Here is a 47,631-nt window from a genome sequence, read left to right as displayed (position 1 = left end):
AAACCCTAACAAGTAACTTTGGTCAGGGTCGTTGTTCATACAACCGATGAGCACATTACTGTCTGGCAGCAGTGGAAAGTGTAACCCTGTCGGTTGCTTTTGACCACGACAGGCATATTGTGTGAGGCGCTTTACCGATTCAGTCACCTGACTATCAAAATGTACTTGCGTGGCATATTGCCCTTGGGTATCTAGATGAGGATTGGCCTTTGACCCCGACAGCGAGCGCACTGTGGCGGTAAACACCATCGGCTTGGGACTATGCTCTGGGGGCGCGATACGTATTGGCTCACCTCGTGGTACACACACCGACTCGCTATGATATGCAACTTGCTTAGGGTCATTGGCACTGCCTTGCTTATACACCTGTTTACTGCGAATACAGGTATAATCGCCACCTTTCGCTGTGCCCAATTTACCATTTAACGAAAACGAATAACCGGCATTGGCTTCAGCTACGTTTCCTACCAGCGTGACTTCATTTTTACCTTGTTGATAGGCAAGCTCGAGATTGCCAGTGCGCTCAAATTGCTCAGCAGGGTTTTGTGCAGCAGGCTCAAAATAACTGCGCTGGGCCGAGCTGACCGAAGTTGGCGGATGGGCATTCATATGCACTTGTGAGCCACCCATTCTAAAACGATGGCGGCTTTGGCACTGCGTAAACCCAACAAAGCCGGTTTCATGTTCGTGCACCAGACCATCTTTATCCGTTACCGACAGCAAGCCTCGCTCAATATAGGGGCTTGCAAGATTCCCCTCGGCAATCACTATCGACTCAATAAAATCATGGCATTCAAACCAATAAATTAAGCCGTACTTTGCTAAGAGTCGGGTGAAAAAGGTGTAGTCGTTTTCTAGCGCTTGTACGCACTGCGGTAGCGTGGGTAAATCTTTAGTGACTCGCCATTTTATCCGGTCTTGTGAATAGCCGGCTTTTTGTATCAACTTATTGAGGACAGACTGAACATTGGCTTGTACAAAGATTTGGCTTTTTTCTGTTTGCTTAAGTAACTCAAGGCGAGGCTTTAAGACCACCTCTGCACTACAGGTGTGCTCAGACACAAAACCAGATTGGATATCAAACAAAGTACCAGTGAAATACGTTGATATTGCATCTGGTGACTCAATTTCAAACGTGAGCATATTGCCGACGAGTAACTCATCAGCCAGGTCAAATTGGGATTCTAGGTTCGCTTTGAGTAAAAAGCCGCTATTGATACAGGTCGTGAGTTCAAAATCGACGACATGTACAGGATGGTTAGTACCATACACCACAATCCTTGTTTGCATTTTTTATGTCCACTGTTGTTGGTTAAAGCCGTTCCACCAATACACAGTACTACTTCCTAGTGTGCTGCGATTGGTTTTTATTTGCGCGCTATTGTTACATAAAAGGCAAGCATTTTTAACTCATTTTTTTATTCAGCATTCGGATGCTTATTGGGTGTGCTGGAGAGAGGAAAGTAGCGCTGATTGTTAATTCTGATTTTATCTCCTGAAGCAGCTAAGTCGCTTACAAGCACCAAAAGAACTTATCAGCGCCTTGTGTCTCCCTCATCACACCCGAAAGTAAATTGCCAATGAGTCATTTCAACGCATGGATGCGTGAAAAGCGGTGACAGGGCCAAGGATGGCCCTTACACCGCGGTGACGTTCATATTGGTAATTTACTTGAGGAGTCAGTGTGATGTTGGGAGTGCCTTTTCTTTTGCGCAACGATTCTTTGGGCAAAAGAAAAGGTCGTCGTAGTCTATGGATGGACGTCGAAATCCGTCAGGAGGACATATTAACCTCACCCTCCATGGCTCGTATCAAAGCGCATCCATGCGCTCCTCGTTCATTCTTTTTAAACGACGAAAAAGAACGAACCAAGAAAACGTCGCCCCAGCATCACACTTAATCCTCAAATCCTAAGCCGACATAGTGCAACCGCCTTGTAAGGCACGTCCCTGTGCCAGACAAGACTTGGCCGACATCCTGTCGGCACATTGCATATCGACTTATGCTTTTCGGGTGTGATGGAGGGGGGAATAAGTTGTCTGTTAGCTGTCCACAAAGCCATCAGAAACATAGTTGTTTGCAAGCACCACAAGAATTTATCAGCGCCTTGTGTCTCCCTCATCACACCCGAAAGTAAATTGCCAATGAGTCATTTCAACGCATGGATGCGTGAAAAGCGGTGACAGGGCCAAGGATGGCCCTTACACCGAGGTGACGTTCATATTGGCAATTTACTTGAGGAGTCAGTGTGATGTTGGGAGTGCCTTTTCTTTTGCTACCTTTTCTTTGGGCAAGCAAAGAAAAGATAGTCGTAGCCCATGGATGGGCGTCGAAATCCGTCAGGAGGACATATTAGCCTTGCCCTTCCATGGCTCGTACCAAAGCGCATCCATGCGCTCCTCGTTCATTCTTTTTAAACGACGAAAAAGAACGAACCAAGAAAACGTCGCCCCAGCATCACACTCAATCCTCAAACCCTAAGCCGATATAGTGCAACCGTCTTGTAAGGCACGTCCCTATGCCAGACAAGGCTTGGCCGACACCCTGTCGGCACATTGCATATCGACTTATGCTTTTCGGGTGTGATGGAGGGGGGAATCGCGCTGTCTGTTAGTTCTGGTTTTATCCAGTAAAGTAGCTAGTTAGCTTACAAGCACCACAAAAACGATCGGTGTGAACTCCTAATTAACAGTCTAAATAGTTTTGTGGGAGGTGATTCACTCGCCGAACAGTTATATTTTCTGGTGTGGTATTGGCCGTGTGCACTAGTTTTTCTCTCAAAAGCAGCTAATTTTCCTGCAAGCACCAAACAAAACTATCAGCGCCTTGTATCTCCCTCATCACACCTGAAAGTAAATTGCCAATGAGTCATTTCAACGCATGGATGCGTGAAAAGCGGTGACGTTCATATTGGTAATTTACTTGAGGAGTCAGTGTGATGTTGGGAGTGCCTTTTCTTTTGCTACCTTCTCTTTGGGCAAGCAAAGAAAAGATAGTCGTAGCCCATGGATGGGCGTCGAAATCCGTCAGGAGGACATATTAGCCTTACCCTCCATGGCTCGTATCAAAGCGCATCCATGCGCTCCTCGTTCATTCTTTTTAAACGACGAAAAAGAACGAACCAAGAAAACGTCGCCCCAGCATCACACTTAATCCTCAAACCCTAAGCCGATATAGTGCAACCGCCTTGTAAGGCACGTCCATGATGCCAGAAAAGACTTGGCCGACATCCTGTCGGCACATTGCATATCGACTTATGCTTTTCGGTTGTGATGGAGGGAGAATACGTTGCTTGTGAGATCGTCTACGATTTTAGCGATTAAGCTGCTTTAAAGCATTGCAAAAGCTATCATCGCAGAATGCTTCCTAATTCACAGTGCAAATAGTGTTGTAGGAGACGGTTTACCCGCCGAGAAGTTAAGTTTGTTGGGGGATGAGAGAGTGCCTTGTCATTAGGCATCAAAGAAGCCCATGGATGGGCGTAGAAACCTGTCAAGAGGACGATCTGACTTTACACATAGTCTCGAGTTAATGTTGAACTTTAGTGTGGAACAATCGTATATTGCTCCACACTAAAGTGATTCAGCTAGTCATCTAGTTTTACGGCTCCAGCTATCCTATCTATTTTCACCGAGCCTGAGCCTGATTCGGTAATGGTCAAGGAGCCGGCATTTACCACACGAATATTTCCAGCGCCGTCTTCTATTTGAACGTGGCCCTTCACTGCTTCGATATCCGTATTGCCCGAACCATCAACGATAGTGACATCGCCTTGGGCGTGACGAACTCGAATATTACCGGATTCATCATCGATTTTAATATTGCGTCCGCCTTCAACAACCAGTGCGCCAGAGCCATCAATGATATCTGCGTTGCCGCTAAAACCGCGAAGGGTTAGATCGCCAGACTCATCTTCTATTTTGATATCTGTGCCGCCAGTCACATCAATATTACCCGAGCCATCCTCCAACTCTAGTGTATCGACTAATCCCTTTATAGTTATGTCGCCAGAACCATCGTCGATAACAAGTTGCTGGACGTTAGTGATATGGATATTGCCACTGCCGTCATCAATTTCAGCACCTTGAATACCTTCCAACGTTATATTGCCAGAGCCATCATCTAGTTTGATAAAACCTTTGATATTTTTGATGGCTATATCCCCCGAACTGTCATCAAGTGTTAGCGCAAGTTGGCTTGGCATGGTGATGGTTAAGTCAATTCTAGGGCTATTATTGCGATACCATTGTACACCAGAACTTGTATCTGAGTCGGCTACCAATATGGCGGTATCACCTGATTTTTCCAATGTAAGTTGGTAGTTCTCTGCTTCTGTGGTTAACACGGAGGCTTCCACTTGGATCTCTTGTTGATTGTCGTATCCAATGATCTGGATATTACCCGAGGTGGTATTTGCATCAAGTTTGCTGATGTCTGCAGCGTTGAGTTGCAAAGATTTATGGAGTGTTTTGGTTGCTGCTGCGCTTGGAGAGATATGCACAACACAGCCAGATAAAAGGCTAAGTACAGCTAAACTGGTGAAGAGCTTTTTCATTGTTGTTATTTTCCATAGTGGTGATGACATGATGTTATCATCCAGCAATAGTTATACCAGAATGAAGATATAAAAAAATCAATAGATTAAGAAGGTAGCGAACTTTTGAGTGGTCAAAATAGCGAAATCAAATAGTGAGCTGAACCAAAAGTTTGCAGATATGACTGTCATGTGGTTGTAAATTCGACAATGTAGTCTGACACTATTGTTTGTTTATTTTCCTAACAGTGCAATGAAAGACACGACCAAGCTACACGCTGTCAATCCGAAATCATTCGTTGATAGTCACTGTAAACCAGACGCAGCAGTCTTTTTAGGAGTTGGAAGTGCCGCCAGCGCTGCAACTCTTGGGTGCTCTACCTGTGTATTGACCCACAGAGGCCTACCTTGGTTATTGATAGATTGTGGCTTTGATACGGTGTCGCGTTATAAAAAGCATTTTTCGTCATTACCCGATGCTGTGTTTATCACCCACCTTCATTATGACCATGTTAGTGGATTGGAGCAGCTTTACTTTCAGGCAGCATTGAGTCAGCACCAAATCACGTTATATGCCCCAGCAGAGTTAATCGTTGGGTTGTGTAATATGCTCGCCTACACTGGGCTAAGCGAAGGTAACTGTGGTGTTTGGCAGGTCTTTCGTTTATTTCCAATTTCAGAAAGCTTTCTTCATCGTGGGCAACGTATACATAGTTATGCCGTTCGTCATCATGAGCCCAATAGCGCTTTTTCGTTACATCTCCCTGGTAGCTTGTTTTACAGTGGTGATACTAAGGCGATTCCTGAGCTGCTCCATCATCACGTCAGTAACGGCGAAGTTATTTTTCATGACTGTGGTCTTGCAACTAATCCCAGCCATTGCTCCCTTGATGAGTTGTTGATGAGCTATCGTGAAGACATCATTAAAAATATTTGGGTCTATCACTACCAGCATCAAGAAGATGTTGTGAAGTTCGAGCGCGCAGGGCTCAAAGCGGCTATCGCTGAGCAGCCGATTGCGCTTTAATTTTGCGACTGAGAGGTTAAATAGGCTTTTAATTCTCGAACAAACTCGCTGCCGATCTCATGGTGTATCGCTTTTATTTTTTCGGCGCACTCAGTGGTGTTGTTATCAAGTGCTGAATATTCTAACGCCTGTAGATGTTCAGCTAGTACCTCTGCACCCACTGCTTTTGCGGAGGTTTTGAGGTAATGGGCTTCGTCTTTTAACGCTTGAAAGGCACGAGTTTGGTAAGCAGTTTTAATTTTTGCGCAACTAGATTTCGATTGTACTAGAAAGTCGGTGTAAAACTTTTTTGCCGTAGCAAAATCATCACCTATTAAATCGATAAGCACCTGAGGGTTGAGGGTTTTGCTCATTGTGTAAAGTCCATATCTAACCATTTACCTAAGGTGTTTTTAAGCTCTTGTAATCGCACCGGTTTGCTAACATAGTCATTCATGCCACTATCTAAACAAAGCTCTTTATCCCCTTTCATAGCAGCGCCTGTGACGGCAACAATAGGAATGGCGCTGCGCTCTTCTTTGGACTCAAATGCGCGAATTAACTTAGTTAATTCATAGCCATCGATCTCCGGCATATGGCAATCCGTCAACAAAAGCTGATATTGCTGGCTTTTATACATCGCCAAGGCCTCTTTGCCGTTATTGGCGATATCACAGGAAACTCCAAGTCTAGAAAGCTGTTTGACGATGAGTTTTTGGTTAAAGGGATTGTCCTCGGCAAGGAGTATATGCTGCTTACCACTAGTATCCGATTCATCATCGGTAGGGCTAGATACTTTATCGTCTAGTGAAAGTAGCGCATCTAGTTCACTGAGATCGTTTAATTCACCTAAATCAGTCTCGTCACTTTGCTGACTTACTTTCAGCTTGCTCAATAATTGGCCGATAGCGTATTGAGTCTGCGGTGCAATTGGTTTTGGTGTGGTTAACGCTGTACTGTTCAAGTTAGCAAACGCCTTTTCATCAACAAATACTAACTCTGGAATAGGTGAGCGTATTTGCTCTGCAGAGGGGGCGACTTGCGTTGTGACAGCACGAACAAGTGCAGTATCGTCAGTCTCTTTGATTTCACTGGGTGACTCGATGACTTTGATCTCATCGCAAAAATGCGTGCAGGCATTGTACAACTGAGTCAGCGCCAACGAACTCTGCCAAGGCGCATCACTTAACCAATAAAGCGTAGTAAATATAATATTGGGTTGCTGCTGTGTTCTTGGACGCCAAATAGGAATGGTAATGGTGAAAGTTGAGCCTTCAGCGGATTTGCTTTTTAAGGCGACCTTGCCGCCCATTAAGTCAATAAGCTTGCCACATATTGCAAGCCCTAATCCGGTGCCGCCGTACTTTCTCGTGATAGAGCGTTCGGCTTGTGTAAAGGGGGTAAACAGTTTCTTTTGGACTTCCGGTGCAATGCCAATACCATTGTCTTCTATCTTAAATATCAAGTGAGATAAGGCTACGCCCTCGCACGCCCAGTGCACATTGATGGTGACTTTCGCGCCGCCTTCTCTATCTGCAACGCTAAATTTGATGGCATTGCTGACAACGTTAAAGATAATTTGCCGCACTCTATTTTCATCGCCAATCACTTCTAGCGGTAGCTTTATGTCCTCATGCACCGTTAATTTTACTGATTTGTCTCGCGCGTGGGCTTCGAAGGTTTTGATAATGTTATTGAGCATTTTGGAAGGGGAGAATGGGTAGCTTTCAAGCTCCATTTTCCCTTGTTCAACTTTGGCTAAGTCTAAAATGTCGTTCAATATTGAGACTAAATTATTGGCTGAAATAGACGCAGTTTCTAAGAGTTCTTGGTTATCTTCATCTAGATCTGAGAGCGCCATGAGATCTAAGGAGCCAATAATACCATTCATTGGGGTTCTGAGTTCATGGCTCATCATGGACAAAAAGTCTGATTTAGTGCGATTGGCCTGCTCGGCTTTAATAATCGCGGCTTCAAGATCGGCGGTGCGCTCTGCGACGCGTTGTTCTAACTCTTGATTAATGTGTTGGAGCTTTTTCTGGGCAATATATACATCGGTTTGATCGATAACAACACCATCAATACGTGCTGGCTGACCCTGTTCATCAAGTCCTACAACACCTTTGGCATACACTACAACAATGTCCTGGTCGTTAAGCAGGCCGCGATAGCGCTGTTCAAAGATTTTGCCTGAATTCAATGAGGCTTCTAGCGCTTGCGTAACACGTACTTTATCGTCGGGGTGAAGGCTTGCTTCCCAGAGGTGTAAATTGCCAATATCGTCTTCCGAAAGTTTAAAAATATCATTGGCCTGATGATCCCAATTCCAGATCCATTGATTCGCTACTCGTATTGCTCGCCAAGTACCTATTTTCCCCGCTTGCATCGCAAGTTCTTTACTTTCTTCTGCATCATGTAATGCGACTAACATATCTTTTTCGTGAGTACAGTCAGCTAAAATCCCATAAACACTGTGTGTGCGAATACAATACTTAACTTGCTCTCCCTTAAATTCAAACCAATGAATTGTTCCTCTAACCTCAAGTCGGAACTCAAAATGCAGCATAAGTCCTTGCTCAATATGGTGAGCGAGTAGCTCGGCAAATAGCGGCTGATCTTCTTGGTAAATCATGCTTTTTAAGGTGTCCCAGTCAAGCTCTGCTGAGGCCGGGAGACCTATCAGTGATTTGAACTTAGGAGAAAAATACGCAGTCTTGTTTAGGAGGTCGTAGCACCAAACACCTAGGTTTGCGCTGTTAACGGCGTGGCGCAAAATTCGAGTTTGTTCGTCTTCTAATGGATTTTGACAATAATAAGTAGAGAGCTCGGCAATATGTACAAATATTTCGTTACTGCGAACATCATAAAACGACAGCAAAAATTGTACGTTTGGTGATGTGCGCAACGACACTTGTATCAAAGAACCATCAGCAATCGTCTTTTGCTGTTCTTCTACGCATAAAGGAAAGATGAATAAGTCTTCAAGGTGTTTATTGATGACGTGATCGACGGGAGCGAACAGTTTTTCCGCAACGGCGGTTGTGTGACTGACATACCACTCAGATGTAACAATCAAAATTGGCATACTGTCTTTTAGTGCTGTTAGCATCGTATCCCCCCATAATATCCTCATAAAACAATATAGCAGTTCATGATTAACTTGCTGGATTTGTGGTCAATCTAGAGAGGTTTAGGAGAATGTGTAAAGCTTGTAGATCGTAGAAGTTTGAGTCTAAGTACCGTATTCATGAGACCCACAGGCATACCGATGCGCACGGTAATACTGAACTGAGCGAATGGCTTAGAAAGAATCGGCTATAAACGATGACGGATTTCACGTTGAGACTAAGCGATTTGCTATATCAAGTCTATAAACTGTAATATGTCTTTGTACCCCAAAAAGGGTGATATGGTTAAAAATAATAAAAGGATTCCAAATTGAAACGTTATTTATCAGTGGTCATCGCAGGCTCACTCAACGCACTTACGTATAGTGGCCAAGCTTATGCACAGCAAGACCTGACTAATGAGGAGAATATCACCGCGATTGTTGAGCAACAGGTAGCGGCCTATAACAAGCGAGATATAGATGCATTCGTCGCAACGTATCACGATGATGTAGAAATTCACTACTTTCCTGGTGGAATAGCGTATTCCGGGAAAGAAAAACTGAAGAAAACCTATACACAGCTTTTTAATAGGGTCACTTGCCTGAGCGCCAAAATAAGTAACAGAGAGATCCAAGGGCGCTTTGTTGTAGATACTGAGGTTATAGAGTTTTGTCTAATGCGTGATGGTGAGGAATATAAATCAAATTATAAAGCCATCGCGACCTATGAAGTCGTCGATGGATTGATTAAGAGAGTCTTATTCTTAAAAGAAAAATAGTCAGCAGTGTAAAGCAAGATTTTGCTTTCCTCTAACCGTACGAGTACCACATTACTCAGTGGATTACACCGCCTCTACATTGAGTCTTTCTGCGAGTAGCTGGCGCTGAGTATTTAACCCCCTGTAGTCTCTAAGTCCTGCGATAAGTGCCCTGATTAATACGGTATCGGGGTTTTTACTTTGTAGTTGAGCTTCCAATAGAGCGATTGTGTGGTCTACGATCTCACGCTTTTGTGGTGTGAGTTTTAGCTTCTGAGACTTTTCTTGGAGCTGTATAAAAGCTTGTTGGATTTTTTGTTCGTGGAGTTGTCGTTTTTTGGCTTCGATCTCTTTTTGGGACGGGAAGTCCTGCTCGGTTAATACCGGCAACAGTGCTTGATTTGGTAGCGCTGTACAAATTGAGTCCATACATGAGACTACCCAATTAACCAGCTTTTCAGTGTCGAAATCAATACCTTCAATCACAGGAAGCGAAAGATAATTAGCAATAATGCCATCAAGGGTCATCGCAAGATCGGTTTTCCATGGACGAACTTGCTCGCCATAGTTTTCAAGTAAAAAACCTTCTTGTAGCGTAAGCCACGTTAAGCGAAACTCTTGATAGAACATGATCAAGTTATTTGAAAAGCTCAGTGACTCCTCCTGCAATAAGAGCTGAAACATCGCTTGGTACTGCTGTAAATCTTCGTGCTGGAAGCGGATTTGTTGTTTTAACTTGGCTATTGGAGTCAATTTATCACTTTCTAATATCGCTCTTATTTTATCCAGCAAATCCGCTGTTTGACTCTCAAAAACGGCTAATAGTAGTTCGTCTTTTGACTTAAAGTGTAAGTAGATAGCACCTTTCGAAATGCCCACCTTATTGGCGATAGTTTGCATGCTAAAGGCACTATCGCCCTCAGCTAAAAGTAACTGCTCCGCGCATGCTAGTATTAATTTCCGCTTATCAGACATAGCTCCTCCTGTTCACATTGCAGTATACAGTCAAATCAAAAATGACCAATAGGTCAGTTTTTATTTGACTAAATTTAAAGTTTGGTCAATTATTATGTTGTCTATTCAACGGGGGACATAATAATTATGAACAATACATCATCTTTAATTCAACTAGTCAGGCGTACGCGGCCAAGTCACCTATTACTATCAACTCTGGTTTTGTTTACACTGATCTCTAGTATTTTAGGTTTGTTGGTGCCTTTGCAAACGAAAAATCTGCTGGAAGAACTTGGAGAAAATGGTCATTTTTCAAATGAACAGGTAGTCATATTAATTATGGTATTAGTATTTTCCGCTGTGCTAACAGGGTTGATGACTTATATCATGGGTAAAATTGGCAATGAGCAAAAGCTTAAATTACGCGGAGACCTTTTTCAGCACCTCATTCGTTTGCCTGTTTCTTTCTTTGATAACACAAGGGCTGGGGAGCCGGCGAATCGCATCGTAAAAGACACTGAAATTATTGAAAACCTAGTGAGTGAGCAGTCTGTATCTTTTATATCTGGTGTAGTTTCATTATTTGGTTCTTTTATTATTCTATGGTTTTTAGACTGGCAAATGACACTCGTGATGCTCAGTGCAGTTACGGTTAGTTTTCTGATTATCTTACCATTTTCCGTGAGGCTAACGGATCTGTCTAAGTCATTACAAGATACTGAAGCCTCTATGCTTGGAAGGTTAACCGAACTGTTTGCCAATATCCGCTTACTAAGAGCACAAGGTGCAGAGAAAACAGAAGCTAAAAAGAATAACAATGAATTGAAGTCACTCTATAAAACCGCAATGTCAGAACATACGCTTTTAGCTACCATGGGCGCATTGGTGAATTTAGTGATCATGGCTTCGATAGTGTTAGTTCTAGGGTTTGGCGCATCAAGGGCTGCCAACGGTGCGATGACGCTAGGCGCTTTTGTTGCGTTTATTATGTTTTTACTGAACATCGTGTTGCCGATGGGGCAGTTAAGCATGGTGGTAGCCGCGTTTAATAAAGCAAAAGGAGCGGCTGTTCGTATTAACGAGATCTTAGCTACGACTCCACCAAATGAAAGTGGTCATACGATTAACCTGACTGATAAGTCAATTTATGTTCGCAATTTATCTTTTAGTTATACTGATGATAAACCAGTATTTAAAAGCTTGAGCTGTGAATTCTTAAGTGGAAAAACGACCGCTATAGTTGGGCCATCAGGAGTTGGTAAGTCTACACTCTTTGCTTTGTTGCAGGGCTTTTATCAGGCGCAACGTGGTTACATTGAAATTGCTGGGCTTAATGTTGAAGAGTTAGACCGAGCCAATTTAAGAGCGCAAATTGGCTACGTTGCGCAAGAGAGCCCGCTGTTGTGCGGCACCTTATATGAAAACTTGGTCTACGGTGCTTATGAGGCAATAGATGATGAACAATTACAGCATGCCATTGCCACGGCCGATTTAGCAGAGTTTATAGCGACACTACCTGATGGGTTGAATACTCAAATTGGTGAGCGTGGCATTACTTTGTCTGGCGGACAAAGGCAACGAGTTGCATTAGCGCGAGCACTATTAAAAGACCCTGCATTGCTGCTGTTGGATGAAGCAACGGCAAGCCTTGATTCACAAAGTGAAGCAGCTATTCAAATTGCCCTGAAAAATGCAAAAAAAGGTCGTACTACAATTATCGCCGCGCATCGACTCAGTACGGTTATGGATGCTGATAATATTATCGTCATTAACAAAGGTGAGATTGAGTCACAGGGAGATCATCAGTATTTGATGCAACACTCTTCGCTTTACCAAAGCTTAGTGAATAAACAGTTCAACCTTCAAGCTGCAAGCTAATAACTTTGGTTGAGGCCCGTTAGTTGGATAGGTGGAAAGTGAATGAACAGCAACGTCATTAGTAAACGATTAAATTAATACTTTTTGATGTTTTTTTTAAGAGATATAGCACTAAAAGTTTAGGTGTGATAAAAAGTAATCATATTTAACTAAGTGCTATTTTTGTTTTTGGTTAAAAAGGATTGGTTTTTAGGGAAGACAAATTAATTTTCGTAGGTTTGTTTATGCCCCATAGAGCATCACACACAAGTTCGCATACCTCTATTCCGCTGATTGTAGCGCTAACAAGCGTGTTGTTATTACTGACTTTACTGAGCTTTCCAAGCAAGAGCAAACAGTCTGTAGAAACCAAAGTAACAATACTTAAGAGCGGCGCGATAAAGCATGATGCTCGCCAGACAGAATAAGAATGAAAAATTCTTATTTACCTAAAAGTATTTAATTCATACCATCACCTTACACTTTGTAACAGTTCAGAGTTCTTATATTTTATTTATTTAAAACAGATTGTTACTTTATTTTTATAGCGATATTATCAAATTTCCGCAGGCATTCAGCCCATCATCTCACCTCGATAATTTGCTTATTATTTCTAACTCGGTATAGTTTGACGTCGGTCAGAATAGTAATAATATTGCTCAGTTTATGGGCGCAGGACAAATTGGCCTTACTTCTCAGAGGCAGGTATGCAATTAATTCAGTTAAAGTCAGATGACCCACAAGTAGTCGCGGTGTTTTCTGAAATCGATAAGCTTATGAACAGCTTATATCCAATCGCAAGTGCACAGTCTTTATCAATAGAAGAAATTAACCAACCTAACGTGTATGCCGTTGGCTTACAAAATGAAGAGGGCATTGTAGCGTGCGGTGCGATTGTAAAGCAGTTTGATAAAACCTTATACGGTGAAATTAAACGCTTATACGTAAAACCTAGCTATCGAGGTAAAGGGCTTTCTAAACGTATTATGCAAATTTTGCTTCACTATGCAGGTGAAGCGCAGATCCCACTTATTCGGCTGGAAACCGGCTCTAAGCAAGCCAGTGCGATAAGTCTTTATGAGAGCTTGGGATTTGAGCGATGTGAACGCTTTGGTATGTACCGCGACAACCCGTTAAGTGTTTTTATGGCGTTATCACTAAAATCTTAATGTAGTAAAATAGGGGTTGTCAGTATCGGCCGAGATACTGGCAATTTCTGTCAGCACCACGGTGACTGGTTGGCTTTCTTGCTCTAAAACTAAACACTCCTGAGCCTCGACTATAGTCGTGTTTTTGCAGCTGCCACGCACAACTTCACCACCTTTCATCTCAATAGTAACCACTAGGCGTTTTAGGCACGCCAGCTCGATATAATCATACTGTTGGCAACTGATCATAGATAAGTTCTTATTTGAATAAAGCCACCTGCTTTTACAGATGGCTTTTCAAGCTTGGCTTATGCTTAAAGAGACTTAATTCCCATATTGTAAAGCGTAAAGCCATAAATATCGGCATACTGTTCAATCGTCTTGCTTATTGGTGTGCCTGCGCCGTGTCCGGCATTGGTTTCGATACGAATAAGCGTTGGATTCGGACCTGTGTGTTTGCTTTGTAGCTCAGCTGCAAACTTGTAAGAGTGTGCAGGTACTACGCGGTCGTCATGGTCACCTGTTGTGATCATGGTTGCTGGATAATCTACGCCAGCCTTTACGTTATGTACAGGTGAATAACCTTTCAGGTATTCAAACATCTCTTTGTTGTCTTCCGCTGTACCATAATCGTAAGCCCAGCCAGCTCCAGCTGTAAACGTGTGGTAACGCAGCATATCAAGTACCCCAACCGCAGGTACAGCCACTTTGAATAAATCTGGACGTTGCAACATCGTTGCACCTACTAACAAACCACCGTTCGAACCACCGTTAATTGCAAGCTTTTCACTTGAAGTATAATTTTCAGATACTAAGTATTCGCCTGCAGCAATAAAGTCATCAAAGACGTTTTGTTTCTGCATTTGAGTACCTGCTTTGTGCCATTTTTTGCCATATTCGCCACCGCCACGTAAGTTTGCTACAGCATAAACACCACCTAGCTCCAACCAAGCTGCACGTGTAGGGCTAAAGTAAGGCTTAAGACTGACATTAAACCCACCATAACCGTACAACAGAGTTGGGTTGTTACCATCCAGTTTCAGCCCTTTTTTATGGGTGATGATCATCGGTACGCGGGTGCCATCTTTCGAGGTGTAAAAAACCTGTTTAGACACGTAAGCATCTGAATCAAAATCTACTTTATCTGAGCTATATAATTCGCTGACGCCAGATTTTGCATCGAAAGCAAAGATAGATCTCGGGGTGTTGTAGTTAGTGAATGAGTAATAAAGTACTTTATCTTCTTCCTCACCGCTAAAGCCACTTACAGTACCTACACCTGGAAGCGCAATATCGCGGATCAGCTTACCTGTGAAGTCATATTGTTTTACCAATGAAATTGCATCTTTGATGTAAGTCGCAAATAGGTAACCTGAACCTGTTGAAACCGATAGTACATTGTTGGTTTCTGGGACCACATCTTGCCAGTTTTTTGGTTGTGGCTGTTTCGCATTAACTTTAACGATACGACGGTTCGGCGCATCTAAGTTCGTGCTTAGGAACAATGTGTCGCCTTCACTGTGGATCACACTGGTATCAGAGTTGGTATGATCTAAAATTGTTACCCAGTCACTATCTGGTTTGCTTAAGTCACGAATAAATAGCTTGTTACCTGAGGTAGATACCGCAGCAGAGATCACCAAATATTTTTTATCGTCTGTTACACCACCATAAACATAGCGGTGTTTTTGCGCATCAGTGGCACCAAAAATGACCTTGTCTTGAACTTGAGGTGTTCCAATCTTGTGGTAATACACCTTATGTTGGTCAGTTTTTGCAGAAAGTTCACTGCCTTTAGGTTTGTCATAGCTTGAGTAGTAAAAGCCTTCATTACCAAACCACGAAATACCACTAAACTTAACGTCTACCAGCGTTTCACCAACCTGCTCTTTTGTTTCGGCGTTTAGCACAATCACTTTACGCCAGTCACTTCCACCTTCGGAAATTTGATAAGCCACCAATGAAGCGTCTTTACTAAAACTTAATCCTGCAAGCGATGTTGTGCCATCGTCGCTCATGGTGTTTGGATCTAAAAATACCTCAGCCTCACCACCTTCTTTTTGGCGGTACAAAACACTTTGGTTTTGCAGCCCATCATTTTTGTAGAAATAGGTATAGTTGCCGTGTTTAAAAGGTTGAGAAACACGCTCGTAATCAAGTAGTTCGGTGAGGCGCTTTTCGATGTCTTTACGATATGGAATTTGCGATAAATATGCCTGTGTTGCCTCGTTTTGTGATTTTACCCACGCTGCGGTTTCTGCACTTTTATCGTCTTCTAACCAGCGATATGGATCCGCTACTTGCGTGCCAAAGTAGTTGTCTACAACGGTGCCTGTTTTAGTGATTGGATATTTCACAGATTGTGTCAATGCCGCATTATTGGATTGTTCATTTTCGGTATTAACACATCCGACAAGCGCAAGCGCTACGGCTCCAGCTAGTATCTTCTTTATCATGGTGGGGGTTCCTATTGGTTCTTATTAGCTACGATCTTGCCGCAGTTTCTTGCGCTTTACTCAGCAATAAAACTTTTTGGTGCGGCATTTTTTATTGAGCACTTCTCAGTGTTGGGCACTAGTCGCGCTACGAGAATAGTGTGGATTTTAGTGGAGTCGGTGTATTTGTCTACAAATTGTAGACAAATACACGAGTAAGAAGGTTAAATTGAAGTTGATTTGGCGTAATTATTATTGCCTTTGCATAAATATTGTTACTTCGGCCATCACAATACCAAACTTTTCGATATAAGAGCGGTTCATAAGGGTGGTTTGGTCAAAAGACCACATCCAATCATCAAAGTGTACTTCGTAGCTTGTGTCGTCAACGGGTAAGTCCATTCTATACTGCCAATTCATCGCATTGCCGTAGGTTTCACCCGATGCCGAGTTGAGGATATCGTCGGCGCGGCCTGAATACTGGTTCCTAGATGCTTTTGTAATAGTCCAAACTCGTGTTTTCACGCCATCACCGAGCAGATAGTTGAAGGACTCATCTAAAACAAGCTCTGACTTGTTATTAATCGAGCCCTTGATATCAACAGTAAACTGTTGAACTAAGTTACCATCTCTGTCTTGGACTATCCCCCATGCTTTTATGTCACCAACAAAAAACTCATAGGGGTTGAACTGCGGTTTGAGTGTCGAGTATTTTTTACCGTCAATGCCCGAACTGCATGCCGACAATAAAAATAAAGTGAGTATTGCAAGAGTGATGCGCATTGTTTTCTCCTTAGGCTTGATGCCTCTTTGAGTGCTATTGCTTTTTATATGTGAGCCAAATAGCGAAGGTGAAATTAACGGAAAAAGCCATATGCTATTTCTGCTTTAGACCTAGAAGCTCGGCCCGCATGGCTGGTTCGGATGTTTTTTCACCGAGCCAAATATTGAAAAAGCGGGTAGTAAATTCCGAATCTTTCACTTCGCCAATAAGCTTTTTATCTTGGTAAAACTGTGTAGTTCCTTCGGGGGTTCTTACACCAAAGAGCATGGTCCCTTTAGAGACATTGGGGAAAGTTTTTTCCATTTCTGCCAGCCACCGCTCACCTTGACTCGAATTATTAAATCCTTGCTTCTCCATCTCTTTAAGAGATCGTTTTGCTATCTCCTTGCCATCAAGCTCGCGTAAATAATGTAGTGCCAATACAAAAGGCTGATCTTGAGAGTACGCTCCTTGAGGCGCATAAAGGCTGGCATCATAAACATCCCAAAACAAATAGGTCATTCGACTTGTTTTGCCTACTTGTTGAGGGTTCTCTATAAATTGATTTACAAGAGTACTGGTGCTTGCGAAACCCTGAGCGCTGAATAGCAACATCAAAAAGGCAAAGATCGTCTTTTGCATACTAACCTCTTCCTATATAAAAACGGTTAGCTACTTATACGAACGAGCTGGAAAGTTTGTTCACTTTGCTGCTGCCTGAAAGGTGCTGTCATCCCCCTTTACAATTTGTTAAGCTGACTAAAACCTACATACAGGAGCCATTATGAGCCTTTCAATTCGCCCAGCAGAAGTAGCTGATGCCGCGACGATACTGCACTTTATCAACGAACTTGCAATTTATGAGAAAGAGCCAGATGCCGTGCTCAATACCGTGGAAGAAATAGAACAGAAACTGTTTGGTAAAGAAGCCAGAGCACACAGCGTTATTTGTGAACTAGATGGCGAAGCAATCGGGTTTGCAGTGTATTTCTTTAATTATTCTACTTGGCTTGGCAAGCACGGTCTTTATCTTGAAGACTTATATGTATCACAAGATAAGCGCGGTGTTGGTGCAGGTAAAGGGATCATGAAATACCTCGCAAGACTTGCACTACAAAAGGATTGCGGTCGCTTTGAGTGGGTGGTACTTGACTGGAACAAACCATCAATCGACTTTTATGAAAGCATCGGTGCTAAAGCACAAAACGAGTGGATTATTTATCGCCTAACAGGACAGGAACTCATCGATTTTGCTGAGCAAGTATAGTGAAGTTTATTAGTCTGTTGGCTATACATTATTTCAAGAGAAACCCCCGATCTTTAACAATTGAGCCGAGTAAACATACGTAGAATTTGTACCCAATATTTTTGGTGAAAATTGCAATGGTGATTTTTGTTAATAGAAACAGTGATATATCTTTAGAGTGTTCCCCGTATGCACGGGGCTAAACCGGGTTGCCACCATCGAGGATTTCTACCAATCCCGTGTTCCCCGTACGCACGGGGCTAAATCTGAGCTACTCAGGTCTGGACCATGTGCTGGAATTCGTCCGTGAAGCAGAACCAGATGCTCATCTCATTGAGCGGTGCTAGGCCCGACTGTAATCCCGGGATTAAGTTATAGCCATCATTGTTAGCTAGTTATTTATCCACATGACCTAAATCACGCTCAGGATCTAACAAATCTCTCACCCTTCTTTTGAGCACTTTGGCTTCAGGAAAACCTTCATCCGCCTTTCGGCACCAAATTAGCGTATTGTTATAGTAAATTTTGAATACGCCTTTACTTGCTGGCACTAACGCGACTTGTTGTAAATCGTCAGAGAAAGTTGAAAGTAACTCTTGTGCAAGCCAAGTTGCTCGCAACATCCATTGGCAAAGTACGCAGTAATGGATAGTGATGGTCGGTTTTTGCATGAATTTACGTTTTTTTGAAGGCTGTGATGGGATTCTAGCACTGTGATTTATCATATGGCTAGCTTGAAAAAACGGGGGTCGCCCCCCGAAATTATCCAGGGAGACCTTAAATTATAAGGTCAGTCTTAACGTTACGGACTATTTGCATAGTAACAACCCCTTTTGTGGCAAGTTGAAGGGTTGCCGTGACGAAAATTGGGATACTAGTGATCGCTTCTGTATTCACTCAGAGTTGCATTTAAATTGTCAATGAGGTTTTGCCTATTTAAAAACTCTAACTGGATTGCTCGGCGCTGAGTTAATGATAGATCAGGGTGCCAAATGGAGAAAATAAGTACAATCCGATCTCGGTCACTACCGTTGTGCGCTAAATGCAAATAAGAGTCGTCGAATATGGTGAGTTGATGTTCTTGCCATAAAATGCGGTTACCATCGACCTCTAAGTAACAGTCGTGGGGAATATCTATAGCCAAATGTACTGTTAGACTGTGATTGGAAAGGCCATAATGTGGAGTAATAGTTTGGCCTTTTGCTAGCTTAGAGTAAAACACTTCGTATGGGGATGCCGTCAAGCCGTAGTAAGGCACTTTCTCTAAAGCCTTTTTTAGAATAGGAAAGTGCTTTGACACCGAAACGTCTTCGATCCCCTCTTTAAAAATGGATAGTGCTTGCCAGTTGTTGCTGTTTGCAAGCTTTGGGAATACGCTTTCATACTCTTTACCCGATAAATAGGGGGTAAGGTGCGAAGATGCGGTATTAAAAGTAGCGTGAAACTCTTTAATGATGTCGGGGATCATGGTGCTAAAGCTTTCATACCATGAAAATTGCTGTGCCAGCCAGATTGGTTTTGCAGTTAGATTAGGTACGTAAAAAAGATGTGGTGCTTGAGGTGTTTCAAAGGGCTTACTACTGTATTGAACCCAGCGTCCAGACTCAATGCTTGATGCAGTACCAAGGTTTCTTTCCATACATTGCCAAGCTTTTTGAAAACGTTTAAGCGTTTGAGGAGCTGTGCTATTGGCAAGCTGAAGCCGTTTAAAGCTGCCTGTCAGTGTTTCACACAGGGCATAACATGCTAGTGCCGTATTCTCCTCGCTCTTAGTCTCTAGTAAATATCCAAGGTACAAGTAAACTAGATAATTTTTGGGCGCAAGATCAATGCAGTGAAAGTAGGCTTTTTCACTTTCGGCTAACGCCCCAATTTGTTCTAAAATGACAGCTACACGATAGCTTAGCTCTGCACTCTGTGGGTAGGCATCGAGTAACTTTGGTAGTAATAATGGCCAACTATTTTGCGATTCGCATTCTAGGATTGGCTGTAAAAGTGTGTCAATGTTGAGAGGTTGTATCTCTTCGTTTGCCATCAAAATAATATCTCTTGTTAATTATTGATTACGCCAATATCGAGTGGCAACGTCATTCGATAGCTATTGTCTGATGCGTTAAATGGCTGTGTTCCATGCCAAAAATAAGAGGGGAAGATCACGATTTGTCCTCGTTTAGGTTTTACAGTTTTAAATGGTGGAAAATCGTAAGGAGGTGCTAGGGGAGGTCTACCAAATTCAATTACCCCATTGTTGCTATCGTCGTTTGGCGTGTTGATATATAAAACCACACTTATCCAGCCAGCGGGGTGGATATGACTCACGTGGAAGCCTTGCTCTGTTAATTTGACAGACCACGAACCAGTAATTAATTTATCCTTATTTAAATGAGCCAAAAATGGGTGCTCAGGCACTAACTCTAAGTTATTGAGACATTTTTCAATATCTTGCAGTAATTGAGCTCGAGCTTTGGTGATGACTTCGATATCTCTATTAAGCAAGCCACCAGAAATTTGTGAACCATTTACTAAAGTTTGCTCACTTGGTGCTTGCTTACCTTGATGAAGCGTTAGTAAACAAGACTCTAATTCTTTAAGAAAGTCTTCACTATTTTGATAGCCGTTCGGAGTGTCTAAGGTTGTAGTAAGGACAAAGTTTGGGTTGCATAAAGCACGATGCTTTTCTTTGTCCGTGGCTTGATACACTACGCTTAGCCAAGCTAATGCAAGTTGTGAGTTAGGCTGTGCTTGCAACACGTACTCGAGTAGGGATTGTGCGGTACTAAACTCCCCAAGTTGGATTGCAAATTTTGCTTGCTCACAGATCCTGTCATAATTAACGGTTAGCTTATTGGCATCATCTAAATGTTTATAGGCAGTGTTTAGCTCATTGTTCGTGGCTGCCAAACGCCCTCTTAATGCTAGAAGCGTGGCTGATTTGTCTGCATAACCCGACTTCCGTATGCATTGCTCGCATAATGTGTACTGACTGGTGTTCCAGTAAAGTTCGGCTAGACACTCTGTAAGTTGCTGTTGATTATTGGCTGACTCTAGTGCTGTTATTAAACTGCTAGCAAAAAGCTGATGTTGCCCGCTCTGCCAATAAAGTTCGTTCAGTGCTTTATGGACGGTTGGGTTGTGTGGCGCTCGCTTCAGTGCCTGAGTGTAGGCTTGTTGTGCTGGTTCAAACTGACCATTTGCAAAAAAGCAGTCCCCAAGATTATAAAGCGGCTCGTAGTGTTCAGGGGCGCTTTGGTGAACAAACCTAAAGCATTGAATTGCTTGTTCAAATTTAGCTTGTAACTTATAGCAAAGGCCTAAATTGTGTATTGCTCGAAAAGCAACCTGAGAGTGTTGCGGTACTGATTGATAATAGCTGATCGCTTGTTTGAGGTTTCCCTTTGTTTTTTCAATGTCTCCGAGAATTTTGGTGAGTTGCCCAGAAGTATCGAGTGATTGTCCTTTCAAAGCCCACTGATAGGCCATGTCGAGGCGGTTTTGTTCGAGATAAAGAAGCGACAAGTTTTTAAGTAAATCTAGATTCTTTGGCTCAGTATTATACAGCGTAAGGTAATGAGACTCTGCTTGGTGCAAATCACCCGATAGCCAATAACATTTGGCTAAATGAGTTAAGATCTCGGTTTTAAGTGGCGCGAGCTTAGCGGCATCACTTAATGAGGTTATTGCACTCTGCCATTCGGCTAGTGACTTATAGCAAATTCCCAAAAGATAATGTAGGTCGGGGTGAGGCGAATCAGTAAACGGCTGAAGCTTCGTTAACGCTTGCTGATACTGTTTTTGTTGGAGCAATTTGAAAGCATCTTGAACTGCGATATTGATTTCGGATGTTTGCTTCATGTTATTTTTTCTTAAACGGTCAATTAGGCTGAGCTGCATACTCTTTATCTTAGTCAAACTTTATCTAGTTGCGAGCAAAGTGACGCTGCTTGAAGTTTTGTTAGGATTAATCAATCTTTCAGCGAGCTTGATTTAAAACTTAGTAACCTGCTGTGAATAAAAAAACTATTACACAAATAACTGAAAAGGGAGCCGAAGCTCCCTTGTTTTCTGTATTAGTGGATTAGAACGTGTACACAGCGCTTAAGAAGTAGCGAGGACCTATTACGTCATACAACTCTGGGAATGTATTTGCTTGCTGTTGAGCGTCACCTAGTGGTGTTGGCTCTGTGTCTAACACATTCTTGATACCAAATGTTGCTTGTAGGTGATCTGTGAAGTGGTAGCTCGCACTAAGGTCAAGGTACCATTCTGCTTTAGAAATCGGGGCGATTTCGTTAGTGCCTGAGTCGTCATCAACTTCGCTCATATATCGAACTAGCGCCGCTACGCTCAAATCACCTGAAGTCCATGTAAAGCGGTTATTACTTTGGAACTCAGGGCGTGGCGTACCACAGGTGTTACCGAATTTACCTTCACAGTAATTAGTTTCTGTGAAGCCAACGCTTGGCGTTCTAAAGAACTCATCCAAGATTGTGTTCTTAGAGTTAATGTTCAGTGTTGAACCATTTTCACCGATACCAAAGCCAAGCTCTGTGGTCCAGTTGAAGTTAACGTCATAGCCTTTGGTTCCTAGTGACGCGATGTTCGCATTTAGCGCTGTAACAAGGTCTACGTTACCGTCAGGACGACGAGTAATTGCTTGACAGAACTCTGAGTTAGGATCTTTAAGTTGGTTGTAACAAATATCTAGAATATTGTTCACGCCACCACCTAGTACATCGATTGCATCATCAATCGTGATATCAAAGTAATCGATTGTAATGTCAAAGTTTTCGGTCGGTGTAATAACAAGACCGAGAGTAACGGTTTCTGATGTTTCTTCTTTCAGGTCAGGATTACCACCGAAGCTACCTTCGATTTGCGCGTTTGCTTGCTCAAATACGCCAACTTGAGAAGCTGAAACGCCGTGAGCCTCACAAAGAGCTCTATCTGTTTTTCCTTCTACAAAACCGTCTACGCTACATGGATCGGTTGCGCTTGGGAAGCCATTTGCTGCGCCTTGGAATAGCTCTGCGATGTTAGGTGCACGAACAGATTCTTGGTAACCAGCTCGGAACGAAACGTATTCGTTTACTTTCCAGTTTATAGTTGTTGCAAATGAAGATGCATTGCCGATGTTTGAATAGTCAGAAAGACGTCCCGCAAACCAAAGTGTAATGTCTTCAGCAAATGCTGCGTCTGTTACTAGTGGGATATCAATTTCTGTGAAAATCTCATCAACGCTGTAGCTACCTACAGTTGGTTCACCAGCGTTAAAGCCAAGTACATCACCGGATGCTAAGAATTCATCAGGACGGAAGCTTGAATCATCAAAACGGCTTTCGTAGCCAATTACAAAACCAATTGGCATATCAGCAGACGGTACAGTAAATGGTAGCTCACCAGCAAAATCGATGTGGAAAATTTCTTGCTTAATGTTTGTTACGTTAGATGCCCCGACGTTGATAAAATCAATCGCTGCTTGTGAAATATTGCCTTCACCGAAGATGTTCAATGGTGCACAGCCACCTGACGTGTCTTGACATGCACTACCATCGTCAGTTACTAAAATAGCTTGTCTGAAGCGCGTTTCAGAAACGTCGTTATTAAGTAGGTTAGAGCGGTCCAGCTCAGAGCGGCTGTAGTAAGCATTGTATGCCCAGTCACCGATAAAGCCATCTACACCAACTAATAAACGCATCGCATTACGTGTATCAATCGCTTGGCGTGGACCATTTTCAACCATACGACGACCTATTGTAGCGAATGTAAAGTTACCATCGGCGTCAAGTTGACTAACCATATTGCCAGTTGGTTCACCGTCATCATCGAGTTCTGGCACCAATGCTTTCATTGCGGCTTGAACGTCTGCACCGAAGTATGGACTGTCAGGGTTAACCACCAAGCCATTTACGAACGCTGGAGTCGGAGCTAGCTGCTGCGGAACTTCGTTGCGAATGAAAGATAGTTCACTATATAAGCGTGTGTCATCATTGATGTAATAGTGTGCAAAAGAGTTAAGTGTTAGACGCTCTTGTGGCAGTTGCAGGTAGTTATCAGGGGCATAGTTAAATGCATCGGCTGATGTATATGGTAGGCCTTCACCATTTGGACCAAAACGACCTAGAGTTGTACCGTTAGGAAGTGTAGGGCCTGCAAATATTCTTGTCCCAGGAATACCAGATGACCCACCAGGCACTAAACCTGTATCGCCTTCAGTGAGCGTTACATTAGTAAAGTCTCTGTCGCCTTGGAAGATTGATTCACGTTTGGCATAACCGATATACACAGTAGCGTTGCCTTTACCATCGGCAAAGTTTCCACCCAAGGTGAGGTCTGTGTTGAACTTTTCCCCGTCGCCTTCTTCGGTGATGTCGTATAACGCAGAAATTTCAGCGCCTTCGAAGTCGTCTTTCAATCGAAAGTTTACAACACCTGCTAGTGCATCAGAGCCATATACCGCACCTGCACCACCGGTAATGATGTCTACACCTTCGATAAGAGAAGCTGGAATTGTGTTTAAGTCGACAACACCTGTTTGTGTTGCTGGTACCCAGCGGCGACCGTTAACAAGAACAAGGGTGCGCTCGTTACCAAGACCACGTAAGTCTACTCGAGCGGTACCATCACCAGGGTTATTTGAGCTTGGTCCGAAAGAAGGAACTGTTAGTGGTAACTCGGCAAGCTTCTGCTCGACGTTTAAGTTACCAGATATAGCAAATTCAGTACCGTCTAGTTCGATAACAGGTGTTTTTGCCGTTAACGCGACACGCTGAATACGAGAGCCCGTAATAGAAATTCTTTCGACTTCGTCATTAGCACCATCAGCAGCTTCTTCAGCTGATGCTTGAATGCTCAAACTTCCACCGATTAGGCACGCAGAAGTTATAAGCATACTTAACTTAGAACGCTTGAATTGTTTCATGATATCCCCTGATAGGTTTGTTTTGGATACCTTTGGCGAGCTTGCTAACTCATCACAAAGGCTTATTAGTATCACGAGGAGGCTATGTCGGAAGTCGGGAATATGCCAGTTGAGATACGTAAGGTGACGGAAAGTAGTGACGACAGGAGTTAAAAAAAAGATCAAATTTAATTTGCGAATTACACTGTGACAATCTATAACAATTATTTGTTAACTATTGTGAAATGAGATACAAAGTATTAGTATCTTTGTTAACCTGTTGATGTCTTTAAGGTGATGAATGAAAAAAGTGACAATCTTGATTCCCTGCTATTTGTCTGCGCTTGGCGTTGAAATGAGTACAAAGTTAAAGGAAGTCGCTGTTTGTTCCCAGTTTGTTTACTATCAAACATTTGTTGATATTTTGGAAACTATTGAGTCGGGTGAAATAGACTGTTTGTTAATAGATTCTTCGTTTGAAAGTGATCCCAAAAAGCAAGAATTGATCGCGAAAAAGTTCTCATCTGTTTCGACTATAAAGATCACTACAGATACCAAACTCAGTTCTTGTACAGTGATGTCTCTTGAAGGGCGAGATAAGACAGATACGCTTATTGAGAACATACTTCATACAGTATTCTCAAGTCCTCAGGAGCTAACCTCTGAGTACATGCCAAATCAACGACTAATAGTGAAAGACTCCGGGCATATTCATGTTATTAAAGTTGAAGAACTGGCTTGGGTTGGAGGTGCCGGTAATTATGTTGAGCTCCATTTGATAAATAGGCAGCGCTCAATACTTCATCGGGATACCATGTCTACGATGGAAAAAAATTTAAAGATGTTTGGCTTCTCTAGGATCCACAAGTCTTCACTCGTTAATTTGAATGCAATTAGTGAACTTAAAACAAGAGATAATGGTGATTACGATGTTATTTTGGAAAATGGCGACTCACTTCATCTATCAAGGCGATATAAGCAGAATTTATCTTCTCTTTTACAGTCCAACATAAGCTGACACTTTAAGTCAGCTGATGCCCTTCGCAAAGTTTACAAATTCGTTAAAAATGGAGTCCTTAATCAATCTGTCTGGTGTGAAGGCGTAGTAATTTTGGTATGCACTTTCAATTGTGCCTATAAGGTTTACATCATAATGGCGCTTCAATTCTGATTGTATTGACAGCGGAGCTGGGAAGATACCGAATCCTTGTTGGCCTAATGCTTTCATTAAAGCACTATCATCTACATGACCAGCCACTTTAATTTCTATATTTTGCTCTTGGAGCCAAAATTGAATCGAGTTAGTTACAGGGCTGTGCTTTGCTGGAAGAATGAGCGACTGATCTTGTAACGATTTTGGATAATTTGCACTGAGTTGCTCACTGTTTGAAGCTGAACCATATAAGCCAATTTGACTTTTTCCAATCTCGTGGCAAAAAACATTAAAAGGAAGGTGACTATCAAGTGGCTTATCTGCAAGCACGATATCGAGCTTATGCATGGCCATCTGAGCTAGCAATTCTGATTGTTGACCGTCAATACAATGTAAATTGGCAACTTGCTCATTTTCTATCAGTGGAGCAAGCCACTTTGAAACCAATGATTTTGGAATCGCATCAGAAATACCAACTTTTAATGTACGATGTATAGCTGTTGCGCCATCTTGTGTTGTCTCCAACCACTCTTTTGCAATCGAAAACATATCATCCGCATACTGTTTGGTTAAAATGCCGAAGTCAGTCAATCTGAGACCTCTTCCTTCTCTTATGAATAGAGGTTTCCCAAGGCGTGCTTCCAAACTAGATAGTTGCGCACTAATTGTTTGAGGTGTCAAATGAAGGACTTTGCTTGCACCAGCAATACTGCCTTCATTGCTTACTTGCCAAAAATAGTAAAGGTGATTGAAGTTTATATTCATATTGTTCGTAAAAATCTTACTTTAGGTTAGATATAATCAGCTTTTCTCTTTTGGTGAACATTAGTAGATTTGATCTCACGGCGCAAGTATAAGTTGAGAGAATGTAGCGAAAACGCTTTGATATTCGAGTCATTCTAAGTTTCCAATACAGTAATATTTGATGCGATTGTCTGAGGTAATGATGAAACTGAACCTTGTTGGTGTAAATGAACCTATAGCGGTGTCAAGTAAAGTGGTTTTCACTAAAGCGATAAATGCAGCGTTAAGTGGTTATACAAACAATATTCGAAAGATAAATGTACGAATTGAAAAACAGGTGGATAAGCAGGTTGGCAGGCTTACCTTATGCCAAGTTGAGCTTTTGTTACCTGGATTACCGACGTTAAAGGTTAAGGCCAAAGGTAAAACCCTGCTGCAGGCGTTAAACCGTGCATTAAGCAATTGTAAGCAAATCTTAAAACAGAATTATTTTAAGCTCAGTTAGTTTTTGAGGCTGAGTGATTCCATTCCCAAGCACTTGCAGCGGCAAGGATGCCGCGCAATTTTTTACTAAAGATATTCGATAAATTACCGATATGTAGGTCAAAGGAATCATGTTGGCCAAACAACAATGAACGTTAACTTTTTAATTCACTCCCCAATTCAATCAGCTACGAGTCAGAATGAGCAGGAAGCCAAAGTTGAAGAGACGAACTCGCCCAGGCCTCTTAGGTTATCTGAAGAAGATATGTCTAAATTGTCTGGAGAAGAGGTAAAGGAAGAGCAAGAAGAAGCCGCACTGCCTCCGCATATTCAAAAAATGGTTGAAAAGCTCGAAGAGTTAAGAGAAAAAATTAAAGAGGAACAAAAATTACTTGATGAATTAAAGGCAAGTGACTCTTATTCCGATGAAATGAAAGCTGAGTTGGTGACACAAAAACTTGAATTTATACTGCGCATGCAGAGCCAAGTTGTTGAGTTGACGAAAAATATTCAAGAAGCGCTAAAAGAAGCCGGGATCAGCGATCCGGGGGTCTTGTTAAAAGCACTAGCTTAAAAGTCCGACCAATAGGATTTTCCCTTGCGCCATGTTTGGGCGTTGGCAGCATATATCTATCCTCATATTTGAAGCAGTTTTATACAGACGCTTCAATTTAGGAAAAGGTTTAGTGACTAGCTGTAGGGCTTTTACTCTTAGACTTCTTCTTGTTATTCCATCCAAAAACGCATAAGAAGTTGAGTTTAATGCTGAGTGGCAAGCGGTTAACATGTGCTCAGTGATCTGGTGTTGATGAATGGCTTCAAATCCTGCCTGATCTGTTAAATTTCCAGTGGAAGCGGCGAGCACACAAACTGAATACACATCAAATATCCCTATTGCGCGTACCTTCTGACTACTAGGATCCTCGTATGCAACCATGACGCAAGGCAGGTTATCAGGATCATACTCCATTTGATTAATCTGATAGAGCCTCAGTTCAGTGTCGATATGTTTATTCATAAGTTTTTCAAGTTGTCCAACTTGAGGCAAAGGAACGCCTTTGTGCAGAGTATGAATTTCCCTTGTTTTTGAGCTTTCCTCTGCGGCTTTGACCAAGGGCATGATTTTATTGTGGAGGTCATCATCTGCAAATGGTTTAGACAGCACAAATGCCGCTCCGTAATCAAGGGCTAGCTTTATTTGCTCGCGGTCGTCGACAGTGGTTACCATTGCCATGGTCACACCCAGTTGTTTCTGTTTGATAGCTTTAACTAATGCGAGTCCCGAAATATCAGGCATATGCCAGTCAGTTAATACAATATCAGGATGCCAAGAGCCGATGATTTTCAGGGCTTCTTTTGCACTTTGTGCTTTCTTTATCAACAACTTGCGATATCTAAAACGTACTAAACCGCGACGAATAATCTCAAGTGTTGCCGCACTGTCATCCACGAGCAATATCTTCACAAATTACCACTTTATTGAAAAATATAGATTTATTATAGGCACGATTTTTAACCAATACTAAAATGAAAGTAAGAAAATAATGAGTGTGCAATATGTTTCTAGGTAAACTACCAATTGATGTATTTATCTATATGACGGTAAATATCGGGCTGCTGATATTGGCTTTTTGGTTCTATATTTTGCTGTTAATCCTCCGAGAGTTTAGGCTCTTTGCAAAGGCTGCTGGTGGAGCTGGGACATCCAACCCAGAGCAACAGTATCTACTCCAACATTGTCGCGAAGCGATAAATAAGTCGATGAAGTTTGTTGAAGATAATCAACATACCATTCAAGAGTTGGCTAATTTACAAGTCCATTTAGAGCAGCAATTAGCAGAGGTTAAACGCTCTACACAGGATCATATCTCGACCGAAGAACAAACTCGCATGGACGATTTAAACAGTAAGCTACTTAAGTCGCATCGATTAATAAAGAAACTTAGGGGGGATCTGTCGAAGAGTTTAGAGCGACTGAAGCAAACAAGAAGAAAACTTTATGACCAATATGAATCTACAGAGGAATTACAAAAAGAAAATGACACATTAAAGCAGCAGTTGGAAGCTTCTAAAGCGATGGGAGGTACGTCCGAGCAAGAATTGGAGCAATTGGTCGCTACCTTTGAGAAGGAGCGTCAAGATATGTCTCTAACGATTAATGAATACAAACGACAAATAGCCGAACAAAATCAGGCTTTGCAACAGCTAATGGTGCAAGAGCAAGAAGTAGAAGATGGGCCAAAGCTTCAGGCTATCCAAAAAGAGTTGGAACAAACGCGAGAAGCATTAGAGCACTTGTCTAAAGAAAAAAAGTTTATCGAGAGTCGGTACTTAGAGGTTGTCAAAAATCAAACCAAATAGTTAACAAAATGTTTTATTTCTCGTGACATTAGTCTTGGCTTTGTGTAAGGTTTAGGCACTCAGGTTACCAGATTTGTTTTAAGCTTTTGAGGTCTACTTCGCTAGATAATTCATGCTTTGGTATTAAATTGTTGGCTTCTAATAATTAAACGAAGAGATGTGATTGTGGTGGAATAGTTAGTAATAATGCTCCAAAAATACATAGTACTCAATAGCTAAGGCAGTGGTAAAAGGATTATTTCATGGCCTATATTCCAGATACGAGCGCTCAAGACTCGGTGGTTGAAAGACCAAAGAAAAATAGATTATTCATAATAGTAATTGGTATTTTTATATTAATTGCTGTTTTTTTTATGACCCCCATTTTTACACAGTGGGCAAGCGGTCAAACAGCTGTTTCTAGCGATAAAGTTCACATAGCATCAGTGAAGCGAGGTGACTTCATCCGCGATATTTCTGTTCAAGGTAAAGTCGTGGCAGCGCGGCGCCCCACTATATATAGCCCTGCTCAGGGAACGGTTACCTACTTGGTAGAGTCTGGTGACAGTGTGGTGGAAGGACAAGTCCTCGCCGTTCTAGATAGTCCTGAGTTGAAAAGCGAATTTGCACAACATCAAGCACAGTTAAACAAGTTAGAAACGGAACTTCAAAGGCAAATTATTCAAGCCAAAAAGCAAGACTTAGCACAAGAGAATTATTTAGGTAAAGCGACTGTTGTGTTAAATGCAGCAAAGCGGGAGATGCGCCGTTCTGAGAACGGTTTGAAAACGCAAGTTGTAAGTGACATTGACTATCAAAAAGCCAAAGATGATCTCGAAAACGCAGAGCGTGAATATCGCCTAGCAATTAAAGAAGTGGAGTTACAAAAAGAAAGCCAAAAATTTGAGATCCGTACCAAAGAGTTAGAGTTTGAGGCGCAAAAAGTAAAAGTGGTGGAGCTTCAGAGGCAAGTTGCTGCTTTAAAAGTACTTTCGCCGGTAGGTGGATTAGTTGGTAACTTGACGGTAGAGCAAAAAAATACAGTCGCCAAAAATCAGCCATTACTTAGTGTGGTGGATCTCTCAAAGTATGAGATAGAGGTGCAAATCCCAGAAAGCTATTCAGACGACCTTGCGCTGGGAATGTTGGCTGAGATAAGTCTTAATGGAGAAGTGTATAGCGGAGAAATAGTTGCTATCTCTCCAGAAATTGAAAATGGTCGAGTTGAAGGGAAAATTCGATTTAAAGACGACACCATTCAGGGGTTAAGGCAGAACCAAAGGTTAACGAGTCGAATTGTGATTGAACAAAAGCAAAATATTGCCTATCTACCACACGGGCAATACATAGAAGCCTATAACGGACAGTTTGCTTACGTAGTAAAAGAGGGTTCTGCAATAAAAACACCAATACAAATCGGATTAAGAAGTATTGGGCAAGTAGAAGTACTTTCGGGGCTTAATGTTGGCGATCAGGTGATTACCTCTGACGCGCGAATCTTTAAAGACGCTCCCAGTGTGAAAATAATTCAATAAGGAGCTGTAATATGCTATCCATGCGTCACTTATCCAAAGCTTACTATACCGATACAATAAAAACTCAAGCCTTGCAGCCATTTGACTTACGTATAGAGCAGGGGGAGTTTGTTTCAGTAGTCGGCCCATCGGGTTCAGGAAAAACGACTTTTTTAAACATTACAGGTCTGTTAGAGGATTTTTGTGACGGGAGTTATGAGCTAGATGGCATCAATGTTGAAAAGTTAAGTGACAAAGCTAAATCTAAACTACGTAATGAAAAGATCGGTTTTATTTTCCAGAGCTTTAACTTACTTCCAGACCTCAATCTTTACGACAATGTTGATATGCCTCTTCGCTATCGTAAATTATCTTCAAAAGAACGTCATGAAAGGATCATGGATGCGTTGAATAAGGTGGGCCTTGCCTCACGTAAGGAGCATTACCCATCGCAACTATCAGGAGGTCAACAGCAAAGGGTCGCGATTGCTCGTGCAATAGCTGGTAAACCTTCATTTTTACTTGCTGACGAACCAACGGGTAATTTAGATAGCAAAATGGCAGATAGTATTATGGAATTGCTCATGGATATTAATACACAAGGAACGAGTGTAGTGATGGTAACGCACGATACGCATCAAGCAGCCAAAGCACAGCGCATTATTGAGATCCGTGATGGCGTGATAATTGAGCGTAAACACTGTAACAAAGCGATTGCTTAGGGATAAGTTATGTTTGGCTACTATCTTAAATTGGCACTTATTTCATTGCGAAAAACGCCGTTTTTATCATTTTTAATGGTGGTCACAATTGCCGTTGGAATAGGTGCTGCAATGACGACTTATACGGTTAGTTATTTATTGGCAAAAGACCCTATTCCTTCTAAAAGCGACAAACTGTTTAATGTTCGCCTAAATAGTTATGGACCTGATAAACCTTTCAATATTTCTCAAGGAAAGGAAGTCCCACCTTTTATTCTTAGCTACCAAGATGCGATAAATTTGCAAAATGCTAAACGTGGTGTGAGGCAAACACCTCTTGCTAGTTTCAAGATGATGTCTCGAGCGACCGAGCAGCCTATTACTGATGCAAAGATGACGTTAATAAGAAGTGCTTATCGTGACATGTTCGGTATGTTTGAGGTGCCATTTAAATTTGGAGGTGCATGGGATGAGACTGCTGACAAAGACGGTCTGCAAGTTGCTGTAATAAGCAATGAATTAAATAACAAGTTATTTAATGGAGAAAACTCAATAGGTAAGTCGTTGCTGATAGGTGATTTGCAATACCGCGTCGTTGGAGTGACTGACGATTGGTATCCAGTTCCCAAATTTTTTGACAACAGGACCCGTGCCTTTAATAAACCAAGGGACATTATTATTCCATTTCAGGCACAGATAAATAATCAACATTGGACTAGCTCTGATGTTTCTTACCAGTGTTGGAAAGAACCCGCTGATGACTCTTTTTCGGCTATTTTGGCATCTGAATGTGTTTGGGTCTCATATTGGGTAGAGTTAAGCTCAGCCGCAGCGAGAAATCAATATATGGACTTTTTGGTTAACTATTCGATGGAACAAAGAGAATATGGCCGGTTTTTACGAGAACCTCTACATCAACTATTCAATGTTAAAGAGCAGCTTATTGAAAGAAAAATCATTAAGGATGATGGCAATGTGGCGGTTTGGTTGGCATTTGCATTTCTGATTGTTTGTTTACTGAACTGTATGGCTATGATGGTTGCCAAGTTCCATGCTAGGTCTGGCGAGGTTGGGCTTCGCAGGGCTGTTGGTGCTTCAAAGCAACATATTATCGCTCAATTTACTGTTGAAACCTTCATTATTGGCTTAGTGGGAGGGGTGTTAGGCTTGATATTGGCTCAGATTGGGTTGAGTATAACTGCGCAGTTGTATAGTCACTTATATGCTGAAATGTTGGAAATGACACTAAGTATTGTTGTTATGACGATTGTACTTGCGGTAATAAGTGCGGTTACTTTTGGCTTGCTACCGACGCTACGTGCGGCAAAAGTTCAGCCATCAAGTCAGCTGAAATGCCTGTAGGAGTCTTCCAATGAGAGATTTATTGCCAATTTTAAAAACTTTAAGCAAAAATAAAGCATCGCCATTGTTGCTCGTCCTGCAGATTGGGCTGACATTTACCATTCTAGTAAACACCATATATATGATGGTAATTAAAGAGCAAGAACTGACAAAGCCTACTGGGCTTACGGAGCAGCAGTTGTTTAGTTTTAGCACTAATCTTGAAGGTACTGATGAAGAAAAAAATGCGGCGCTTGATACTGATCTTGCAGACATTCGTGCGTTAGCCAGTGTTGAGAGTGCAAGTACGATTACTAGTATGCCGCTTACTAATTGGGGTCGCTCACTAGATGTTGGTTTCACCCCTGAGGAAGATGAAAGGATAACTCACGCAGGCTACTATGGTTCGGATGACACCATCGTTGATACACTCGGATTGCGTGTCGTAGCAGGAAGAAATTTTAAATATAATGACGTGATACACAAATACTTTGATGGTCACTCTGAGTCCGCAAGTGTTTTAGTCTCGCAAGCTTTAGCGCATAAAATTCGCCCGAATGATTGGCGTAGCGTGGTTGGAGAAACTATTTATGTTGAATCTGTACCGCAAAAGGTTGTGGGTATCGTTGAAACAATGAAGTCTCCTTGGCGGTTCTGGTATGCGTACGATATGACTGTGATTGGATCTATTAGAGAGCATTATGAAGAAACAATTATTGTTGTTAGAGCGAAACCAGACCAGCGAGAAACAGCAATGGCTGAAGTTCAAGCATTATTACTTAAAAAGCCTGGTCGCCAGGTTGATGCGTTTAAGTCCTTTGAACAAATAAAGACAGAGAACTTGCAGGCCGATTATGCAGTGAGCCAAACATTAAAGGCGGTAATTGCCGCGTTGGCATGCGTTACTATATTAGGAATATTTGGTCAGGCAAGATACACCGTTCATAAACGTCGCAAGCAAATCGGTACTCGACGCGCGCTCGGGGCGACTCAGGCCGATATTCTACGCTACTTTATGATTGAAAATGCGGTGGTGTCTTTATTTGGTATTACTCTGGGTATAATCATCGCAATCACTGCGAATATTTACTTGGTTAATTACTTTGGGCTCACCAGTGTACCCGGTGATTATTTGATTGTTGGTGCGATTATTATGCTCGTTGCTGGTCAGTTAGCTGTTACTTACCCCGCAATGGTTGCTGCAAAAGTACCACCTGCTATTGCAACTCGTACAGCATAATCAGTTTCAGTGCTCGTTGCTGCTATTTCAAGCCTTCAGTTACTTTGCTAAAATGGCAAACGGAGGCTTGAAAAGACTATGCTTAAAATCTCAAATAACGTCACGCTTGCAGAGTGGGAAATCGATATTTCCGCTATTCGCGCACAAGGTGCGGGTGGACAAAACGTCAATAAAGTCTCCAGTGCCATTCATCTTAGGTTTGACATCAACCGCTCAACATTGCCTGATTTTTACAAATCGCGGCTACTTGCACTTAAAGACTCAAGAGTTACCAAAGAAGGTGTTATTGTGCTTAAAGCACAGAGCTTTCGCACCCAAGAGCAAAACAAAGAAGATGCCTTGGAGCGGCTAAAAACACTGATCCTCGCGGCCACCAAAGTTGAAAAAACACGCAGAGCCACCAAGCCAACAAAAAGCTCGCAAAAGAAACGCCTGAATCAAAAGACCAAACGGGGCCAAACCAAATCATTGAGGGGGTCGGTCAATTGGTAAGGGTTTAATTGAACTTAGCCTAATTGTTGAGGATGGTTTCGTTTTTCTTGTATCTAATAAAAGCAAGGTTTGCCATCAAAATTAAAAACCCAATACTTAAATAACCCAAAAACAATATGAAAGTAAATGAGGTGATTTTTAAATCAACACTGGATGCTATTAGTAGAAGTATATTGGAAAGAATACTCGACACAAAGATGGTTACAGCTACTGTATTAGCATGTTTTAATCGCTCAGAAGAGGCTGACAGTGATATTAGCGCTACTATAAACCAATGATAATTTGAAAAGGCTTCCTCTTTCACAACAATGGTGTAAATCATTGTTACGATGAAACCAAGCATCGGTAACAAAGCTACAGAATTTAAAAATTTACTCATAATGTCCTCTTGAGTGTATACCGCTAAGCAGATTGCTCTTCCCCAAAAGTAACACCGTTTGGCGTTTTTACTGGGATCCTAAATCTAAGAATAATACTACAATTATTGGTGCTAATTTGGCAAAACATGTTTTGCCGACAGATCATCTCAATAAATAACCTGAGCTTCGGATAATTAATGCCTTCCTAGTAGCCAGTTTTAGCGCTAACTGCGTAAATTCGCCTTGCCTACAGGAAGTAGGTACCTTAGCGAGAGCAGGACGCAGAAGCGGTGTTATCTCTAAAACTCTCTGGCTAGACAAAGAGGTAAATTAAGTTGTGCGTTAACAGCAATGAGTTAACTCATTCCTTTTCCAAACCTCAGGTGAAATAGATTCATAGTTATTTGTCTCGAAGGGGGTGCTGATTTACTTTGAAGTCGCTCTGAGTGGTCCCCAAGCTCGTTACTTTCCTCCGAAGAAAAATCTATTTTATTGCTTTTTATTTCAATGCAATAGCATATTTCGTCAATGTTTTCATAAAAAGTGTTTGCTTTTTAGTCTGTAATGTTAAAAAGTAACAGTGTAATCTTTAGTTTTTGTTAGTAAGTAACATGTGATGTGTTAGGGGCGTTTAGAGCACGTCACTGTGTGGTAGGTTTTTGGGCTGTGGTGCTAGAGATGGCATTGCTGGCTTTTTCACTGGTTTTTAAAAAGAAGAAAGGAACAAAAAAATGTCAAAACTAGTCACCGGTATTGGTAAACATAACCCTAAACGAAGCAAACTGAGCCTTGTGGTTTCATCTGTACTTCTTGGGTTTTCTCCACTTTGGGTTGCCGCCGAAACTGTGGGTCAAAATGACAGCGATGTCAAATCTGCGACTGAGAACGAAGCGGTTGAAGTCATTGAAGTTCGTGGGATCCGAGGCAGTATCAATAGTGCCCAAAACATCAAGCGCTTCGCTGATACGGTCAAAGACGTGATCACGGCGTCAGATATCGGGGCATTACCAGACAAATCGGTGACTGAAGCGCTGCAGCGTGTGCCGGGTGTTACGATTGAGCGATTTGCATCGTCCGATGACCCTAAACATTATGCTGATGAAGGTACAGGCGTGTTGGTTCGTGGCCTGGACAGGGTTCGCTCTGAGGTGAATGGCAGAGACGCTTTTAGTGCAAATCCGTCAGGCGGTCTGAGCTATGAAGACTTTCCTGCTGAATTGCTAGGTGCGGTGGAAGTGGTTAAAAACCAAACTGCGGATCTTATTTCAGGCGGTATATCCGGCACGGTAAACCTCATCACCCGCAAACCATTTGACTCTGACGACCGGCTTATCTCGTTCAATGCAAAGGCCAACTATGGCGACTTTAGAGAAGAAGTGACGCCTTCGTTTTCAGCGTTGTTTTCCGACAGTTGGGAAACCAGTGCAGGTAAGTTCGGATTTTTAATTGCGGCTTCCTCATCAGAATATCAGACTCGAGGAGATGGTGTTGGCCTTGGCAATTTCCACTCTCGAGGCGATTCCTTTATTCCTACCTTGGATCAATGGGGTGGCATAACAGGTGTTGATCCATCATCGCCTGTGGATGGCCCCGCTTTACCAGGGCAACCAGCTGGCAGTGTATGGCATGTGCCTGTCGCTATCCATATGAGCACGGCAACTAATGACCGTGAACGTACCGGCTTAACCTCTTCACTGCAGTGGGCAAATGCCGATGAGACCATAGTTGCGACATTAGAGCACATTCGCTCAGAAGCGTCTCTTGAGTGGAACGAGCGGCAAATAGGACAAGCTGCTCAAGGCTTTAAAGGTTTTATGGGGTCTTCACAAAATTGGACTGAAAGTACGGAAAGTGGCCATCCTCTCACTACAGATGATGGCTTTGTGACTTCCGGTATTGCACTTGGCGTGAGCCCAGAAACGCCATTCTTTTATCGTAGCCGCTGGAATTACAACGAAAATACCGTGAAGGACACTTCATTTAAGCTAACGTTAAAACCAATAGATAGGTTGACTGTCGATTTTGATTACCAGCGGATCGACTCCGACAAAGAGGTGCAAAACTACAGTATGTCGGGTCAAACACGGGGAAACCATGTCCACGTTGTCTCGCCTTATTTCCTCGATATGCGTGGCTCAAGGCCGACAGTAGAGTTTCTCAGTGACAATATTCTAACGGCAGGTTGGTCACCCAATGAAGATTGGAATGGACCTGTGCCTAACCTGTTTTTGGGCAGCGGTATGGAACAGGTTGAGCGCAATAGCGCAGAATCAGACAGCGTTAAACTGGATTTTAAGTATGAGCTAGACGGTCATTTCACGAGTGTCAGTTCCGGTTTTTATATGTCAGATAAAGACCTAACGGTGCGAGATACCGCTTACGAGGGCTGGTCTGCAATTGGCACCCCTTGGATCCAAGATGACCGAAATGCCGCCGCCGCGGTAAATCGTCCAGAATTATTTGAGCGCGTTGATTTTTCAGATTATTACAATGGTCAGGTATTACAGGGGCCAGTCAATAACTTCTTGTTCCCAAGTATGGATCTGGTGAAAAACTACGCCGACTCTTTGCGCCAAGGTTGTCGTGATGGTTGGCACAATGCCACCAACAGTGCGGCAAACAACGGTACATGCTCTGGCACTTATGTACCTTATGCAGACAAACCCAATCGCGTTGAAGGCCCATTCGCCGCACACAATATAAGTTCGACCAACGAGAAGCGTACTGAATTTTACATTCGCGGTGATTTTGACTTCGAGTTTCAAGACATTCCAGTGGTGGGTAACGTTGGCCTGCGCTATGTAAACTATCAACTAGAGTCTACGGGCGCTTTGGTGCAACCCGCCCTCATCAAACGTGGTGAAGAGGGGACATCACTTAATAATGTGATGCAGCAGGCAGAATATAAGCGATATTACGACATTGCAGGGGGAGAGTCCGAACTCAGTACCGTTGATGGCACAGATTATAGCACTTTGCTTCCGAGCTTAAATTTGAGTTTTGGTGCATCAGAAGACGTAGTGGTGCGATTTGGTGCATCAAAAGCGTTGTATTACCCAAGTTTAGTTGATGCCAGAAATATCAGTATTCTTAACTTGGATTACACTCGCGTGCTACAAACTCCCGGCGCTGATTACGACGAGGCAACTAACCCCGTTGTTGGGCTAGACGATATCAGTCTAACGGCGCTTTCTGGGAATCCATATTTAGAGCCTGAAGAAGCAATTAATACTGATTTAACTACCGAATGGTATTTCGCGTCCGCAGGTTATGTGACGGTAGGACTATTTCACAAAAAGCTAGATAATATAATCCGTAGCCGCGCCTTTGATCTTGATGTTTCTTATGGCGGCGAAGATTATGATGTCTCTGCTTATGGCCCTGCTAACACTGGCTCTGGCACCATTCGTGGGATGGAGTTTTCCTACTCACAATTCTACGACATGTTACCGGGTGCATGGAGCGGTTTAGGTTTGCAACTTAACTTTACCTATATCGATCAAGATGGACTTGAAGACCCAAATGAAGTCTCTAAAGGCACGCTTGGTTTCGATGAAAATGGAAACCCGCTAACCGATAATCGGAATACCTTCCGAGTGTTTGGAGGTTTGCCGCTACAAGGTTACTCTGACCAAAACTTTAATATCATTGGTATGTATGAGTACGAGGATATTTCTTTTCGCCTTGCATACACTTGGCGCTCTGAGTATTTGCTCACACTTAGGGAATCTGAAGAGTACGTCCCTGCCTATGCAGAGGCGTCAGGTATGATGGATGCAAGCTTGTATTACACCATCAACGACCATTGGAAAGTGGGTTTTGAAGCCAGCAATTTATTGGATACGGAAACCAAAACCAAGTATCAGATGGACCAAGCTGGGACAAAAACGCAGGCACTTAACTTTACCACGGATAGACGTTTTGCATTGAGCGTCCGTGCGACTTTCTAACGTCAGCAAAGGCCAAGTGCAGCTTGGCCTGATACCAATCGCAGTAAGTCAATGCGCTATTTTGACGTGGAGAATTAATGTTTAAACTCAAGGATTTGAATAAACGATGACAATATTAGCGAAAGGCACTGGCGACCCACTGCAACTAGAAGAGAGCGGCTGGGATATTCTCGCAGAGCAGGTCAGTTTGCCAGTTGCAGTGATAAAGCAAGACGCCATCAACCACAACGCGAATTGGATGGCGAATTTTGCAAAGGAAAGCCAAGTATTATTGGCACCCCACGGCAAGACGACGATGTCTCCAGCGCTATTTACACTACAGCTTGAACATGGCGCATGGGCCATCACGGTAGCGACCGTACCACAAGTTTCCGTAGCCATAGTTGCGGGCGCAAAACGAGTGATCTTAGCGAATCAACTTGTTGGCGAATATCATATGAAGCAAGTTGCTAGCATGCTTACTGATACTGACGTTGAGCTCTATTGTTTTGTTGACTCTATTGCAAATGCCCATGCCTTAGGCACATTTTTTACTCAGCATTCGCTGTGTATTTCCATTTTACTCGAGGTGGGAGTTGAAGGTGGTCGCGCTGGTTGGCGCAATCTTGCAACGATAGTGCAGCTAGTCAATGTATGCCAACAGTATGCTAGTTTAGAGGTAGCTGGCATTGGGTTTTATGAAGGCGTGATCCACGGCCATAACGCCGAGCAAAGGATTGCCGCATTCGTTGACTCAGTAATAAAAACGGCGGCAGATTTACGACAAAAAAACGTGTTTTCAAAGGCGTTACCTATTATCACGGGGGCGGGGTCTGCTTGGTACGATGTTGTGACAAAGACGCTAAACAAAAGTGAACAGGCTCAGCAATTTCGTTTTGTGATCCGTCCCGGTTGCTATCTTATTCACGATACCGGGATCTATCAGGATGCGCAGCAAGCCGTGTTATCACGGAGCAATCTCGCTTGCGGTTTGGGGGAAAGTTTGGTGTCGAGCTTAAGTATATGGGCTTACGTGCTTTCGACTCCAGAGCCGGGCGTCGCGATAGTTGGTATGGGTAAAAGGGATGTCGCATTTGATGCTGGCATGCCCACACCAGAGCTGATTTACTCTCCGCCGTCAAAGCAGCTGTGCTCATTAGGCGGCGCGGTAAAGGTCGAAACAATCATGGATCAACACGCTATGGTAAGTATTGCATCTGGGTGCGAGGTACAGATTGGCGATATGATCTGCTTTTCGACTTCTCATCCTTGTTTGACCTTTGATAAGTGGCGACAAATTGGTGTTGTCGAGCGAGATTGGGTGATCACCCAAACCATTTCTACCTATTTTTAATTGAGGCGAAGCTGTGGACATTATTAGCAAAATTAAGGAAGGTTTGGGGCACTTTAGCCCTGCGGAAGAAAAAGTCGCTCGGCTTATTTTGGCTGAGCTTAACTTTGCCGCAAGCGCATCCATTAGTGAGTTAGCTGAAAAAGCACAGGTCAGTCATGCCAGCATCACACGGTTAGCGCGTAGCTTAGGCTGTACCAATGTACGTGACCTTAAGTTTCAGCTGACACAATCAGCCGCAATTGGTGAGCGTTTTACAAATCCTGAGCCAATTGAAAAAGAAAAGATTTCTCATGTTTATACCTCTATTCAGGAGATCCTTACGCTCAATGCGGGACTCATCGATGAAGCGGTTGTGGAGCAGGCGAGTGAAGTGATTTGCGCCACACGTCATTGCTTAATTTTTGGGGTTGGTGGTGGTAGCAGCCTGATGGCACAAGAATGTCAAAATCGCTTATTTCGCTTGGACGTACTTAGTAATGCTCACTCCGATCCTATGATGATGCGCATGGTTGCCGCAACGGTGAACAAAGGGGATGTGGTGATTTGCCTCTCGCTTAGTGGTGTTTCTCCTGATGTGAAAGCGGCGGCGCTTATCGCCAAAGAGTATGGTGCTGAGGTTATTGCTATTTGCCCAGTGAGCGACTTGGCGGACATTGCCGATCACCACTTAGCCATCAAAACTCAAGAAAGTGATTACATCTTTAAGCCCAGCGCTGCACGCTATGCCATGATGGCGGCAGTGGATATCTTGTCGAGCGAAGTTGCTATCCGCAATCAAAAGCGCTCAAGAGAAAAGCTTCGACGGCTTAAAACCCAGTTAGATCAGCATCGAGATAAAAACAGCAATATGCCACCTGCCGATAAACGCTTTCCGCTGGGGGATTAATGCTGAGCTCATCTCCTTATGTTGATACCCTCATTCAAGGCGCGACGGTGTATTTTGAACCAGGCTCTGAAGCACAAGTGGTGGATGTCGCGATTAGCAAAGACAAAATTGTTGCGCTTGGCAACTGTAGCCATTTGCAAGCACAGCAATGCATCGATGCCACGGGCTTAGTGCTCGCGCCTGGTTTTATTGACGTACATACCCATGATGACCTTGAAGTGCTGCGAGGCCCACATATGCTGAGCAAAGTGAGCCAAGGTGTCACCACCGTCATTGCCGGTAATTGTGGCATTAGCGCAGTGCCTTATTGTGCAGATCAAGCGCCGCTTGACCCCATTAACTTACTCGGGGAGCAGCCAGAATTCGCCTATCGTGAACTACAGGATTATCAACACGCCTTTAATAAGGCTGCACCGAGTGTCAATTTAGCCATGTTAGTTGGTCATACAACGCTCAGAGCGCAGGTCATGACGGATTTATCTCAAGCCGCCAATGCGCAAGAACTTGAACAGATGAAGACCTTGCTGCATCAAGCGATGGCGCAGGGGGCGATAGGATTTAGTACAGGCCTTGCTTATTACAATGCTAAGGGGGCAAGTCAAGCCGAAGTGAATGCGTTGGCCGAGGTTGTTACACCATTTGATGGTATCTATACCACGCATTTACGCACGGAATTTCAAGGAGTCATCCGAGCCATGGACGAAGCCTTTGCAACGGCAGAGCATGCCAAATTGCCGCTGGTTATTTCACATATAAAATGCGCTGGTAGAGAGAATTGGGGCAGAGCGCCTGAGGTATTAGCGCATTTTGAACAGCATAGGCAAACACACCTAGTGAGCTGCGATTGCTATCCTTACGCCGCGAGTTCAAGCACCTTAGATCTTAATCAAGTGACGGAGGAGACGGACATTTTTATTACTTGGTCGGAGTCTCATCCAGAACTTGCACAGCAAAGCTTGGCAAACATTGCCACGCAATGGCAAGTGTCTCAGCGTGATGCTGCAAAGCGCTTGCAGCCAGCGGGCGCTGTGTATCACTGTATGCTGGAAGATGATGTGCAGCGGTTTGTAAGTTATGAACACAGCATGGTGGGGTCTGATGGTTTGCCGTGCGATCCGCATCCGCATCCGAGACTGTGGGGGACATTTCCGCGGGTGCTTGGACATTACTGTAGAGAACAACAATCGCTGCCGTTGGCATTGGCTATCCACAAAATGACAGCGCTGCCAGCGGCGCGCTTTAAGCTGCGGCAACGTGGCAATATTCAAATTGGTTATTTCGCCGATCTGGTGTTATTCGACCCCAACCGGGTGTTAGACCAAGCAAGTTACAGTAATCCAAAACAACTTGCCTCAGGCATTGTGAAGGTTTGGGTGAATGGCAAGCTCAGCTATGTTGAGGGCGCGAATGCAGACACCATTGTCGATTTCGGCCGAGCAGGACGATTTTTAACGCGTCAAAACTAATAAAAATCAAAAATCATCAAGAGGTTAACATGACAATAAGAAGAATAGGTGCTGAGGGCGGCACGGGCACTGGTGGACAACACTTACCCTTTGCGCGAGCAGTTGAAGCTGGCGGTTGGTTAAAGGTCTCTGGGCAAACGCCAATGCGAGATGGTGAAGTGGTTGAGGGTGGCATTGTTGAGCAGTCGCGTCTGGCCATAGAAAACTGCATCGCGATTATGACCGAAGCAGGTTATGGCCTTGAGCATGTTACGCATGTCTCTGTGGTATTAACTGACGCAAGATATTTTCAGTCCTTTAATAAGGTTTTTGCAGAGTATTTTTCAGCGCATCCTCCTGCGCGAATTTGCATGGTTGCCGACTTAGTCGTGGACTGTAAAGTAGAGGTTGATGTCACCTGTTACAAAGGCGAATAGACGTTATACGAACAACAATGTTCACAGGAGGAGAAGCATGACGGATAGTCAGCAAGTGTATTTGCTTATTTTTCTGTTGTATTTGTCTGCCATGATAACGGTGAGTTGGCTGGCATCTCGGTGGCAACGGTCAAATTGTGACTATTTATTAGCTGGGCGAAAAGTACCGTTGATGCTGACACTAGGCACCACCGTTGCCACTATGGTTGGCACTGGCTCGTCGATGGGAGCGGTAGGCTTTGCCTATCAACACGGTTGGGCGGGCACGCTTTATGGCATTGGCGGCGCGCTAGGTATTTTATTGCTAGCTTGGTTGTTTGCACCGGTTAGGGCTGAGCGCTTTGCGACAATGAGCGAAGAGTTAGCAAGCTATGTAGGCAATCATCAAGTCGTTAAAAAACTCTTAGCGATATTGATTTACGCGGCAAGTGTCGGCTGGCTTGGCGCACATTTGATTGGCGGGGGCATGTATTTAGCTTGGCTCACTGGACTAGATGAGACCAGCGCTAAACTGATTATTGGACTGGGACTTGCGGTATATGTGACCTTAGGCGGATATTCGGCGGTAGTCTGGACGGATGCTATTCAGGCCGTTATTTTGTTTTCGGGCTTTTTGTTGTTGACCTACTTTGTAGTCGAGGTGGTCGGTGGTTGGCAAACGCTAACCAGCGCTTCGGTTGCAGCGGGAGCTGGGCTCTTTTCATATCAAAATATTGGTTTGTTGCCTGCTATTTCAATGGCGCTGGCGGTGCTGGTGGGCGTATTGGCAACACCATCGTTTAGGCAGCGGATCTACTCCGCCAAAAGCATAAGCAGTATTCGTACGTCGTTTATTATCTCGGGATTACTTTATTTAGGGTTTTCATGTATTCCTGCTGTGATTGGTATTGGTGCTTATGCAGTTAACTCGAGTTTAGACAACCCTTCATTTGCTTTTCCCTATTTGGCGTTAACGGCGATGCCGGTGTTGATTGGCGGCTTTATTTTATTGGCGGGTATTTCCGCAACGCTTTCTAGTGCCAGCTCCGACGCTATTGCTGGAGTCAGTGTGTTGGTTGCTGATATTTATCTGACTTGGTGTAAGGGAAATATTGCGCCACACAATCCGCTTTTGGTCTCTCGTATTGCCATGTTGACTACCGTATCGCTGGCATTATTTATGGCGGTGCTGTCGAGCGACATTATCAGCTATATCACCAAAATGATTTCCGTTGTATTAGCGGGGCTTTGTGTGATGGGGTTATTGGGGCGCTTTTGGCAAGGTTATACTTGGCAAGGCAGTTTAGTCACCTTGATGGCAGGTTCAGTGGCTGCTCTGCTCGTTGGTATGAACGACGATTGGCTGGCTTATTTTGGTAACCCGATTATTCCTGCGCTGATCAGTGCTTTGGTGTTTGGTGTATTGACGAGTGTGGTGACAAAACCCAGTGTTACCGCATCGTCCGAAAAAACGGAAGTGACATCATGAAAGGCGCAATAAAACAGTTGCTGTGCTTTGGTGAATGCATGGTGGAGCATAGAGCAGATGGCACTAGCTCGTTTGGCGGTGATACTTTTAACACGGCTTGGTACATGGCTCAGTTACTCAAGCAAAGCAACGATAACCACATCGCAGTCAGTTTTGCCAGCGCCATCGGTACGGATAAGGCCAGCACAAACTTGCTTGATATGTTATCAAACACCAACATCAGACAAGACTATATTTCGCTTGAACCACATAGCGCGCTTGGCGAGTACTGGATTACGCTCGATGAGAAAGGAGAGCGACGCTTTACCTTTGCCCGTGAGCACAGCCCTGTAAGGCATTATTTTAAGCGTGATGAGACGTTAACTCAGGCACTTCACAACAAGCTTATTGATGCGATTTATCTCTCTGGAATAAGCCTTGCTATCTTATGTGAGTCGCAGAGAAAGCACTTATTTGAGGCGTTAGCTGCGTTTAAAAACAGAGGTGGGCTCATATTTTTTGATAACAACTATCGCCAAACCCTTTGGCGTATCGATAACCCAAAATTGAGTTATCAGGCTGTAATGGCGTTGGCGGACATCGCATTTTTAACCGACGAGGACGAATATGCAGTGTATGGCACCGCAAATGTGGACGAAATAATCGCAGAGCATCAAAAGCAAAGCTCACAACTCTTAGTTATTCGCCAAGGCGCTCAGCCATGCGTGCTCGCGCCACCTAATAATTCTTCATCTATTTATATCGCGGCGCAAAACATAGCGCCGCAACTTATCTTAGATACCTGTGGTGCGGGCGATGCGTTTGCGGCAGGGTTTTTAGCGTATTGGCTGAAAGGTTGCGATTTGCAAACGGCTGCTTGCTTTGCACACCAAGTTGCCGCCGAGGTGATCCAGCATCACGGCGCGCTGATATCCACCGACTTTCTGCCAAAGCTTGTTACTCAGGAATAGTGTAATGATGAGAATGTATTTTAGTGTTTTTTTATTCACCGTGTTGTTGCCGATTTTAACTGCAAAAGCAACGCCTCTGTCGCTTATGCCCATGCCGCAACAAGTGAGTATGACCGAAGGCTCGCTGGTATTTGAAAACGAAATCAAGGTTGCGATACACGGCTTTAGTGCGCAGAGGCAGGCATTTCTGCTCGCCAGAATGCAGCAATACATTGAGCGCATTACTGGAAAACCTATTCTTTTACGGGTAGTAAAAGGTGGCAAAGCGGACTTGACCATTCGCGTGGAAAATATCGAAACCGAGTTACAGTTTCCTCAGCTGAATATGCCAGAAGACTACCAGCTTCATATTGAAGAGGATGGAATAGTGCTTAGCGCAACCTCCGTTTTCGGCGCGCAGCATGGTCTTGCTAGCCTATTACAACTAGCTCAGAGCAAGGTCTTGGGTCAGTTAACACTCCCTTACACGGCTATCAGCGATGGTCCCCGTTTCCCTTGGCGTGGGCTACTTATTGATAGTGTTCGCCACTTTATGCCAATTGCGACAATAAAGCGTCAACTCGATGGTATGGCCGCGGCAAAGCTAAACGTTTTGCACTGGCACTTAACTGATGACCAAGGCTGGCGAATGGAAAGTAAGGTGTTTCCTAAGCTGACTCAACTGGCCTCAGACGGATTGTATTATCGTCAATCAGAAGTGAAAGAAGTGATTGAGTATGCAAGCCTTTTAGGGATCCGCGTGGTGCCTGAATTTGGTATGCCGGGGCATGCAAGCGCGATTGCCGTCGCTTACCCAGAGCTGATGACTAAATCGCAACCTTATGAGATGGAGCGCCATTGGGGAGTATTTAAGCCACTGCTAAATATCGCAAGGCCTGATGTGTACGCCTTTATCGACGATTTACTGGCTGAGATGACGAGTCTATTTCCAGACGGCTACCTGCATATTGGGGGTGACGAGGTAGAGCCTGAGCATTGGTTGGAAAGCCCTGAAATACAGGGGCTAATGGAAAAACATGCGTTGAAAGACGGTCATGACCTGCAAAATTACTTTAATACTCGTGTACAAAAGATTATCGCTAAGCACCAACGTGTGATGATGGGGTGGGATGAAATTTTTCATCCGGCGTTGCCTAAAGATACTGTCGTGCAGTCTTGGCGTGGTCATGATTCGCTAAATGCAATTGCAGAAGCAGGTTATCAAGGCATTTTATCAACCGGGTTTTATATTGATCAGCCGCAGTATTCATCATTTCATTACCGTAACGACCCACATCCGGTTTTACCGACAGTGGATCTCACTCAGCCGCGAGTATTAAGCTTAGCCTTTACGGTCCCACGCCTAAAAGGCAGCGCAGTCAAAGGCGAGCTTGTGGTGTTGGGTGGACAAGTGCTTATAAAGCTTAATAACAATCGCCATCAGTTAGTACAAACAGATAGGCCAATTACTAGCAAGACTCAGCAATTTACCGCAGCCATGGATAGTTGGATGGGACCGTTACAGTTTGAGTTTAATACAGCGCAGCAACAAGGCGCGGCAATGATTGGTAATAGCCGTTATCCGCTCACACTTGAGGCGCTTGAAAAACCACAGCCTGTCGAGGTTTCAACACCGTTAAGCCAAGTAAACGACGGGCGTATTTTAGGTGGTGAGGCGACCATTTGGAGCGAAATGGTCACCGAACATAATCTTGATATCAGAATATGGCCGCGACTTTTTGTGATTGCCGAGCGTTTATGGTCTGCTAAAACGCTTACGGATAGCAAGCAGATGTACGCGCGATTGGATCATATAAGCGATTTTGCACATAACGTCATTGGCTTAGGTCATAAAACGCAGCAACAAGCGGGTTTTAGTAGGCTTATCAGCACAACCTTGGATGAGCCAAAGCGCAAGGCTACGCTTGAATTACTCACTCATCTTGCAGAGCTTGTAGAGCCAAGTCACTATTACACGCGTCACCATATTAAGTTCTTAAACGACGAGTATCACCAGTTTGCAGCGCTTGATAAATTTGTCGACTATGTTGCGGTTGAAAGCCGGCAGGTGAGGCTACTTGAGGAGCGAGTCGCAAGCTATATCGCTG

At 43.4% G+C, this 47,631-nt stretch carries 38 protein-coding genes (1 of these 38 only partly in view); 22 read left to right on the top strand and 16 right to left on the bottom strand.

The annotated features are described in order from the left end of the window. Together DS891_RS09850 and DS891_RS09845 are read right to left on the bottom strand one after the other, a co-directional pair. Positions 1-1,290, bottom strand: a 1,290-nt coding sequence (locus DS891_RS09850; RefSeq protein ID WP_254605791.1) for a contractile injection system protein, VgrG/Pvc8 family, incomplete at its 3' end; no start/stop codon positions are given. A gap of 2,296 nt (positions 1,291-3,586) precedes the next feature. Continuing rightward, positions 3,587-4,555 carry a hypothetical protein gene (locus DS891_RS09845; protein ID WP_174169691.1) on the bottom strand — a complete coding sequence of 323 codons (969 nt, stop codon included), beginning with the start codon at positions 4,553-4,555 and terminating at the stop codon, positions 3,587-3,589. Between the two features lie 232 nt (positions 4,556-4,787). Between DS891_RS09845 and DS891_RS09840 the strand changes: the two genes are divergently transcribed. Then, entirely contained in the window at positions 4,788-5,561 is a 774-nt protein-coding gene (locus tag DS891_RS09840) for an MBL fold metallo-hydrolase (RefSeq protein WP_174169690.1), read from the top strand. Here the strand turns inward: DS891_RS09840 and DS891_RS09835 are convergent. Together DS891_RS09835 and DS891_RS09830 are read right to left on the bottom strand one after the other, a co-directional pair. Beyond that, the gene (locus tag DS891_RS09835) at positions 5,558-5,914 is read right to left on the bottom strand and encodes an Hpt domain-containing protein (RefSeq protein WP_010603970.1); all 357 of its coding nucleotides are present in this window, start codon (positions 5,912-5,914) and stop codon (positions 5,558-5,560) included. The genes DS891_RS09840 and DS891_RS09835 overlap by 4 nt on opposite strands. Further along, positions 5,911-8,649 (bottom strand): ATP-binding protein, encoded by a 2,739-nt coding sequence (locus tag DS891_RS09830; protein ID WP_174169689.1) that lies wholly within the window; start codon positions 8,647-8,649, stop codon positions 5,911-5,913. Before DS891_RS09830 ends, DS891_RS09835 begins: the two co-directional genes overlap by 4 nt. Before the next feature lie 329 nt (positions 8,650-8,978). Here DS891_RS09830 and DS891_RS09825 point away from each other — a divergent pair, with 329 nt between their 5' ends. Continuing rightward, a complete protein-coding gene (locus DS891_RS09825; protein ID WP_206471703.1) occupies positions 8,979-9,428 on the top strand; it encodes a nuclear transport factor 2 family protein in 450 nt (149 codons plus the stop codon). A 63-nt stretch (positions 9,429-9,491) separates the two neighbouring features. Here DS891_RS09825 and DS891_RS09820 read toward each other — a convergent pair whose 3' ends face one another. Then, positions 9,492-10,382, bottom strand: a complete 891-nt coding sequence (locus tag DS891_RS09820; RefSeq protein ID WP_010603967.1) for a TetR/AcrR family transcriptional regulator — start codon at positions 10,380-10,382, stop codon at positions 9,492-9,494. Positions 10,383-10,508: 126 nt separating this feature from the next. On the opposite strand from DS891_RS09820, the gene DS891_RS09815 reads away from it, so the two are divergent. Further along, positions 10,509-12,239 (top strand): ABC transporter ATP-binding protein, encoded by a 1,731-nt coding sequence (locus tag DS891_RS09815; protein WP_174169688.1) that lies wholly within the window; start codon positions 10,509-10,511, stop codon positions 12,237-12,239. A gap of 686 nt (positions 12,240-12,925) precedes the next feature. After that, positions 12,926-13,387, top strand: coding sequence for a GNAT family N-acetyltransferase (locus DS891_RS09810; RefSeq protein ID WP_010603965.1), 462 nt, complete (start codon positions 12,926-12,928; stop codon positions 13,385-13,387). Here DS891_RS09810 and DS891_RS09805 read toward each other — a convergent pair. The 4 genes from DS891_RS09805 to DS891_RS09790 form a co-directional block, all read right to left on the bottom strand. Next, complete coding sequence (locus DS891_RS09805) at positions 13,376-13,615, bottom strand: Rho-binding antiterminator (protein WP_174169687.1); 240 nt, start codon at positions 13,613-13,615, stop codon at positions 13,376-13,378. The genes DS891_RS09810 and DS891_RS09805 overlap by 12 nt on opposite strands. Before the next feature lie 65 nt (positions 13,616-13,680). Continuing rightward, positions 13,681-15,822 carry a prolyl oligopeptidase family protein gene (locus DS891_RS09800; RefSeq protein ID WP_174169686.1) on the bottom strand — a complete coding sequence of 714 codons (2,142 nt, stop codon included), beginning with the start codon at positions 15,820-15,822 and terminating at the stop codon, positions 13,681-13,683. A gap of 231 nt (positions 15,823-16,053) precedes the next feature. Then, positions 16,054-16,584, bottom strand: coding sequence for a DUF3833 domain-containing protein (locus tag DS891_RS09795; RefSeq protein WP_174169685.1), 531 nt, complete (start codon positions 16,582-16,584; stop codon positions 16,054-16,056). 94 nt (positions 16,585-16,678) lie between these two features. Further along, entirely contained in the window at positions 16,679-17,206 is a 528-nt protein-coding gene (locus DS891_RS09790) for a chalcone isomerase family protein (protein ID WP_174169684.1), read from the bottom strand. 142 nt (positions 17,207-17,348) lie between these two features. Between DS891_RS09790 and DS891_RS09785 the strand changes: the two genes are divergently transcribed. Beyond that, entirely contained in the window at positions 17,349-17,831 is a 483-nt protein-coding gene (locus DS891_RS09785; protein ID WP_010603960.1) for a GNAT family N-acetyltransferase, read from the top strand. A gap of 374 nt (positions 17,832-18,205) precedes the next feature. Here DS891_RS09785 and DS891_RS09780 read toward each other — a convergent pair whose 3' ends face one another. The 4 genes from DS891_RS09780 to DS891_RS09765 form a co-directional block, all read right to left on the bottom strand. Continuing rightward, positions 18,206-18,481: a SelT/SelW/SelH family protein gene (locus DS891_RS09780; RefSeq protein ID WP_010603951.1), complete on the bottom strand. Its 276-nt coding sequence runs from the start codon at positions 18,479-18,481 to the stop codon at positions 18,206-18,208. A gap of 203 nt (positions 18,482-18,684) precedes the next feature. Next, complete coding sequence (locus DS891_RS09775; protein ID WP_010603950.1) at positions 18,685-19,845, bottom strand: aspartyl/asparaginyl beta-hydroxylase domain-containing protein; 1,161 nt, start codon at positions 19,843-19,845, stop codon at positions 18,685-18,687. Between the two features lie 17 nt (positions 19,846-19,862). After that, positions 19,863-21,662, bottom strand: a complete 1,800-nt coding sequence (locus tag DS891_RS09770; RefSeq protein ID WP_174169683.1) for a tetratricopeptide repeat protein — start codon at positions 21,660-21,662, stop codon at positions 19,863-19,865. 223 nt (positions 21,663-21,885) lie between these two features. Next, a complete protein-coding gene (locus DS891_RS09765) occupies positions 21,886-24,729 on the bottom strand; it encodes a TonB-dependent receptor (RefSeq protein ID WP_174169682.1) in 2,844 nt (947 codons plus the stop codon). A gap of 280 nt (positions 24,730-25,009) precedes the next feature. Between DS891_RS09765 and DS891_RS09760 the strand changes: the two genes are divergently transcribed. Beyond that, positions 25,010-25,726, top strand: coding sequence for a LytTR family DNA-binding domain-containing protein (locus DS891_RS09760; RefSeq protein WP_174169681.1), 717 nt, complete (start codon positions 25,010-25,012; stop codon positions 25,724-25,726). 9 nt (positions 25,727-25,735) lie between these two features. Here the strand turns inward: DS891_RS09760 and nhaR are convergent, their stop codons facing one another. Continuing rightward, positions 25,736-26,626: a transcriptional activator NhaR gene (nhaR, locus tag DS891_RS09755; RefSeq protein WP_010603946.1), complete on the bottom strand. Its 891-nt coding sequence runs from the start codon at positions 26,624-26,626 to the stop codon at positions 25,736-25,738. 178 nt (positions 26,627-26,804) lie between these two features. Between nhaR and DS891_RS09750 the strand changes: the two genes are divergently transcribed. Beyond that, positions 26,805-27,110 carry a hypothetical protein gene (locus DS891_RS09750; protein ID WP_254605789.1) on the top strand — a complete coding sequence of 102 codons (306 nt, stop codon included), beginning with the start codon at positions 26,805-26,807 and terminating at the stop codon, positions 27,108-27,110. Between the two features lie 126 nt (positions 27,111-27,236). Next, on the top strand, positions 27,237-27,662 hold the full coding sequence (locus DS891_RS09745) for a hypothetical protein (RefSeq protein WP_010603944.1): 426 nt from the start codon (positions 27,237-27,239) through the stop codon (positions 27,660-27,662). Here DS891_RS09745 and DS891_RS09740 read toward each other — a convergent pair. After that, positions 27,654-28,553, bottom strand: coding sequence for a response regulator (locus tag DS891_RS09740; RefSeq protein ID WP_010603943.1), 900 nt, complete (start codon positions 28,551-28,553; stop codon positions 27,654-27,656). The genes DS891_RS09745 and DS891_RS09740 overlap by 9 nt on opposite strands. A gap of 92 nt (positions 28,554-28,645) precedes the next feature. Here DS891_RS09740 and DS891_RS09735 point away from each other — a divergent pair, with 92 nt between their 5' ends. From DS891_RS09735 to arfB, 6 genes are all read left to right on the top strand, one after another. Next, positions 28,646-29,449 (top strand): chromosome partitioning protein ParA, encoded by an 804-nt coding sequence (locus tag DS891_RS09735; protein WP_174169679.1) that lies wholly within the window; start codon positions 28,646-28,648, stop codon positions 29,447-29,449. A gap of 242 nt (positions 29,450-29,691) precedes the next feature. After that, on the top strand, positions 29,692-30,963 hold the full coding sequence (locus DS891_RS09730) for an efflux RND transporter periplasmic adaptor subunit (RefSeq protein ID WP_010603941.1): 1,272 nt from the start codon (positions 29,692-29,694) through the stop codon (positions 30,961-30,963). Between the two features lie 11 nt (positions 30,964-30,974). Beyond that, positions 30,975-31,664 (top strand): ABC transporter ATP-binding protein, encoded by a 690-nt coding sequence (locus DS891_RS09725; RefSeq protein ID WP_010603940.1) that lies wholly within the window; start codon positions 30,975-30,977, stop codon positions 31,662-31,664. 9 nt (positions 31,665-31,673) lie between these two features. Further along, positions 31,674-33,005, top strand: a complete 1,332-nt coding sequence (locus DS891_RS09720; RefSeq protein WP_010603939.1) for an ABC transporter permease — start codon at positions 31,674-31,676, stop codon at positions 33,003-33,005. A 10-nt stretch (positions 33,006-33,015) separates the two neighbouring features. Next, positions 33,016-34,224 carry an ABC transporter permease gene (locus tag DS891_RS09715; RefSeq protein WP_174169678.1) on the top strand — a complete coding sequence of 403 codons (1,209 nt, stop codon included), beginning with the start codon at positions 33,016-33,018 and terminating at the stop codon, positions 34,222-34,224. Between the two features lie 78 nt (positions 34,225-34,302). Continuing rightward, positions 34,303-34,716 carry an alternative ribosome rescue aminoacyl-tRNA hydrolase ArfB gene (gene arfB / locus DS891_RS09710; RefSeq protein WP_174169677.1) on the top strand — a complete coding sequence of 138 codons (414 nt, stop codon included), beginning with the start codon at positions 34,303-34,305 and terminating at the stop codon, positions 34,714-34,716. 19 nt (positions 34,717-34,735) lie between these two features. Here the strand turns inward: arfB and DS891_RS09705 are convergent, their stop codons facing one another. After that, positions 34,736-35,095, bottom strand: coding sequence for a hypothetical protein (locus DS891_RS09705; RefSeq protein WP_174169676.1), 360 nt, complete (start codon positions 35,093-35,095; stop codon positions 34,736-34,738). Positions 35,096-35,806: 711 nt separating this feature from the next. Between DS891_RS09705 and DS891_RS09700 the strand changes: the two genes are divergently transcribed. From DS891_RS09700 to DS891_RS09665, 8 genes are all read left to right on the top strand, one after another. Next, positions 35,807-39,025, top strand: coding sequence for a TonB-dependent receptor (locus DS891_RS09700; protein ID WP_174169675.1), 3,219 nt, complete (start codon positions 35,807-35,809; stop codon positions 39,023-39,025). Between the two features lie 106 nt (positions 39,026-39,131). Then, positions 39,132-40,358, top strand: a complete 1,227-nt coding sequence (locus tag DS891_RS09695; RefSeq protein ID WP_174169674.1) for an amino acid deaminase — start codon at positions 39,132-39,134, stop codon at positions 40,356-40,358. 13 nt (positions 40,359-40,371) lie between these two features. Beyond that, positions 40,372-41,244 (top strand): MurR/RpiR family transcriptional regulator, encoded by an 873-nt coding sequence (locus tag DS891_RS09690; protein ID WP_010603924.1) that lies wholly within the window; start codon positions 40,372-40,374, stop codon positions 41,242-41,244. Then, the gene (locus tag DS891_RS09685) at positions 41,244-42,710 is read left to right on the top strand and encodes an amidohydrolase family protein (protein ID WP_010603923.1); all 1,467 of its coding nucleotides are present in this window, start codon (positions 41,244-41,246) and stop codon (positions 42,708-42,710) included. The genes DS891_RS09690 and DS891_RS09685 overlap by 1 nt, the downstream gene beginning before the upstream one ends. Before the next feature lie 29 nt (positions 42,711-42,739). Then, a complete protein-coding gene (locus tag DS891_RS09680; protein ID WP_010603922.1) occupies positions 42,740-43,126 on the top strand; it encodes a RidA family protein in 387 nt (128 codons plus the stop codon). A gap of 37 nt (positions 43,127-43,163) precedes the next feature. Continuing rightward, positions 43,164-44,594, top strand: a complete 1,431-nt coding sequence (locus DS891_RS09675) for a sodium:solute symporter family protein (RefSeq protein WP_174169673.1) — start codon at positions 43,164-43,166, stop codon at positions 44,592-44,594. After that, positions 44,591-45,544 (top strand): sugar kinase, encoded by a 954-nt coding sequence (locus DS891_RS09670; protein ID WP_174169672.1) that lies wholly within the window; start codon positions 44,591-44,593, stop codon positions 45,542-45,544. Before DS891_RS09675 ends, DS891_RS09670 begins: the two co-directional genes overlap by 4 nt. 4 nt (positions 45,545-45,548) lie before the next feature. Further along, positions 45,549-47,631, top strand: the 5' portion of a protein-coding gene (locus DS891_RS09665; RefSeq protein WP_254605787.1) for a family 20 glycosylhydrolase. 287 nt of this gene lie beyond the right edge of the window; the window shows 2,083 of its 2,370 coding nt (coding positions 1-2,083); its start codon is at positions 45,549-45,551; its stop codon lies beyond the right edge, outside the window.

Source organism: Pseudoalteromonas sp. JC28 (assembly GCF_013319255.1).
Lineage (GTDB): Bacteria > Pseudomonadota > Gammaproteobacteria > Enterobacterales > Alteromonadaceae > Pseudoalteromonas.
The sequence above is the reverse complement of the archived record's forward strand: the minus strand, read 5'-3'. Positions and strand labels throughout refer to the sequence as shown.

What these genes read in the sequence shown, in the direction of transcription:
- arfB (WP_174169677.1), top strand. Translation starts at nt 34,303, where the DNA reads ATGCTTAAAATCTCAAATAACGTCACGCTTGCAGAGTGGGAAATCGAT.
- DS891_RS09780 (WP_010603951.1), bottom strand. Translation starts at nt 18,481, where the DNA reads ATGCAAAAACCGACCATCACTATCCATTACTGCGTACTTTGCCAATGG.
- DS891_RS09700 (WP_174169675.1), top strand. Translation starts at nt 35,807, where the DNA reads ATGTCAAAACTAGTCACCGGTATTGGTAAACATAACCCTAAACGAAGC.
- DS891_RS09750 (WP_254605789.1), top strand. Translation starts at nt 26,805, where the DNA reads ATGATGAAACTGAACCTTGTTGGTGTAAATGAACCTATAGCGGTGTCA.
- DS891_RS09810 (WP_010603965.1), top strand. Translation starts at nt 12,926, where the DNA reads ATGCAATTAATTCAGTTAAAGTCAGATGACCCACAAGTAGTCGCGGTG.
- DS891_RS09765 (WP_174169682.1), bottom strand. Translation starts at nt 24,729, where the DNA reads ATGAAACAATTCAAGCGTTCTAAGTTAAGTATGCTTATAACTTCTGCG.
- DS891_RS09745 (WP_010603944.1), top strand. Translation starts at nt 27,237, where the DNA reads ATGAACGTTAACTTTTTAATTCACTCCCCAATTCAATCAGCTACGAGT.
- DS891_RS09680 (WP_010603922.1), top strand. Translation starts at nt 42,740, where the DNA reads ATGACAATAAGAAGAATAGGTGCTGAGGGCGGCACGGGCACTGGTGGA.
- DS891_RS09730 (WP_010603941.1), top strand. Translation starts at nt 29,692, where the DNA reads ATGGCCTATATTCCAGATACGAGCGCTCAAGACTCGGTGGTTGAAAGA.
- DS891_RS09845 (WP_174169691.1), bottom strand. Translation starts at nt 4,555, where the DNA reads ATGAAAAAGCTCTTCACCAGTTTAGCTGTACTTAGCCTTTTATCTGGC.
- DS891_RS09830 (WP_174169689.1), bottom strand. Translation starts at nt 8,649, where the DNA reads ATGCTAACAGCACTAAAAGACAGTATGCCAATTTTGATTGTTACATCT.
- DS891_RS09800 (WP_174169686.1), bottom strand. Translation starts at nt 15,822, where the DNA reads ATGATAAAGAAGATACTAGCTGGAGCCGTAGCGCTTGCGCTTGTCGGA.
- DS891_RS09720 (WP_010603939.1), top strand. Translation starts at nt 31,674, where the DNA reads ATGTTTGGCTACTATCTTAAATTGGCACTTATTTCATTGCGAAAAACG.
- DS891_RS09725 (WP_010603940.1), top strand. Translation starts at nt 30,975, where the DNA reads ATGCTATCCATGCGTCACTTATCCAAAGCTTACTATACCGATACAATA.
- DS891_RS09670 (WP_174169672.1), top strand. Translation starts at nt 44,591, where the DNA reads ATGAAAGGCGCAATAAAACAGTTGCTGTGCTTTGGTGAATGCATGGTG.
- DS891_RS09785 (WP_010603960.1), top strand. Translation starts at nt 17,349, where the DNA reads ATGAGCCTTTCAATTCGCCCAGCAGAAGTAGCTGATGCCGCGACGATA.
- DS891_RS09835 (WP_010603970.1), bottom strand. Translation starts at nt 5,914, where the DNA reads ATGAGCAAAACCCTCAACCCTCAGGTGCTTATCGATTTAATAGGTGAT.
- DS891_RS09760 (WP_174169681.1), top strand. Translation starts at nt 25,010, where the DNA reads ATGAAAAAAGTGACAATCTTGATTCCCTGCTATTTGTCTGCGCTTGGC.
- DS891_RS09770 (WP_174169683.1), bottom strand. Translation starts at nt 21,662, where the DNA reads ATGAAGCAAACATCCGAAATCAATATCGCAGTTCAAGATGCTTTCAAA.
- DS891_RS09815 (WP_174169688.1), top strand. Translation starts at nt 10,509, where the DNA reads ATGAACAATACATCATCTTTAATTCAACTAGTCAGGCGTACGCGGCCA.
- DS891_RS09715 (WP_174169678.1), top strand. Translation starts at nt 33,016, where the DNA reads ATGAGAGATTTATTGCCAATTTTAAAAACTTTAAGCAAAAATAAAGCA.
- DS891_RS09695 (WP_174169674.1), top strand. Translation starts at nt 39,132, where the DNA reads ATGACAATATTAGCGAAAGGCACTGGCGACCCACTGCAACTAGAAGAG.
- DS891_RS09820 (WP_010603967.1), bottom strand. Translation starts at nt 10,382, where the DNA reads ATGTCTGATAAGCGGAAATTAATACTAGCATGCGCGGAGCAGTTACTT.
- nhaR (WP_010603946.1), bottom strand. Translation starts at nt 26,626, where the DNA reads ATGAATATAAACTTCAATCACCTTTACTATTTTTGGCAAGTAAGCAAT.
- DS891_RS09840 (WP_174169690.1), top strand. Translation starts at nt 4,788, where the DNA reads ATGAAAGACACGACCAAGCTACACGCTGTCAATCCGAAATCATTCGTT.
- DS891_RS09675 (WP_174169673.1), top strand. Translation starts at nt 43,164, where the DNA reads ATGACGGATAGTCAGCAAGTGTATTTGCTTATTTTTCTGTTGTATTTG.
- DS891_RS09705 (WP_174169676.1), bottom strand. Translation starts at nt 35,095, where the DNA reads ATGAGTAAATTTTTAAATTCTGTAGCTTTGTTACCGATGCTTGGTTTC.
- DS891_RS09685 (WP_010603923.1), top strand. Translation starts at nt 41,244, where the DNA reads ATGCTGAGCTCATCTCCTTATGTTGATACCCTCATTCAAGGCGCGACG.
- DS891_RS09795 (WP_174169685.1), bottom strand. Translation starts at nt 16,584, where the DNA reads ATGCGCATCACTCTTGCAATACTCACTTTATTTTTATTGTCGGCATGC.
- DS891_RS09790 (WP_174169684.1), bottom strand. Translation starts at nt 17,206, where the DNA reads ATGCAAAAGACGATCTTTGCCTTTTTGATGTTGCTATTCAGCGCTCAG.
- DS891_RS09775 (WP_010603950.1), bottom strand. Translation starts at nt 19,845, where the DNA reads ATGGCAAACGAAGAGATACAACCTCTCAACATTGACACACTTTTACAG.
- DS891_RS09735 (WP_174169679.1), top strand. Translation starts at nt 28,646, where the DNA reads ATGTTTCTAGGTAAACTACCAATTGATGTATTTATCTATATGACGGTA.
- DS891_RS09805 (WP_174169687.1), bottom strand. Translation starts at nt 13,615, where the DNA reads ATGATCAGTTGCCAACAGTATGATTATATCGAGCTGGCGTGCCTAAAA.